This is a genomic window from Paracoccus ravus (genome assembly GCF_004522175.1).
Taxonomy (GTDB): Bacteria; Pseudomonadota; Alphaproteobacteria; order Rhodobacterales; family Rhodobacteraceae; genus Paracoccus; species Paracoccus ravus.
The window spans coordinates 56373-111008 of record NZ_SDEB01000006.1; the positions used below are offsets into that span (position 1 = coordinate 56373).

At 64.1% G+C, this 54636-nt stretch carries 57 protein-coding genes and 3 tRNA genes (2 of these 60 running past the window's edge); 26 read left to right on the forward strand and 34 right to left on the reverse strand.

The genetic code is table 11. The features are described from left to right. The 3 genes in view from flaF to ESZ60_RS06935 are tightly spaced (each overlapping or abutting the next) and all read left to right on the forward strand, a layout consistent with a single transcriptional unit that may run on beyond the window. Positions 1-49: the end of a flagellar biosynthesis regulator FlaF gene (gene flaF / locus ESZ60_RS06925; protein WP_134679697.1), read on the forward strand. Its footprint begins 305 nt before the window's first position; only the last 49 of its 354 coding nucleotides appear in the window; the start codon falls outside the window, past its left edge; its stop codon occupies positions 47-49. Next, the gene (gene flbT / locus ESZ60_RS06930; RefSeq protein WP_134679698.1) at positions 46-450 is read left to right on the forward strand and encodes a flagellar biosynthesis repressor FlbT; all 405 of its coding nucleotides are present in this window, start codon (positions 46-48) and stop codon (positions 448-450) included. The genes flaF and flbT overlap by 4 nt, the downstream gene beginning before the upstream one ends. Beyond that, complete coding sequence (locus ESZ60_RS06935) at positions 447-1232, forward strand: DUF1217 domain-containing protein (RefSeq protein WP_134679699.1); 786 nt, start codon at positions 447-449, stop codon at positions 1230-1232. The genes flbT and ESZ60_RS06935 overlap by 4 nt, the downstream gene beginning before the upstream one ends. A gap of 107 nt (positions 1233-1339) precedes the next feature. Here the strand turns inward: ESZ60_RS06935 and ESZ60_RS06940 are convergent, their stop codons facing one another. Beyond that, positions 1340-2287 (reverse strand): Hint domain-containing protein, encoded by a 948-nt coding sequence (locus ESZ60_RS06940; protein WP_134679700.1) that lies wholly within the window; start codon positions 2285-2287, stop codon positions 1340-1342. Between the two features lie 442 nt (positions 2288-2729). Between ESZ60_RS06940 and ESZ60_RS06945 the strand changes: the two genes are divergently transcribed. Next, positions 2730-4877 carry a glycosyltransferase family 32 protein gene (locus ESZ60_RS06945; protein ID WP_134679701.1) on the forward strand — a complete coding sequence of 716 codons (2148 nt, stop codon included), beginning with the start codon at positions 2730-2732 and terminating at the stop codon, positions 4875-4877. Positions 4878-4993: 116 nt separating this feature from the next. Here ESZ60_RS06945 and carB read toward each other — a convergent pair whose 3' ends face one another. The 8 genes from carB to ESZ60_RS06985 form a co-directional block, all read right to left on the reverse strand. Beyond that, positions 4994-8326, reverse strand: a complete 3333-nt coding sequence (gene carB, locus ESZ60_RS06950) for a carbamoyl-phosphate synthase large subunit (protein ID WP_134679702.1) — start codon at positions 8324-8326, stop codon at positions 4994-4996. A 235-nt stretch (positions 8327-8561) separates the two neighbouring features. Beyond that, the gene (locus tag ESZ60_RS06955) at positions 8562-9281 is read right to left on the reverse strand and encodes a sulfate/molybdate ABC transporter ATP-binding protein (protein WP_134679850.1); all 720 of its coding nucleotides are present in this window, start codon (positions 9279-9281) and stop codon (positions 8562-8564) included. 7 nt (positions 9282-9288) lie between these two features. Continuing rightward, positions 9289-10188 (reverse strand): sulfate ABC transporter permease subunit CysW, encoded by a 900-nt coding sequence (gene cysW, locus ESZ60_RS06960; protein WP_134679703.1) that lies wholly within the window; start codon positions 10186-10188, stop codon positions 9289-9291. Continuing rightward, the gene (cysT, locus tag ESZ60_RS06965) at positions 10181-11023 is read right to left on the reverse strand and encodes a sulfate ABC transporter permease subunit CysT (protein ID WP_134679704.1); all 843 of its coding nucleotides are present in this window, start codon (positions 11021-11023) and stop codon (positions 10181-10183) included. The genes cysW and cysT overlap by 8 nt, the downstream gene beginning before the upstream one ends. A 3-nt stretch (positions 11024-11026) precedes the next feature. Then, positions 11027-12169, reverse strand: coding sequence for a sulfate ABC transporter substrate-binding protein (locus tag ESZ60_RS06970; RefSeq protein ID WP_245155605.1), 1143 nt, complete (start codon positions 12167-12169; stop codon positions 11027-11029). Between the two features lie 253 nt (positions 12170-12422). After that, entirely contained in the window at positions 12423-12785 is a 363-nt protein-coding gene (locus tag ESZ60_RS06975; protein ID WP_134679705.1) for a cell division protein ZapA, read from the reverse strand. A gap of 3 nt (positions 12786-12788) precedes the next feature. Further along, a complete protein-coding gene (locus tag ESZ60_RS06980; protein WP_209021257.1) occupies positions 12789-13355 on the reverse strand; it encodes a hypothetical protein in 567 nt (188 codons plus the stop codon). A gap of 132 nt (positions 13356-13487) precedes the next feature. Beyond that, positions 13488-15218 carry a BCCT family transporter gene (locus ESZ60_RS06985; protein ID WP_134679706.1) on the reverse strand — a complete coding sequence of 577 codons (1731 nt, stop codon included), beginning with the start codon at positions 15216-15218 and terminating at the stop codon, positions 13488-13490. Positions 15219-15376: 158 nt separating this feature from the next. Here ESZ60_RS06985 and hisB point away from each other — a divergent pair, with 158 nt between their 5' ends. Further along, on the forward strand, positions 15377-15964 hold the full coding sequence (gene hisB, locus ESZ60_RS06990; protein WP_134679707.1) for an imidazoleglycerol-phosphate dehydratase HisB: 588 nt from the start codon (positions 15377-15379) through the stop codon (positions 15962-15964). Then, entirely contained in the window at positions 15964-16593 is a 630-nt protein-coding gene (gene hisH, locus ESZ60_RS06995; protein ID WP_134679708.1) for an imidazole glycerol phosphate synthase subunit HisH, read from the forward strand. Before hisB ends, hisH begins: the two co-directional genes overlap by 1 nt. Positions 16594-16693: 100 nt before the next feature. Here the strand turns inward: hisH and ESZ60_RS07000 are convergent, their stop codons facing one another. Then, a complete protein-coding gene (locus tag ESZ60_RS07000; RefSeq protein WP_134679709.1) occupies positions 16694-17080 on the reverse strand; it encodes a DUF2147 domain-containing protein in 387 nt (128 codons plus the stop codon). 164 nt (positions 17081-17244) lie between these two features. Here ESZ60_RS07000 and hisA point away from each other — a divergent pair, with 164 nt between their 5' ends. The 4 genes from hisA to ESZ60_RS07020 are packed head-to-tail and all read left to right on the forward strand — an operon-like array spanning position 17245 to position 19539. After that, positions 17245-17961, forward strand: a complete 717-nt coding sequence (gene hisA, locus ESZ60_RS07005; RefSeq protein WP_134679710.1) for a 1-(5-phosphoribosyl)-5-[(5-phosphoribosylamino)methylideneamino]imidazole-4-carboxamide isomerase — start codon at positions 17245-17247, stop codon at positions 17959-17961. Positions 17962-17970: 9 nt separating this feature from the next. Further along, positions 17971-18732 carry an imidazole glycerol phosphate synthase subunit HisF gene (gene hisF / locus ESZ60_RS07010; protein ID WP_134679711.1) on the forward strand — a complete coding sequence of 254 codons (762 nt, stop codon included), beginning with the start codon at positions 17971-17973 and terminating at the stop codon, positions 18730-18732. Then, positions 18729-19040, forward strand: coding sequence for a phosphoribosyl-ATP diphosphatase (locus tag ESZ60_RS07015; protein WP_134679712.1), 312 nt, complete (start codon positions 18729-18731; stop codon positions 19038-19040). Before hisF ends, ESZ60_RS07015 begins: the two co-directional genes overlap by 4 nt. A 4-nt stretch (positions 19041-19044) precedes the next feature. Then, positions 19045-19539, forward strand: a complete 495-nt coding sequence (locus tag ESZ60_RS07020) for an MgtC/SapB family protein (protein WP_134679854.1) — start codon at positions 19045-19047, stop codon at positions 19537-19539. On the opposite strand, the gene rnd is transcribed toward ESZ60_RS07020, so the two are convergent. The 3 genes from rnd to ESZ60_RS07035 all read right to left on the reverse strand — a co-directional run bounded on the left by rnd (position 19536) and on the right by ESZ60_RS07035 (position 22770). After that, positions 19536-20708, reverse strand: coding sequence for a ribonuclease D (gene rnd / locus ESZ60_RS07025; RefSeq protein ID WP_167620086.1), 1173 nt, complete (start codon positions 20706-20708; stop codon positions 19536-19538). The two genes, ESZ60_RS07020 and rnd, sit on opposite strands and share 4 nt — an antisense overlap. A 129-nt stretch (positions 20709-20837) precedes the next feature. Then, on the reverse strand, positions 20838-21968 hold the full coding sequence (gene tgt, locus ESZ60_RS07030; protein ID WP_134679714.1) for a tRNA guanosine(34) transglycosylase Tgt: 1131 nt from the start codon (positions 21966-21968) through the stop codon (positions 20838-20840). A gap of 43 nt (positions 21969-22011) precedes the next feature. Next, positions 22012-22770, reverse strand: a complete 759-nt coding sequence (locus ESZ60_RS07035) for a GNAT family N-acetyltransferase (protein ID WP_134679715.1) — start codon at positions 22768-22770, stop codon at positions 22012-22014. A 110-nt stretch (positions 22771-22880) separates the two neighbouring features. Between ESZ60_RS07035 and msrB the strand changes: the two genes are divergently transcribed. Then, the gene (gene msrB, locus ESZ60_RS07040) at positions 22881-23273 is read left to right on the forward strand and encodes a peptide-methionine (R)-S-oxide reductase MsrB (RefSeq protein ID WP_134679716.1); all 393 of its coding nucleotides are present in this window, start codon (positions 22881-22883) and stop codon (positions 23271-23273) included. A gap of 32 nt (positions 23274-23305) precedes the next feature. Here msrB and ESZ60_RS07045 read toward each other — a convergent pair whose 3' ends face one another. After that, positions 23306-23761 carry an outer membrane protein assembly factor BamE gene (locus ESZ60_RS07045; RefSeq protein WP_134679717.1) on the reverse strand — a complete coding sequence of 152 codons (456 nt, stop codon included), beginning with the start codon at positions 23759-23761 and terminating at the stop codon, positions 23306-23308. Positions 23762-23875: 114 nt separating this feature from the next. Here ESZ60_RS07045 and ESZ60_RS07050 point away from each other — a divergent pair, with 114 nt between their 5' ends. Beyond that, the gene (locus ESZ60_RS07050) at positions 23876-24397 is read left to right on the forward strand and encodes a YceD family protein (protein ID WP_134679718.1); all 522 of its coding nucleotides are present in this window, start codon (positions 23876-23878) and stop codon (positions 24395-24397) included. A 4-nt stretch (positions 24398-24401) separates the two neighbouring features. Here ESZ60_RS07050 and betA read toward each other — a convergent pair whose 3' ends face one another. From betA to betI, 3 genes are read right to left on the reverse strand one after another with little or no spacing between them, the layout of a single operon-like run. Further along, positions 24402-26054 (reverse strand): choline dehydrogenase, encoded by a 1653-nt coding sequence (gene betA / locus ESZ60_RS07055; protein ID WP_134679719.1) that lies wholly within the window; start codon positions 26052-26054, stop codon positions 24402-24404. A gap of 12 nt (positions 26055-26066) precedes the next feature. Further along, positions 26067-27512, reverse strand: coding sequence for a betaine-aldehyde dehydrogenase (betB, locus tag ESZ60_RS07060; protein ID WP_134679720.1), 1446 nt, complete (start codon positions 27510-27512; stop codon positions 26067-26069). Then, positions 27509-28078: a choline-binding transcriptional repressor BetI gene (gene betI / locus ESZ60_RS07065; protein WP_134679721.1), complete on the reverse strand. Its 570-nt coding sequence runs from the start codon at positions 28076-28078 to the stop codon at positions 27509-27511. Before betI ends, betB begins: the two co-directional genes overlap by 4 nt. 121 nt (positions 28079-28199) lie before the next feature. Between betI and choX the strand changes: the two genes are divergently transcribed. The 4 genes from choX (at position 28200) to ESZ60_RS07085 (ending at position 31675) form a co-directional block, all read left to right on the forward strand. Further along, positions 28200-29150, forward strand: a complete 951-nt coding sequence (gene choX / locus ESZ60_RS07070; protein WP_134679722.1) for a choline ABC transporter substrate-binding protein — start codon at positions 28200-28202, stop codon at positions 29148-29150. A gap of 94 nt (positions 29151-29244) precedes the next feature. Continuing rightward, positions 29245-30096 carry a choline ABC transporter permease subunit gene (choW, locus tag ESZ60_RS07075; protein WP_134679723.1) on the forward strand — a complete coding sequence of 284 codons (852 nt, stop codon included), beginning with the start codon at positions 29245-29247 and terminating at the stop codon, positions 30094-30096. Continuing rightward, positions 30089-31120 carry a choline ABC transporter ATP-binding protein gene (gene choV / locus ESZ60_RS07080; protein WP_134679724.1) on the forward strand — a complete coding sequence of 344 codons (1032 nt, stop codon included), beginning with the start codon at positions 30089-30091 and terminating at the stop codon, positions 31118-31120. Before choW ends, choV begins: the two co-directional genes overlap by 8 nt. A gap of 342 nt (positions 31121-31462) precedes the next feature. Next, complete coding sequence (locus ESZ60_RS07085) at positions 31463-31675, forward strand: hypothetical protein (protein WP_134679725.1); 213 nt, start codon at positions 31463-31465, stop codon at positions 31673-31675. Here the strand turns inward: ESZ60_RS07085 and ESZ60_RS07090 are convergent. Both ESZ60_RS07090 and ESZ60_RS07095 read right to left on the reverse strand, forming a co-directional pair. Then, positions 31672-32586, reverse strand: coding sequence for a DMT family transporter (locus ESZ60_RS07090; protein ID WP_245155606.1), 915 nt, complete (start codon positions 32584-32586; stop codon positions 31672-31674). The two genes, ESZ60_RS07085 and ESZ60_RS07090, sit on opposite strands and share 4 nt — an antisense overlap. Before the next feature lie 39 nt (positions 32587-32625). Next, on the reverse strand, positions 32626-33222 hold the full coding sequence (locus ESZ60_RS07095) for a LysE/ArgO family amino acid transporter (protein ID WP_134679726.1): 597 nt from the start codon (positions 33220-33222) through the stop codon (positions 32626-32628). 83 nt (positions 33223-33305) lie between these two features. Between ESZ60_RS07095 and ESZ60_RS07100 the strand changes: the two genes are divergently transcribed. After that, the gene (locus ESZ60_RS07100; RefSeq protein ID WP_134679727.1) at positions 33306-34163 is read left to right on the forward strand and encodes a LysR family transcriptional regulator ArgP; all 858 of its coding nucleotides are present in this window, start codon (positions 33306-33308) and stop codon (positions 34161-34163) included. A gap of 19 nt (positions 34164-34182) precedes the next feature. On the opposite strand, the gene ESZ60_RS07105 is transcribed toward ESZ60_RS07100, so the two are convergent. The 10 genes from ESZ60_RS07105 to ESZ60_RS07150 form a co-directional block, all read right to left on the reverse strand. After that, entirely contained in the window at positions 34183-34923 is a 741-nt protein-coding gene (locus ESZ60_RS07105; protein WP_134679728.1) for a YebC/PmpR family DNA-binding transcriptional regulator, read from the reverse strand. 69 nt (positions 34924-34992) lie between these two features. Next, positions 34993-35232 carry a ribbon-helix-helix domain-containing protein gene (locus ESZ60_RS07110; RefSeq protein ID WP_425331310.1) on the reverse strand — a complete coding sequence of 80 codons (240 nt, stop codon included), beginning with the start codon at positions 35230-35232 and terminating at the stop codon, positions 34993-34995. Continuing rightward, positions 35225-35422 (reverse strand): DUF4169 family protein, encoded by a 198-nt coding sequence (locus tag ESZ60_RS07115; protein ID WP_425331311.1) that lies wholly within the window; start codon positions 35420-35422, stop codon positions 35225-35227. Before ESZ60_RS07115 ends, ESZ60_RS07110 begins: the two co-directional genes overlap by 8 nt. A gap of 1 nt (position 35423) precedes the next feature. Next, positions 35424-36818, reverse strand: a complete 1395-nt coding sequence (fumC, locus tag ESZ60_RS07120; protein WP_134679730.1) for a class II fumarate hydratase — start codon at positions 36816-36818, stop codon at positions 35424-35426. Between the two features lie 71 nt (positions 36819-36889). Next, positions 36890-37450 carry a class I SAM-dependent methyltransferase gene (locus ESZ60_RS07125; protein WP_134679731.1) on the reverse strand — a complete coding sequence of 187 codons (561 nt, stop codon included), beginning with the start codon at positions 37448-37450 and terminating at the stop codon, positions 36890-36892. Between the two features lie 64 nt (positions 37451-37514). Further along, positions 37515-37994, reverse strand: coding sequence for an SspB family protein (locus ESZ60_RS07130; RefSeq protein WP_134679732.1), 480 nt, complete (start codon positions 37992-37994; stop codon positions 37515-37517). A 188-nt stretch (positions 37995-38182) separates the two neighbouring features. Beyond that, positions 38183-38259: transfer RNA gene (locus ESZ60_RS07135), tRNA-Asp, on the reverse strand. Positions 38260-38288: 29 nt separating this feature from the next. Continuing rightward, positions 38289-38365, reverse strand: a tRNA-Asp gene (locus ESZ60_RS07140). Positions 38366-38527: 162 nt separating this feature from the next. Further along, positions 38528-39313 (reverse strand): PRC-barrel domain-containing protein, encoded by a 786-nt coding sequence (locus ESZ60_RS07145; RefSeq protein ID WP_134679733.1) that lies wholly within the window; start codon positions 39311-39313, stop codon positions 38528-38530. Positions 39314-39440: 127 nt separating this feature from the next. Further along, positions 39441-40553, reverse strand: a complete 1113-nt coding sequence (locus ESZ60_RS07150) for an anhydro-N-acetylmuramic acid kinase (RefSeq protein ID WP_425331312.1) — start codon at positions 40551-40553, stop codon at positions 39441-39443. Positions 40554-40609: 56 nt separating this feature from the next. Between ESZ60_RS07150 and tyrS the strand changes: the two genes are divergently transcribed. Both tyrS and ESZ60_RS07160 read left to right on the forward strand, forming a co-directional pair. Further along, on the forward strand, positions 40610-41854 hold the full coding sequence (tyrS, locus tag ESZ60_RS07155; RefSeq protein ID WP_134679734.1) for a tyrosine--tRNA ligase: 1245 nt from the start codon (positions 40610-40612) through the stop codon (positions 41852-41854). Between the two features lie 49 nt (positions 41855-41903). Continuing rightward, positions 41904-42320 carry a GFA family protein gene (locus tag ESZ60_RS07160; protein WP_134679735.1) on the forward strand — a complete coding sequence of 139 codons (417 nt, stop codon included), beginning with the start codon at positions 41904-41906 and terminating at the stop codon, positions 42318-42320. On the opposite strand, the gene ESZ60_RS07165 is transcribed toward ESZ60_RS07160, so the two are convergent. The 3 genes from ESZ60_RS07165 to ESZ60_RS07175 all read right to left on the reverse strand — a co-directional run bounded on the left by ESZ60_RS07165 (position 42305) and on the right by ESZ60_RS07175 (position 43938). Continuing rightward, positions 42305-42772 (reverse strand): YaiI/YqxD family protein, encoded by a 468-nt coding sequence (locus ESZ60_RS07165; RefSeq protein ID WP_134679736.1) that lies wholly within the window; start codon positions 42770-42772, stop codon positions 42305-42307. The genes ESZ60_RS07160 and ESZ60_RS07165 overlap by 16 nt on opposite strands. A gap of 73 nt (positions 42773-42845) precedes the next feature. Continuing rightward, positions 42846-43439 (reverse strand): peptidylprolyl isomerase, encoded by a 594-nt coding sequence (locus ESZ60_RS07170; protein WP_134679737.1) that lies wholly within the window; start codon positions 43437-43439, stop codon positions 42846-42848. After that, on the reverse strand, positions 43429-43938 hold the full coding sequence (locus ESZ60_RS07175) for a peptidylprolyl isomerase (protein ID WP_134679738.1): 510 nt from the start codon (positions 43936-43938) through the stop codon (positions 43429-43431). The genes ESZ60_RS07170 and ESZ60_RS07175 overlap by 11 nt, the downstream gene beginning before the upstream one ends. Before the next feature lie 177 nt (positions 43939-44115). Here ESZ60_RS07175 and ESZ60_RS07180 point away from each other — a divergent pair, with 177 nt between their 5' ends. The 3 genes from ESZ60_RS07180 (at position 44116) to ftsY (ending at position 48170) form a co-directional block, all read left to right on the forward strand. Then, on the forward strand, positions 44116-45312 hold the full coding sequence (locus tag ESZ60_RS07180) for a phosphoglycerate kinase (protein WP_134679739.1): 1197 nt from the start codon (positions 44116-44118) through the stop codon (positions 45310-45312). A gap of 661 nt (positions 45313-45973) precedes the next feature. Beyond that, the gene (locus ESZ60_RS07185; RefSeq protein WP_134679740.1) at positions 45974-46903 is read left to right on the forward strand and encodes a class I fructose-bisphosphate aldolase; all 930 of its coding nucleotides are present in this window, start codon (positions 45974-45976) and stop codon (positions 46901-46903) included. 136 nt (positions 46904-47039) lie between these two features. Next, complete coding sequence (ftsY, locus tag ESZ60_RS07190) at positions 47040-48170, forward strand: signal recognition particle-docking protein FtsY (protein WP_134679741.1); 1131 nt, start codon at positions 47040-47042, stop codon at positions 48168-48170. Between the two features lie 45 nt (positions 48171-48215). Here the strand turns inward: ftsY and ESZ60_RS07195 are convergent, their stop codons facing one another. Beyond that, entirely contained in the window at positions 48216-48584 is a 369-nt protein-coding gene (locus ESZ60_RS07195) for a hypothetical protein (RefSeq protein WP_134679742.1), read from the reverse strand. Positions 48585-49056: 472 nt separating this feature from the next. Between ESZ60_RS07195 and ESZ60_RS07200 the strand changes: the two genes are divergently transcribed. Both ESZ60_RS07200 and ESZ60_RS07205 read left to right on the forward strand, forming a co-directional pair. Beyond that, positions 49057-50172: an efflux RND transporter periplasmic adaptor subunit gene (locus ESZ60_RS07200; protein WP_134679743.1), complete on the forward strand. Its 1116-nt coding sequence runs from the start codon at positions 49057-49059 to the stop codon at positions 50170-50172. Between the two features lie 29 nt (positions 50173-50201). Further along, complete coding sequence (locus ESZ60_RS07205) at positions 50202-53333, forward strand: efflux RND transporter permease subunit (RefSeq protein ID WP_134679744.1); 3132 nt, start codon at positions 50202-50204, stop codon at positions 53331-53333. Positions 53334-53485: 152 nt separating this feature from the next. Here the strand turns inward: ESZ60_RS07205 and ESZ60_RS07210 are convergent. Beyond that, positions 53486-53569, reverse strand: a tRNA-Tyr gene (locus tag ESZ60_RS07210). A gap of 165 nt (positions 53570-53734) precedes the next feature. Here ESZ60_RS07210 and rlmB point away from each other — a divergent pair. Next, positions 53735-54538 (forward strand): 23S rRNA (guanosine(2251)-2'-O)-methyltransferase RlmB, encoded by an 804-nt coding sequence (rlmB, locus tag ESZ60_RS07215; protein WP_134679745.1) that lies wholly within the window; start codon positions 53735-53737, stop codon positions 54536-54538. A 60-nt stretch (positions 54539-54598) separates the two neighbouring features. After that, on the forward strand, positions 54599-54636 hold the beginning of the coding sequence (locus tag ESZ60_RS07220; RefSeq protein WP_245155607.1) for a YHS domain-containing (seleno)protein. 412 nt of this gene lie beyond the right edge of the window; 38 of the gene's 450 nt are visible here — the first part of the coding sequence; its start codon is at positions 54599-54601; its stop codon lies beyond the right edge, outside the window.

Here is a 54636-nt window from a genome sequence, read left to right on the forward strand (position 1 = left end):
CATCAACAAGGCGGTGATGAAGGGCTTGCGGTCCGGGGGTGCGGCATGACCGGGCTGATTTTGAAACTCTCGCCGAACGAGCGCGTCCTGATCAATGGTGCGGTCATCGAGAATTGCGACCGCCGCACGCGGATCACGATCAGATCGCCCAATGCCGCGGTCCTGCGGCTGCGCGATGCGATTCACCCCGATCAGGCCAATACCCCGGTCAGCAGGGTGTGCTATATCTGCCAATTGGTCCTGACCGGCGACGCCGAAGAGGCCGAGGGCAAAAAGCAGGCCCTGTTCGGGATTGAACAATTGTCCCGCGCCTTTCGCGACACGGAAAGCCGCGCGATCCTCGACCAGTCGACCGCCGCCCTCGTCGCGGGAAACCATTATCTCGCCATGAAGCTGATGCGACGCCTGATCCCACGCGAGGCGCGCCTTCTGGCCCAGGTTCCGACATGACCTATACCGTGCAGTTGCCGGCGGGTGGCTATACGGGGTGGAAATTCCTTGAACGCACGGCGCAGACGCAACGTGCGATTTTCGAGAATGACAGCACGATCCGCCGGTCGCGCGACTATTTCCTGCAGAACATGCCCGAGGTAAAGGAGGCCGAGGACCTGATCTCGAATTACCGGCTCCTGAACGTGGCGCTTCAGGCCTATGGGCTGGAAACCGACATCGGCAACAAGCGGTTCATCACCAAGGTCCTCGAAGCCGACCCTGAGGACAAGACCAGCCTCGTCAATCGCCTGTCCGACAAGCGCTACCTTCATCTCTGCGAGGCCTTCGCCAAATTCAGATCGGATGAGGCAGACCAGAGCGCGCTGGCGCTGAAGGACATGGCGGTGCTGTTCAACACCCGCTCGTTCGAACGCAATATCGGCAGCCAATATCAGGAAATCGAACTGGCCCTGAATGCACAGCGCGAACTGCCCGAACTGGCCAGACGGGAGGTCAGCGAAAACACGAAATGGTACCAGCTTCTTTCATCCAAGCCCTTGCGAAAGGTTTTTGAGGGCGCATTTGGATTGAGCAGCAATTTCGGCCAATTGCCGATCGACCGCCAAGTCAGCGAAATGCGCAGCAAGCTCGAAAAACTCACCGGCAGTTCGGATCTCGCGCAATTCGAGGACGGCAAGCAGTTCGACAAGCTGCTGAACCGCTATCTTCTTCGATCGCAGATCGACGTCGCGCGCGTCTCGAGCCCATTTTCCGTCGCGCTTCAGATCCTGCGTGGATGACCCGCCCCGCAGGCAGAGGAAAAACCAAGGCTAACCGAAAACCAGCCCCGGAACGCTTGGACCGCAGCGGAGAAGGCTCCGCTGCGGTCAGCGCAAGACAGCAACGCTCAGGCGACGTGCCTTCCCGCCGAGACCGCATCGGGATGATCGCCGAACAAGCTGATCCCCAGCCGCTCGCGAATGGCCTTCGGAACCTGCCGCCGGGCCGAAACGCGCAAGGGTTTCATTTCGGCAATGACAGGCTCGCCACCGTACAGGTCCAGATATTGGCGGTAATTGTCGAAGGCCCGACGGCCCAGATAGTCGATATAGGTTTCGGCCGGCGCACCATTGGCCAGGATAACCTCATGGTTTTCGGTCTCGACATGGTAATAGGTGACCTGCTCGGGCAGGCTTTCGGCCGGCTCAAAGGCGATGGTGTCACCATTGACCAGTGCCCCTGCATTGATCGCCAGTCCGTCGATCATCAGCGCGTGGGCCGCGGTCAGGACCAGATCCGTATGCGGCACCCCGCCGCCAAGCGCACCCGCCCGGATCCGAACCGGCACCAAGCGTTCCGCAGGCGTAAAGATCCGGTGCAGGGTCTGGCGGCCAACCCATTTGACAGGCACGGCACGCCCATCGGCCGTCAGAACCGGATCACCGATCTGGAGCACCTCGATTGCCGTTTCGCCGAAAGGGGTGGAGATCAACGTGCCGGCGGCAAAGCAGATCGGAATCTGCGTCTCGGTATCCACATCATCATTGGTGAAGTTGTCCGGGAAGACGGTATCCTCGACCGGCTCGGGCGAGTAGATGACATAGGAATTATCGGCAGGATTGCGAAAGACGAGAAGCGTGTCTCCGTTCTCGTTCGGGATCGACCCGACCATCTGGAATTCGTTGCCATTTCCATCGGGATAGGTGGTTCCGGGGGTCAAGGTCTCTGTGTCAGGGCGCCCATCGGTGAGGGTTCCGGGGACATCCTCTGACGATCCCGTCACGATCTCCCAGTTGCCGCTGCCCGGAGGCGACTCGATATAGCGGGTGATGGAATCCACGTCATAGTCGGCCATGCTGCATTCCTCATCGGTTTGAAAACCAAGATCAGACGATACTCTGCGAACTCAGCTGGAAAGCGCCTGCCAATTCCCGACGCCATTCCGGAAGCCGATTGCAGTCATATCATGCGTATGGCTTCTGTCATGGGCAGCAATTCGGGGTCGGTCTGACCGCCTTCTCTGCGATCAGATTATCCACAGAGAAATCCGTTTACCAATTATTTCGTCAATTCTTGCTGCAAAAACGCAATTTCCGCGCGGCAACCGGCATATACCATGCAAAGCCAATATGTTGTGCGCCGACTGACCAGCCGCCGGCGAAGTCAGAGTGTATTCATGCATAATGGGATGGCGTGGCAGATTCGGGGGATGATCGGCGGCCTCAGCACCAAAACGGTTTTCCCTGACGCTGCACTGTCTATTCTGATGATCCAGAGCTTGCACCGCAGTTTCGACGATGAGCAGAGAGGCACCCGACATCACCAGTCTGAGGCAGGACCAGAACCGCATCAACAAGGCGCTGAGATCGGGCGATCTCGAGATCGCCCTTGCGCTATGCGAGGCCGCGCTGAAGGCCGATCCGCACAATGACCGGCTGTTGCAAAAAAAGGGCCGGATCCTGAAGCGCGCGGCGCGCAGGGCGCAGGCATCGCTGGCGCGGGCGCTGCCGGTGCAGGCCCCGTCCAAGAGCCGGATCAAGGCGGCCTCGGGTGCCTTTGCTGCGGGCGAACTGGCGCGGGCGGATGAGATCTACCAGAGCATTCCCATAGACGACGCGGCCTATGGGGCGGCGCAGGTCGGGCTTGCCGAGATCGCCGAAATCCGCGGTGATCTGGTCGCGGCCACCCGGATCCTGGCTGCACTGATCCCCGATGCAGACGCCTGCGATATGCCACCGGCCGAGCCGGCGGTTCTGATCAAATATTGGGGCCTGCTCTTGCGGACCGGAGAGGTCGAGCGGGTGCAGGGCATGATGGCTTGCGCCGATCCGTCGATGGGCAAATGGCCCTTGCTGAAATTCCTCCAGATCGCCGAGAAGGCGGGTGCGACCGAGGCCGCTCTGCGGGCGCTTCGCCTGCTTCTGGCCAGCGAACGGATCAGCCGGAATGCGGCCATGCATCTTGTCATGATGGCCCAGACGATAGGTGACGGCGATCTGGCGGCGCGATTGCGGATCTGGCTTGGCGATCAGCTCTCGCAAAAGGACCGAACCGTCTTTCTTCTCGACAGTCTCAAGGCGGTTTTCGGCCCGGAAGCCGCCCTTGCGGAAGCAAGGCACATGCGGGTCGCAGGTCACGAGCCGCAAGACGCGGCCGCAATCGCCGGGCTTCTTCTGGAAACGGGGCGGCGCGCTGTTGCGGGTCGCTATCTCCGCTTGTGCCGCAGGAAATGGCCCGAATCCCGCACCTTCTTGCGTCTGCTGATCGGCTATCACCTGTGCTGCGGCCAGCCTCGGGCCGCGCTCGATCTCGTGGAAGGCACCGCGGGGCGCGAGGTTTCCCCGCTCGAGAACCTGCGGCTGCGGTTTCGCATCCTCTGCGAGAGCGGGGATCTGGAAAACGCCCGGAACCTGCTTGCGCAGGCCGGAGACCGGGCGCCGCTGATCACCTCATTCCAGCGCAGGATGAACATGGACCTTGCGCTGGGACAGACGGATTCCGCCGAGGCGCTGAGTGCCGAAATCGCGGCCAAAGCAAGGCGCGGCCGGCTCGACCTGGCGCATTTCGCGCTGACGCATATGGGCGCGATGCTGAATGACACTCTGCTCTTCGAGCAGGCCGGGGGGCACGGCGCGGCGCGCGATCTGCCGCAGGAAGCACTGGAGGAATATTCGCCTCATTTCTTTGCCCCGGCAAAGCAATTGCTGGACCGATGGCTTGCCCTGCCGAAGACGGCCACAGCGCCCGTCTTGGACAGCGACATTCCCCGGCTGATCCATCAATATTGGGACAAGCGGCCGATCATGCCCCAGATAGAGCATGTGATGGGCAGTTGGCGGGGGCGTGCGGGCTATGATTATCGCGCGCATAGCCGAAGCTCGGCCGAAAAATACCTGGCCGCAGCTTTCGACGAGACCCATCTCCGCGCCTTTCGGATGGCGAATAATATTGCCGAGGAATGCGATTTCTTCAGGTTATGCCTGCTTTTCGCCGAAGGGGGCATCTATGCCGATGCAGACGACATGCTGGTCGGGGACCCCGACCGCCTGCGCGAATTGGGGGCAGGCGCGATTCTTTTCCGCGAGCCCTATGGCGCGATCGCGAATAACCTCATGATCTCGTCGCCGGGGCATGAATTGTTCGGCATCGCTGTCGAAATGGCGCGCGCCGCGTTGCTCGGGCGGGAAAGCGACAGCACTTGGCTCAAGACCGGTCCCGGCCTGATCAGCCGGGCAGCCGCATGTTATCTTGCGACATGCCGCAGACGCGGCCAAGTTCCCAATCTGACGATCCATCCCTTGCATCTTGGCCAGCGGCAGGTCCAATCGCATATGCGGCTGCCCTACAAGACCGCGCCGGGCTATTGGAACGCCGCAAAGGGAAAGCTGCCCGACGCGCTGAAGCACGCGCTGAAAGAGGCGCTCGCGGGTCAGGCGATGCCGTGAAGCCAGCCGCCGGGGCATCCCGGGGGGCCGGGAGAGCGGACCGGATCGTAACAGAGGCTTGCCTGCGAAAAAGGCCCCGATCACGGGGCCCTTGACGATTGTGCAATCTGGCGCGGTCAGGCCTGCAGCGCGCGGACCCCGACCTCGCCCTCGCCGCGCGACTTGATTGCGGCCACGGCGGCGATGCTGCCCGCGGCAGTGGTGAAATAGGGGATCTTGTCGTTCAGCGCGACAGCGCGGATGTCGCGGGAATCGGCAATGGCCTGCGTGCCTTCGGTCGTGTTCAGGACCATCACGATCTCGCCATTCTTCAGGCGATCGACGATGTTCGGGCGGCCTTCGAAGACCTTGTTCACCGTCTCGGTCTCGACCCCTGCCCCTTTCAGGAACTCGGCCGTGCCACGGGTGGCGAGCAGGCGGAAGCCCATCGCGGTCAGATCACGCGCCGCCTCGGCAAAGGCCTCGGACTTGTCGGCATCCTTGACCGAAACGAAGACCAACCCCTCGTCCGGAAGCTGCGTGCCCGCCCCCATCTGCGCCTTGAGGAAGGCGCGAGCGAAGGTACGATCCCAGCCCATGACCTCGCCGGTCGAGCGCATTTCGGGACCAAGGATCGTATCCACGCCGGGGAAACGGGCAAAGGGCAGCACGGCTTCCTTAACCGAGAACCAGGGCGTGTTCGGATCTGCAAGTGTCAGCGGATCGGCAAAGGGCAGCGCGGTTTCCGGACCAACATTCTCGGGATAGGCGTCACGAGCCGGGAAGTTCGACATCGGTTCCCCGGCCATCAGCCGCGCGGCAATCGAGGCAATCGCGCTGTCGGTGGCTTTGGCGACGAAGGGCACCGTGCGCGAGGCGCGCGGGTTCACTTCCAGCACATAGATCGTGCCGTCCTTGATCGCGAATTGCACGTTCATCAGACCAACGACGTTCAGCGCCTTGGCCATGGCCACGGTCTGGGTCTTGATCTCGGCGATGGTGGCCGCGTCCAGCGTATGGGGCGGCAACGAACAGGCCGAGTCGCCCGAATGGACGCCGGCTTCCTCGATATGCTCCATGATGCCTGCAACATGGACGGTCTTGCCGTCCGAAAGCGCATCGACATCGACCTCGATCGCGCCCGAAAGGTAGCTGTCGAGCAGGACCGGGCTGTCACCCGAAACCTTGACGGCCTCGCGGATGTAGCGGTTCAGCTGGTCCATGTCGCGCACGATTTCCATCGCGCGGCCGCCCAGCACATAGGACGGGCGGATGACCAGCGGGAAGCCGACGCGCTTGGCGATCTCGATGGCCTGCTCGTCCGAGGAAGCGATGCCGTTGACCGGTTGCTTCAGGCCGAGGTCGTTCAGCAGCTTCTGGAAGCGCTCGCGGTCCTCGGCCAGGTCGATCGCGTCCGGCGTGGTGCCGAGGATCGGGATGCCTTCCTCTTCCAGCGCATTCGCGAGTTTCAGGGGCGTCTGGCCGCCGAATTGCACGATGACGCCGTGCAGCGTGCCGTTTTCCTGCTCGATGCGCAGGATTTCAAGGACGTGTTCCAGTGTCAGCGGCTCGAAATAGAGCCGGTCCGAGGTGTCGTAATCGGTCGAGACGGTCTCGGGGTTGCAGTTGACCATGATGGTCTCGTAGCCGGACTTGGTCAGCGAGAAACAGGCATGGCAGCAGCAATAATCGAACTCGATGCCCTGACCGATGCGGTTCGGGCCACCGCCGAGGATCACGACCTTCTTGCGGTCCGAGGGACGCGCCTCGTTTTCCACGTCGCCCATCGCCGGGGCTTCGTAGGTCGAGTACATGTAGGGGGTCTGGGCCTCGAACTCGGCGGCGCAAGTGTCGATGCGCTTGAAGACCGGGTGCAGGTCATGGGCGCGGCGCGCCTGACGCACGGCGGCTTCCGACTGGGCCGAAAGTGTCGCCAGACGCGCATCGGTGAAGCCCATCATCTTGAGCTTGCGCAGGGCTTCCAGATCGGTCGGCAGGCCGTTTTCGCGCACGCCGTTCTCGGCATCGACGATTTCGCGCAGGCGCGACAGGAACCACGGGTCAAAGGCGGTGGCGTGCTGGATCTCGTCATCCGTCAGGCCGTGGCGCATGGCTTGCGCGATCAGGCGCAGGCGGTCGGGAGTCTGGGCGCTGATCGCCTTGATGACGGCCGATTTCTCGGGCGCGCCGGGGATCTCGATCTCGTCGAGGCCGGTCAGCCCGTTCTCCATCGAGGTCAGCGCCTTTTGCAGCGATTCGTGGAAGGTGCGGCCGATCGCCATGACCTCGCCCACCGATTTCATCGCCGTGGTCAGTTCGGGCTTGGAGCCGGGGAATTTTTCAAACGCAAAGCGCGGGATCTTGGTCACGACATAGTCGATGGACGGCTCGAAGGACGCGGGCGTCACCTTGGTGATGTCGTTGTCGAGCTCGTCCAGCGTGTAGCCGACGGCCAGCTTCGCGGCGATCTTGGCGATCGGGAAGCCGGTGGCCTTCGATGCCAGCGCCGAGGACCGCGACACGCGCGGGTTCATCTCGATGACGACCATGCGGCCGTCTTTCGGGTTCACCGCCCATTGCACGTTGGAGCCGCCGGTTTCGACGCCGATTTCGCGCAGCACGGCGATCGAGCCGTTGCGCATGTCCTGATATTCGCGGTCGGTCAGGGTCAGCGCGGGGGCGACGGTGATCGAGTCGCCGGTATGGACGCCCATCGGATCGACGTTCTCGATCGAGCAGACGATGATGGCGTTGTCGGCGCGGTCGCGGACGACCTCGAATTCATATTCCTTCCAGCCGAGCAGCGATTCATCGACCAGAACCTGCGCGACGGGCGAGGCTTCCAGACCCGAACGGATGATGCGTTCGTAATCGTCGCGGTTATAGGCGACGCCGCCGCCGGTGCCGCCCAGCGTGAAGGCGGGGCGGATGATCGCGGGCAGGCCGATTTCTTCCAGATCCGTCAGGGCCTGCGCGATGCCGGCCTTGATGTCATATTTGCCATTCGAGAGCTTCGGCGCCGAAACAATGGTCGCGCGCGGGTTTTCCAGCCCGATGCGGTCCATGGCCTCGCGGAACAGCTTGCGGTCCTCGGCCATCTCGATGGCGGCGCGCTGCGCGCCAATGAGTTCCACGCCGTAGCGGTTCAGCACGCCCGCATCGGCAAGCGCCAGCGCTGTGTTCAGGCCGGTCTGCCCGCCCATGGTCGGCAGCAGCGCGTCGGGGCGTTCCTTGGCGATGATCTTTTCGACCATTTCCGGGGTGATCGGCTCGATATAGGTCGCATCGGCCATTTCCGGATCGGTCATGATCGTCGCCGGGTTCGAGTTGACCAGGATGACCCGGTAACCTTCTTCGCGCAGCGCCTTGCAGGCCTGAGCGCCGGAATAGTCGAATTCGCAGGCCTGACCGATGACGATGGGTCCGGCGCCGATGATCAGGATGGATTTGATATCGGTTCTTTTCGGCATGACGGCACCTCGGGCTTGCGACTGATAAATCGACCGGGGTTATAGCCATGGCAAGCCAAGGCGCAAGGGTCGGAAACAGTCCTCGCGCCAAAAATCGCCTTTCCGCCGCAGACGGAACCTATGGTCGCGTCGCAAGGAGGGATCTCCGGCGACACAGAATCGAGAGCCTAGATTCTCTGCCGCGGGAACTGCAAGGGGAAATGTGACAGCCGCTTCGGGCGGACCCGCTTGCGACTTATGCCGCGATGAATTCGCGCACGAAGGGGGTCGCGGGGCGGGCGCGGATGTCCTGCGGGCGGCCGACCTGTTCGATGCGGCCCATGGACATGACCACGACCAGATCGGCCAGTTCCATCGCCTCGTCCTGATCATGGGTGACAAAGACCGTGGTCAGGCCGGTGGTGTCGTGGATCTCGCGCAGGCCGTGGCGCAACTCTTTGCGCACACGGGCATCCAGCGCCCCGAAGGGTTCGTCGAGCAGCAGCATCCGCGGCTCGATCGCAAGCGCCCGGGCCAATGCGACGCGCTGGCGTTGGCCGCCCGAAAGCTGGTTCGGATAGCGTTCCGCGATCTGCGGCAACTGGATCAGTTCCAGAAGCTTCAATACCCGGCGCTCGATCTCGGCTGCGGGCGGACGGATGCGCCGGGGGCGGGCACGCAGACCATAGGCGATATTCTCAAAGACCGTCATATGGCGGAACAATGCGTAGCTTTGAAAGACAAAGCCCGCGCGTCGGTCTTGCACGCTCAGCCCCGTCGCGTCCTGCCCGTCGAACAGAACCCGGCCCGAGGTGGGAAATTCCAGCCCGCCCAGGATGCGCAGAAGCGTCGTCTTGCCCGATCCGGAAGGCCCCAGCAGCGCCACCAGCGCGCCCGAGGGGATCGGCAGGCTCACCGGATGCAGTGCCGTGGTATTGCCGAAGGTCTTGGCGATTTCGTCGATCTCGATATGCATGGGAACCTCAGTGGCGGCGGGTGGCGGCAAGCTGGTCGGCATGACGCCATTCCAGCACGGTTTTCAGAAGCAGCGTCAGCAGGGCCAGCAGCGCAAGCACTCCGGCCATGCTGAAGGCCGCGACCGACAGGTATTCGTTGTAAAGCATCTCGATGGTGATCGGCATGGTGGCGGTCTGGCCCCGGATCTTGCCCGAGACGACGGCCACCGCGCCAAACTCCCCCATGGCGCGGGCATTGCACAGCAGCACGCCATAGAGCAGCGCCCATCGGATGTTCGGCAGGGTCACGGTCAGAAACACCCGCCAGCCCGAGGCGCCGAGGGTCAGCGCGGCTTCCTCCTCGGTGCGGCCCTGCTCGATCATCACCGGGATCAGCTCGCGGGCGACGAAGGGGAAGGTCACGAAGACCGAGGCCAGCACGATCCCCGGCAGCGCGAAGATCACCGGATGGCCCGAGGCGACGAGCCAGCCGCCGAGTAGGCTGTTCGTGCCGAAAAGCAGCACCAGCGCCAGCCCCGCCACCACCGGCGAGACCGAGAAGGGCAGGTCGATCAGCGTGATCAGGAAGGCCTTGCCGCGGAAATCGAACTTGGTGATGACCCAAGCGGCGGCAATGCCGAAGATCGCATTGACCGGAACCGAGATGGCGGCGACGAGCAGTGTCAGCTTGATCGCCGAAAGTGCCTCGGGCTGGGCGAGTGATGCCATGGCCGCGACGCCACCCTTGGCCAGCGCCTCGGCAAAGACCACCGCCAGTGGGGCCAGCACCAGCAGCCCCAGCCCGGTCAGGGCAATGGCAATCAGCACGACCCGGGTCAGGCGGCTTTCATCGGTTGCGGGACGCCATTTCTGCGCCCAGCGCTCGGGGGGAAGCGCATACGCTTCGCTCAGCGTGCTGTCATACATGTCCGATCCTCCGCCGACTCCAGATCTGGATGAGATTGATGACCAGCAGCATTGAAAAACTGATCAGCAGCATGGCGATGCCGATGGCCGCAGCACCGCCATAGTCGAATTCCTCGAGCTTGATGACGATGAGCAAGGGGGCGATCTCGGTCTTCATCGGCAGGTTCCCGGCGATGAAGATGACCGAGCCATATTCCCCGACCGCGCGGGCCAGCGACAGGGCGAAACCAGTCAGGGCGGCGGGCGCGAGCATAGGCAGGATAACCCGCCGCAGGGTGTAAAGCCGCCCTGCCCCCAGCGTCGCCGAGGCCTCTTCGACCTCTTTCTCGATCTCGGCGATGACGGGCTGCACGGTGCGGGTGACAAAGGGCAGGCCCACGAAGATCAGCGCGATCAGGATCCCCCATTCGGTATAGGCGATCTTGCCGCCCATGGATTTCGCGATGCTGCCAAAGGTTCCGTTCGGCGCGTAAAGCGCGGTCAGTGCGATTCCGGCCACCGCCGTCGGCAGGGCGAAGGGCAGATCGACGACGGCATCGACAATGCGGCGGCCCGGAAAGTCATAGCGCGCCAGAACCCAGGCCAGAAGCGTGCCGAAGACCAGGTTGAAAGCGGCCGCGAGCAGGGCCAGCCGGAAGGACAGGTGGAGCGCCGCCCAGACGCGCGGCGTATTGATCGTGGCCCAGACCTCGGCGGGACCATAGCTGATGCCTTTCGCCAGCAGCGCGCCGATCGGCAGGATCACGATCAGCGACAGCATCGTCAGGGTAATCCCCATGCCGAGGCCAAAGCCCGGCATGGGGGATCTTGAGGCGCGGAGCATCGCAAGCGCCATGGGTCACATCCCCGCGTAGATCTGGTCAAAGATGCCGCCATCGCCGAAATGCTCGGGCTGGGCTTTCTTCCAGCCGCCGAAATCGGCGATGGTGACCAGATCCAGTTTCGGGAAGCGCTTCACATCCTCGGGGTTCGCGGCGCTGTCATCCCAGCCACGATAGTAATGTTTGAACGCCAAAGCCTGACCTTCGGGCGAATAGAGAAAGCCCAGATAGGCCTCGGCCAGCTTCTTCTGCGCGTCATCGGCGATGTTCTTCTCGACAATCGCCACCGGCGGCTCTGCGAGGATCGAGACCGAGGGCACGACGATGTCGAACTGGTCGTCGCCCAACTCGTTCAGCGCCAGGTAGGCCTCATTCTCCCAAGCCAGCAGCACATCGCCGATCTCGCGCTGGGTGAAAGTCGTGGTCGAGCCGCGCGCACCGCTGTCCAGCACCGGGACATGCTTGTAGATATCGGCCACGAATTGTTTCGGGTCTTTGCCGCTCTTTTCGGCCCAGGCCCAGGCCGCCAGATAGTTCCAGCGCGCCCCGCCCGAGGTCTTGGGGTTCGGCGTGATGACCTCGACCCCTTCCTTCACAAGGTCATCCCAGTCCTTGATCCCCTTGGGGTTACCCTCGCGCACCAGAAAGACGATGGTCGAGGTATAGGGCGAGGAATTATGCGGCAGCCGCTCTTGCCAATCGGCGGGCAGCAGGCCGCTTTCGGCCACCTTGTCGATATCCGAGGCCAGGGCCAGCGTCACCACCTGCGCCTTGAGCCCGTCGATCACCGAACGCGCCTGCGCCCCCGAACCACCATGCGAGGTTTCGATTGTCGGCTTGTCCTGACCATCGGCCTGCCATTTCGCGGCAAAGGCGGCATTGACCTCGCGGTAAAGCTCGCGGGTCGGATCGTAGCTGACATTCAGCAGGGAGTTTTCCGCCTGCGCCTGCGAAGCCAGCGCAAGCCCGCCTATGGTCAGCGCCAGCGCGACGCCGCGCCGCACGCCAAGACTGATGCAACGCTCCAGCAAGGTCCGGCGCAGAGGATAGCCCGTCATGGTCTTGGTTCCATCCTGCACTGTCATGCGGCCATCGAAATGGCGGCTGACGACGCGGCCATGGGCCAGCTGGCTGTCATTCACACGAATCGTCCGGATCATTTGCGGCATCCCTTCTCCCCTGGGGGCCACGGCCCCAATACCGTAATTACGACAGGGTTAATCGTTTATTTCAAGAAAAAAGACGAATAACCTGATCGTTATTATTGAGTATTTAAATCAGGGGTTTGCCGATGAATGCGCGGATTTTCCATCCGCCAAAACTCTGTCGGCAAGGCGTCGCCGCGAATCATGCGAGCAGAAAAACGCCGCGCGGATGAGGCGCGGCGTGCGGGTTCATGCGATAGGGCAGGCTTCACTCGGCCAGCTGATCCTCGGCCTTCTGGGCCAGGGCCTCGGCCCGGGCGGCAAGTTCGGCCATGGCCTCGGCAAGGCTGGGGGGCAGTACCGGCACCTCGACCCGCTGCGGATTGACCTTGAGCCGGTTCACCTCGCGTTCAACCGAGGCCAGCCGGTCCTCGAGCGCAGATGTCCGATCCGCCAGCATCAGCCCCGCCAGCAACAAGAGCCGCGGCTCGGGCATCCGTCCGGCCTGCCCCAGAATCGCCTGCGCCTCGGTGTCAAAGAGCGCTGCGGCCCGTTTCAGGGCGCGCTCCTCCCCCTCCTGACAGGTCAGGGTATAGGATTTGTGCCCGATCATGAATTCGACTTCGGCCATCGTTCAGCCCCTTTGCTCTTCGCTCTCGGTCAGATCCGCCGTCATGCCATGTTCCAGCGGCATCGGACTTTCGACCGTCGCGGGGACATCATCACCGGAAAGGGGCTCGACACGGGGCTGCAGATTCATCATCCGGTCCAGTGAATCCATGATTTCCCCCAGCTTTTGCAACTCTGCCGAGCGAGTCGCGCGCAGAGACTGGATCTCGGCCTCGAGCGCGGCGCGCGCGGGGTCCTCCCCGGCACCGGATGCGCCGCTCAGCGCCCGGTTCGCGGCAATGAGCGCCTCGTTCGACGCCAGCAGATCGCCCGCACGCTCCTCGGTTTCGGACAGGCGTTCGTTCATGACCGCAAGGCGGGCTTCGTAGCTTGTCACGGCGGAACTGTGGCTCGCCCGCAGGGCCTCCAACTCATCCGAGAGGCGCTGGATATGGGCCTGGCTCTCCGCCTCGGCTTCAGGATCCGCCCCCGCCATGCCCTTGCGCAGTCCCGCGCTGCGATCGATGAAATTGTCGAGGCGGTCCAGAGCCGCAATCAGCCGCTTTTCGCTGGCATTCAGGTCGTCTTTCATCGGCCGGAATTCCTTTCGGTATCGGGGGGCTTGGGCACGGGCTTGTGACTTTTTCGCATCGCTTGGCGCTTAAGACAAGGATGGCGGTCGATTCTGCCCAAAGCTTCGCGCTTTTGTGCCGTCCCCATAGGCTCAGGCATCCCGGATTTCGCGATGCTCGGCCAGCAATCCGCGGATAATCGCCCAAACCGCGCCGAGCAGGACGATGGTGAAGGGCAATCCCGTCGAGACCGCCATTGCCTGCAGCGCGGTCAGCCCGCCGCCCAGAAGCAGCACGATCGCGACGATGCCGACAAAGGCGCACCAGAAGATGCGCTGCGGCGTGGGCGAGCCCACCTTGCCGCCCGAGCAGATCGTGTCGATGACAAGCGAGCCCGAATCCGACGATGTGATAAAGAACACCACGACCAGCACGATGCCGACAAAGCTGCTGATCGCATACATCGGCAGATGCACCAGCATCTCGAAAAGCTGCAATTCCAACGCTGAATTGGCGACGCTGTCGATGCCGGACTGAAGCTGCGAGATCGCCGTGCCGCCAAGGGCCGTCATCCACAGGACCGAGATGATCGGCGGCACGATCAGCACCGCCATGAGGAATTCGCGCACGCTGCGCCCGCGCGAGACGCGGGCGATGAACATGCCGACAAAGGGGGACCAGCTGATCCACCATGCCCAGTAGAACGCCGTCCAGCCATGCCGGAACGCATCATCCGTCCGGCCGACAGGATTGGACAGCGGCACGAGATCACGCGCATAGGCCCCCAGGTTGCCAAAGAATCCCTTCAGGATCTGCAATGTCGGCCCGTTGACGATGATGAACAGCAAGAGAATCAGCGCGAGCCACATATTGGCGCGGGACAAGGTCTGCACGCCCTTGTCGATCCCGGCCACGACGCTAAGTGTGGCAACGGCGGTGATTGCCAGGATGAGCACGATCTTTGTGGCCGAGCCATCCCCGATCCCGAACAGGAAATGAAGGCCCGCCGTGGCCTGCTCGGCCCCGAAACCCAATGAGGTCGCCAGTCCGAACACGGTCGCGAATACCGCGAGAATGTCGATGACATGGCCCGGCCAGCCCCAGATCCTTTCTCCGAAGATCGGATAAAAGACCGAGCGCATGGTCAAAGGCAGGCCCTTGTTATAGCTGAAAAGCCCCAGCGACAAAGCCACGACCGCATAGATGCCCCAGGGGTGCAGACCCCAGTGAAAGACCGTGGCCGCCATCGCAAGACGCCGCGATTCCAGCGCATTCCCCGCCGCGCCCTCGAGCGGCGCGGCATCGGTGCGCAGGCCGTTCTCAAAGATAGGTCCGCGCATCGCCTCGCTGTAATGGCTGAGCGGTTCGGACACGCCATAGAACATCAGCCCGATCCCCATACCCGCCGCGAAGAGCATGGCGAACCAGCCCGTGCGGCTGAAATCCGGCTCGGCATGGGGGCCGCCCAGCCTGATCCGTCCCAGCGGCGAGACGATCAGCCCAAGGCAGAGCAGCACGAAGATATTGCCTGCGAGCATGAAGAACCAGTCCAGATGGTTCGTCAGCCAGCCCCGCAGGCTGGTGAAGAAGATCTCGGAACCGCTGGGCTGGGCGACGCCGTCAATCGCCGCATGGGCGGTGAAATACTGCAGCGCGAGCGTGCCGACGGTGAAGGTGACGATCGTGGCCGCCGAGACCGTGAAGACGACATGATGGACGTCATAGGGGATGACCCCCTCGCCCTGGATATTGTCCTGACCGATCTCGTAATCCGTGTCGATGATCGCCGTCGGCCCCTCGGGCGCGGGGAGCGACTCTTCTTCCACGGCCGGGGGGGCGGTTTCAGGAATGTCCTTGAACGGGCCTTCAGCGGGATCACTCATGCACTTTCCTCTTCTTGGCACCGGAGCAGTGCCCGGAGCGACAGCGGCAGCGAAAGGGACGGCTTTTCGAAAGCTTATCCCACCATCCTAGCGCCGCTCAGACTTTTCAGTCAAAGGATGCTTGCTTATAAGGCATGGGGTCCTGAACGGAGAGAAAGATGCGCCGCGCAACCATCAGCCGCGACACGGCCGAAACGCAGATCGAGGTCGAGCTGAATCTCGACGGCACGGGCAAATATGACAACCGGACCGGCATCGGCTTTTTCGACCATATGCTGGACCAGCTTTCGCGCCATTCGCTGATCGACCTGACCGTGCGGGCCAAGGGCGATCTGCATATCGACGACCACCACACGGTCGAGGATTGCGGCATCGCCATCGGCCAGGCCCTGACCAAAGCCCTTGGAGACAAGACCGGGATCCGCCGCTATGGCAGCTTCCATCTGGCGATGGACGATGCGCTGATCCGCGCGGCGCTGGATCTCTCGGCCCGGCCGTTCCTGGTCTGGAACGTGGAGTTCCCGACCCAGAAGATCGGCAGTTTCGACACCGAACTGGTGCGCGAGTTCTTCCAGGCGCTCTCCACGCATGGCGGGATCACCCTGCATGTCGACCGCCTGCACGGCGTCAACAGCCACCATATCGCCGAGGCCGCCTTCAAGGCCGTGGCCCGCGCGCTGCGCGAGGCGGTCGAGAGCGATCCGCGCATGGCGGGCGTTCTGCCCTCGACCAAGGGGGCGTTGTGATGCGGGTCGCGCTGGTCGATTACGACAGCGGAAACCTGCATTCCGCCGAAAAGGCCTTTGCCCTGATGGGCCGGGAGGCGGGGGCCGAGATCCTGGTGACCTCGGATCCCGAGACGGTGCGCGCCGCCGACCGGATCGTCCTGCCGGGTGACGGCGCATTCCCCGCCTGCCGCGCGGCACTGGATGCCGTGCCGGGCATGGTCGATGTCCTGCGCGAGGCGGTGATGGCGCGCGGCGTGCCCTTCATGGGGATCTGCGTCGGCATGCAGATGCTGGCCTCGATCGGGCATGAATATCGCGACACGGCGGGGCTGGGCTGGATCGAGGGCGAGATCGACGCCATCGACGCGCCGGGAATGAAAGTGCCGCATATGGGCTGGAACGACCTGACGGTGCTGCAACCCCATCCGCTGCTCGAGGGGATCACGACCGGCGATCACGCCTATTTCGTGCATAGCTGGCAATTCCGCGTCCGCGACGCCGCGCATCTCTTGGCGACGGCGGAATATGCTGCGCCCGTGACGGCGGTGGTCGGGCGCGACAATATCGTCGGAACCCAGTTCCACCCCGAGAAATCGCAGGAGGTCGGGCTGCGCATCATCGCGAATTTCCTGCGCTGGCGCCCCTGAGCAACGCGGCGGGGGCTCTGCCCCCCGCCTCATCGGCCCCTCGATGGGGCCGATGAGGCGTCCCCCGGGATATTTCTTCAAGAAAGAAGTCGCGCGCGGATCATTTCACCCGCAGCCATTCCTGTGTCTTGCAGAAGACCGCGACACAGCCCGAAACGCTCAGGACATCGCCTTGAAGCTGCATCTTGGATTTGTAGGTCTTGCCCGAGCCCGGATCCCAGATCGTGCCGCCTGAAAAGGCGCCGGTGCTGGCCTCGGTCATATTGGCGACGATATTGCGGCCGGTATTCGGCGAGCCGATCTCCTTGCCCGCGCGATCGAATGACCGCATGAGCCTGCCGCAATACTTGCCGCCGCAATCGTAGAACTGGACCATCCCCACCTGTCCCAGATCGTTTGGTTGCGTCTTGAAGATGCCGCCGATGCCCTCGGCCTGGGCGACGGTTCCGCCCAGCATCAGCAGGGCGGCGATTGCCAGTGATTTCATTCTTCTCTCTCCCTTGGGCATTGCGCCCATGGCGCAGACTGATTTCGGCCCGGGCACAGAGGCAAGCGTGACGCGACGTTGAGCGGGCCGAGGTTCCCTCCGCCCTGCCCCTTCCGATTGCCGCCCGGCTGTGGCAAAGCGTCGCCAACCATAGGAGTGATGCGATGATCCTTTATCCCGCGATCGACCTCAAGGACGGCAATTGCGTCCGTCTGCTGCGCGGTGACATGGAAGCGGCGACCGTATTCGGCACCGATCCGGCGGCTCAGGCCCGCGCGTTTCAGGATGCGGGCGCCCAATGGGTGCATCTCGTCGATCTGAACGGTGCCTTCGCAGGACATCCGGTCAATGCCGAGGCCGTCGAGGCGATTCTGGGAGCCATCGACATTCCGGCCCAGCTTGGCGGCGGCATCCGCGACATGGCGACGATCGAGGCCTGGCTGGAGCGGGGCCTGGCCCGCGTCATCCTGGGCACGGTCGCGGTTGAGCAGCCCTCGCTGGTGCGCGAGGCGGCGCTGGCCTTTCCCGGCAAGATCGCCGTGGGGATCGATGCGCGAGGCGGCAAGGTGGCGACCCGGGGCTGGGCCGAGGAGACCGATGTCAACGTGACGGATCTTGCCCATCAGTTCGAAGACGCGGGCGTTTCCGCGATCATCTATACCGATATCGACCGCGACGGCGCGATGCAGGGGCCGAACATCCCCGCGACCGAGGCGCTTGCGCGGGCGGTGAATATCCCCGTCATCGCCTCGGGCGGGGTCAGTTCGATGCAGGATCTGCTGGCCTTGCGCGATGCGCGCGTGATTGCCGGTGCGATCTCGGGCCGGGCGCTTTACGATGGCGCGATCAATCTGGGCGAGGCGCTGCGCGCGCTGGCATAAGGGGGCGAGATGCTCAAGACACGGGTGATCCCTTGCCTCGACGTGGCCGATGGCCGCGTCGTCAAGGGCGTGAATTTCGTCGATCTGGTGGACGCTGGCGATCCGGTCGAGGCCGCGCGCGCCTATGACGCCGCCGGGGCGGATGAAATCTGCTTTCTCGACATCCATGCGACGCATGAAAATCGCGGCACGATGTATGACCTCGTCACCCGCACGGCCGAGGCCTGTTTCGTGCCCTTGACCGTGGGCGGCGGCGTGCGCAGCCATCACGACGTGCGCGCGCTGCTGCTTGCGGGGGCGGACAAGGTCAGCTTCAACTCGGCCGCCGTCGCCGATCCGAATGTGATCGCCGAGGCCGCCGACCGTTTCGGCAGCCAATGCATCGTCTGCGCCATCGACGCCAAGACCGTTGCCCCCGGCAAATGGGAGATCTTTACCCATGGCGGGCGCAAACCCACCGGGATCGACGCCGTCGAATTCGCCCGCCTCGTCGCGTCTAGGGGCGCAGGCGAGATCCTTCTGACCAGCATGGACCGCGACGGCACGAAATCGGGTTTCAATATCCCGCTGACCCGCGCCGTGGCCGATGCCGTGAATATCCCCGTGATCGCCTCGGGCGGGGTCGGCACGCTGGAGCATCTGGCCGAGGGCGTGATCGAGGGCCATGCCTCGGCCGTACTGGCGGCCTCGATCTTCCATTTCGGCACATTCACCCTGCGCGAGGCCAAGGAGCACATGGCCGCCGCCGGCATTCCCGTGAGGCTCACATGAGCGCGCTTCACCGCCTTGCCCAGACCATCGAATCGCGCAAGGGCGCGGATCCCGAGACCAGCTGGACCGCCAAGCTGCTGTCGAAGGGCCCCGAGAAATGCGCCGAGAAATTCGGCGAGGAGGCCGTCGAGGCCATTATCGAGGCCGTCAAGGGCGACCGCGAAAAGCTGGTCGGCGAGGCCGCCGATGCGCTCTACCATCTGCTGGTGATGCTCGCCGCACGCGATGTGACGCTCGATGACGTCGAAAATGAACTGGACCGCCGCGAAGGGCGTTCCGGTATCGACGAAAAAGCTTCACGAAAGTGACACGATGCTGGAGCAACTGGTCGCGGAATTTTCGCGCCCGATGAACCTGCCCTTCGGGGTTGTCATGCTGCGCCTCGCGGTCGCCCTTGTGCTCGGCGGCCTGATCGGCTGGGAGCGAGAGGTGCGTCACCGTGCCGCCGGGCTACGCACGCATATGCTGATCACGCTTGCAGCCGCCTGCTTTGCGCTGGTGGCGCTGGAACTGGTCGATTTTCAGAACGTGAATGTCGATCAGCAGCGCACCGATCCCCTGCGCCTGATCGAGGCGGTGACGGCCGGGGTCGCCTTTCTGGCGGCAGGCTCGATCGTCATCAACCAGGGCAATGTGCGCGGCATCACCACCGGCGCGTCAATGTGGCTTTGCGGTGCGATCGGACTGTGCTGCGGAACAGGCGATCTGCGCCTTGCCATGCTGGCCACGGTCATGGCGCTGGTCGTGCTTTACCTCGTGCGGGCGCTGGTCACGCCCATCGCCCGCGACGAGGGGTCAGCCGATTAGGCCGGGACCGGCACCACCTTGACCGCGCCATTCTGGGCCGACAGGGCGATCTCGCCTGCGGCCAGACGCAATGCATCCTTGCCAAAGACCTCTGCCCGCCAGCCATGCAGCGCGGGGATGTCGCGCAGGCCCGAGGCGATCGCATCCAGTTCCGCCGCCGAGGCGATCAGGCGCGGCGCGACACCCGCCTCGTCCGACTTGGCCTTGAGCAGCACGCGCAGCAAGTCGGACAGCGCGGCATTGCCCGGGCGGCCCGGCTCGTCCGGGGCGGGCTTGGGCAGATCCTTGGCCTCGACACCGGCCTTGACCGCGACAAGGATGCCATTCGCGATCTCGCCCCGGCGCGCGTCGCGCAAAAGCAACCGCGACTTGCCCAGATCGGCCTCGGACATCGGCTTGGTCGAGGCCAGTTCGATCAGCGCGTCGTCCTTGAAGACGCGGGCGCGCGGGATGTCGCGCTCTTGCGCGAAGGTCTCGCGGAACCGCGCCAATTCGCGCACCACGGCAAGAAAGCGCGGCGAACCCGAGCGGGTGCGGATGCGCTGCCAGGCCTCGTCGGGGCGGGTGATATAGGTCTCGGGGTCGAGAAGCACCGCGACCTCTTCCTGCAGCCAAGGCGCGCGACCGGTTTTATTCAACTGCTCCGATAGGAATTCATAGATCGCCCGCAGATGGGTCACATCGGCCAGCGCATATTGCGCCTGCGCATCCGAGAGCGGACGGATCGACCAGTCCGTGAAGCGCGAGGACTTGTCGAGCGGCTGGCGGGCGATCTTCTTGACCAGCGTCTCATAGCCGACCTGCTCGCCGAAGCCGCAGACCATCGCCGCGATCTGCGTGTCGAAGAGCGGATCGGGGAAGACCCCGGCATCATGGAAGAAGATCTCCAGATCCTGACGCGCGGCATGAAAGACCTTGACCGTCGCCTTGTGGCGGAACAGGTCGTAAAGCGGCTCGAGCGAGAGCCCCTCGGCCAGAGGGTCGATCAGCACGGCGGGACCGCCCTCGCCGCCCTTGACGGTGGAGGGCGGCAGCGCGGCCTGAATCAGGCACAGCTTCGAATAATAGGTGCGCTCGCGCAGGAACTCGGTGTCGAGCGTGACATAGGGCTGGGACTTCGCAACTTCGCAGAACTCGGCCAGTTCGGCCGTGGTGGTGATCGTGCGGATATCTTCGCGGCGGGCAGTCTTGGGGCTGGCGGACATTGATGACTTTCAGGGCATGGGCGGGGCATCCGCCGGATCTACCCCTCGCCCATCCATCAGACGTCGCGGAAAATCAAGCCGCGACGTGACAGTTTACAACGGTTCTATGTCACCCTGTGCCCGCTGCGCCTCGAATTCCGCAACGAAATCCGACAGGCGGCCAGCGGCGATGGCTCCACGCAGCCCTGCCATCAGTTCCTGGAAATAATGCAGGTTGTGCCAAGTCAGCAGCATCCCCGAGATCATCTCGCCCGAGCGGAAGACGTGATGCAGATAGGCGCGGGAATAGCCCGTGCAGGCCGGGCAGGTGCATTGCTCGTCCAGCGGACGGGTATCGTCGGCATGGCGGGCGTTCTTGATATTGACCTGACCGCGACGGGTCCAAGCCTGCCCCGTGCGCCCCGAGCGCGAGGGCAGCACGCAATCCATCATGTCGACGCCGCGCACCACCGCGCCGACGATATCGTCGGGCTTGCCGACACCCATCAGGTAGCGCGGCTTGTCCTCGGGCAGGAAGCCGGGGGCGTAATCGAGGACGCCGAACATGGCCTCCTGCCCCTCGCCGACGGCAAGGCCGCCAATGGCATAGCCCTCGAAGCCGATGGATTTCAGGGCCTCGGCCGATTCCTCGCGCAGTTCCGGCGTGACGCCGCCCTGCATGATCCCGAAAAGCGCGTGCCCCGGACGGTCGCCAAAGGCATCCCGGCTACGCTGCGCCCAGCGCATCGACATGCGCATGGATTTCGCGACCTCTTCGTCGGTGGCGGGCAGCGCCGGACATTCGTCGAAGCACATGACGATGTCGGAACCCAGAAGCCGCTGGATCTCCATGCTGGTTTCCGGCGACAGGAAGTGCTTGCTGCCATCGACATGGCTCGCGAAGGTCACGCCTTCTTCGGTCAGCTTGCGCAGGCCCGACAGGCTCATCACCTGAAAGCCGCCCGAATCGGTCAGAATGGGGCGTTCCCAATTCATGAATTTGTGCAGCCCACCCAGACGGGCCACGCGTTCCGCGCCAGGGCGCAGCATCAGGTGATAGGTATTGCCCAGCAGGATATCCGCCCCGGTCGCGCGAACCGATTCGGGCATCATCGCCTTGACCGTGGCGGCGGTGCCGACGGGCATGAAGGCCGGAGTGCGGATCTCGCCACGCGGGGTCTGGATCACGCCGGTACGGGCACGGCCATCTGTGGCCGAGACGGAAAACTGGAATTTGTCGCTCATGCGGCGGCTCTTAGGCTTTTTGGAGAAGCTTTGCAAAGGTGGCTTATGCGCCCGCTGCGCGTAACAGCTTTGCCCGCGCCGGAGGAATCGCCCCGATCTCAAGCCCGGTAAAGACATGCAACGTGTTCATCTGGCTATCGACCACCGCATGATCGCTGACCCAGCCGCCCATCGCCAGATAGGATCGCAACAAGGGCGGCATCGCCGCCATGGCGAGCCGGGGATCGGGCTTGCGCAGCCGCAAGGCACGGGCAAAGCGAAAGACCTTCGGCGCTTTCACCCGAGGCAACCAGCGCTTGGGCGCGAGGTGGCGCTCGCGCAGCATGGCAAAGGCATCCTCATAGCCCTCGATCGCGGTTCCCATGAAGCTTGAGCAGCCAAAGAGCATCTCGATCCGCTCGGCATCGACATGGCGGGCCAGCGCGCCCCAGGCAAGGCGCAGGATATCGGGGTCATGGCAGCCGGGACGGATGCAAAAGCGACCGATCTCGACCATGCGGCCTGCAAAGCCGCGCAGCCGCGACAGGTTGTAATAGCGCGAGGAGTAGCTGTCATCGATTTCGGAGCCGCCCGACAGGGTCAGCATCCGAAAACATGCGACAAGCTGGCCCGAGGCCATTTCATGGATCAGCACATGCGAACAGCGGCTGTCGTAATCATCGGCATCAAGCGAATCATCACCCGCCTCTTCGCCGGCTCGCATCCCGATGAAACACAGCCAACGCAATTGCTGCGCCGCCCGGATTTCCGCGGGTGATTCTGCGGTTCGGACCTCGTAACGGCCTTTGCGCAATGCCATCATGGCGCTCCTGCCCAACCCTTCGAAAGACGGGCGGCAGCGCCAATCCCGCCTTGTTCCTGTCCTCCCTGCACCTATCTTGTAACACGGGCGCTACAGAATGAAGGACAAAGATGACCGAGCGCGTGATCAAATCCGATGCGGAATGGCAAGCCGAGCTGGACCCCGAAACCTATCGCGTGACGCGGCTGGCAGGAACCGAGCGGCCCTTTTCCCATCCCGGCTTTCCGAAAGGTGCCGGGCATTACGAATGCATCTGCTGCGGCGCGCGGCTGTTCGATGGCGATGCCAAATTCGAAAGCTATTGCGGCTGGCCCAGCTTTTCGCGCCCCGGCGGCGCGATCGACGAGCATCATGATGCCAGCCACGGGATGATCCGGACCGAGGTCCGCTGCCAGCAATGCGACGCGCATCTGGGCCATGTCTTTCCCGACGGACCGCCGCCCACGGGGCTAAGATATTGTATTAACGGCGTCGCACTTCGCTTCGTTCCCGATGCCGGCTGACGGGAAGGGCGCCGATCCGGCGCCCTTTTCCTTTACTGCGCGATCATGTCGCCAGCCTGGACGCGGCCGACATTGCCCAGAAGCTGACGCGCAAGGCCAAGGCTCGTCACGCCGCTATCGGTCACCCGCCGCGACAGGACCACGACCCGCCCGCGCTCGAGCCCGAAGCGCTCGACATTGGTGACAAGCCCGCTTTCGGCAAAGCTGATCGCCACGACCTCTCGGCTGACCTCGCGCGGTTCGCGTGCGCCAAAGAATTCCCAGCGCGAGCCGACGTAATACCATGCCGAGCCGGTCAGCAGCCCCTGCGAACTGGGACGACCGATCATTCCGTCGAGTTCCGACTGGTTGGTCTTGCCGACCACCACTTGCGCAAGCTCGTCATCTGCTGGCACATAGCCGTGGTTTCGATAGGTCGCGGTGCAAGCGGCAAGTGCCACGGGAACAGTCAGTGCGAAAGCCATGATCTGCCGCCGAGAAATCTTCATCTTGCACCTGTCCCTTATGCGCCTGTTGACGCCGCGCGACCGGCTTAGCAAACTCATGCCCCGCGCTCAAGAATATCCACGGTAACGGCATCGACAGTGCCGGAAAGGCCCGCCATGACGCAAACCCCCCGCTCACATAATCGCTACAGGGTCGCGCAACTCAATCCCCGGCAGGCAACGCCCTTTGAATTGGCCCCCGACGCGGCGGCCCGCGCCGCGATTGCGACCGAACTGGGAATCAGTGCCCTGCCCGCCTTGCGCTTCCGCGGCGAGATCCGTCCCGCGCAAAGCGACGCCTGGGAGGTGACCGGCAAGCTGACCGCCAAGGTCGTGCAGCCCTGCGTCGTCACCCTCGCTCCGGTCAAGACCTCGCTTGCCGAGGACGTCCACCGTCTGCTGTCCCCCCATGCCGGCACCCACGAGGCGGATGAGGTCGAGATGGGCGATGACGAACTGGACGCGCTTGGCCAGTTCATCGATGTCGAGGCCATGATGATCGAGGCGCTGTCGCTGGCTTTGCCGCTTTATCCCCGCGCCGAAGGGGCCGAACTGGATGCGCCCGAGGACGCACCCGAGGAAGAGGGGCGCAAACCCTTTGCCGGGCTGGCCGATCTGCTGAAGGGCGGCGGGAAATAGGCAGCTAGGGCCCGCGCTGCGCGACCTGCCAATTGGGCTCGATCTCGGGGCCCAGATTGAGGGGCGCCAGCATCCCCTGTCCCAGAACATGGTCGGCGGCCTTTTCGCCGACCATGATCGAGGGCGCGTTGAGATTGCCATTCGTGATGCGCGGAAAGACCGAACTGTCGGCGACGCGCAGCCCCTCGACCCCAATCACGCGAAGTTCGGGATCTACCACCGCCATACGGTCCTCGGCTTGTCCGATCCGGGCCGTGCCGCAGGGGTGAAAGGCCGATTCGGCATGGTCGCGGATAAACGCGTCGATCCCGGCATCGGTCGTCACTTCCGCGCCGGGCTGGATTTCATGGCCCTTAAAGGCGGCGAAGGCCGGCTGGTCGAAGATTTCCCGGGTCAGGCGCACGCAGGCGCGGAACTCGGCCCAGTCCTCGGGATGCGACATGTAGTTGAAGCGGATCTCGGGCGCTGCGTTCGGATCGGCCAAGCGCAGCCGAACGGTTCCGCGCGAGCGCGAGCGCATCGGCCCGACATGGACCTGAAAGCCATGCCCCTCGGCTGCGGCCCTGCCGTCATAGCGGACGGCGAGCGGCAGGAAATGATACTGGATATCAGGATATTCGATTCCCGCCTGCGATCGGATGAAACCGCAGCTTTCGAACTGGTTCGACGCCCCCAGCCCCGTGCCGGTCGCCATCCATTGCGCGCCGATCGAGCCTTTGCCCCAGAGATTCCAATGCGAATAAAGCGTGATCGGCTGGGTCGCGCTATATTGCATGTAGATTTCCAGATGGTCCTGAAGGTTCGCGCCAACGCCCGGCCGGTCGGCGCGGATCTCGATCCCGAGGCTGGCCAGATGATCGGCCGGACCGATTCCGGAAAGCATCAGCAATTTCGGGGTGTTGATCGAACTGGCCGAAAGGATCACCTCGTGCCGCGCCCGAAAGACGTTGATCCCGCGCGTATTTCGCACCTCGACACCGACCGCGCGGCCCTGCTCGAAGACCACGCGCTGCGCCAGCCCGCGCCGCAGCCGAAGAAGCCCGGTTTCCTGCGCCGGGCGCAGATAGGCATTGGCGGCGGACCAGCGGCGGCCTTGCCAAATGGTCGCCTCCATCGCGGCAAAGCCTTCCTGACGCGCGCCGTTGTAATCCTCGGTCGTGGGATAGCCCGCCTCGCGGCCGGCGCGGATAAAGGCGTTGAACAGAGGGTTCCTGCGCGAGCCGCGCGTGACGTGAAGCGGACCCTCGGTGCCGCGATAATCGCTGACCGCGCCGTGGGAATTCTCCATGCGCTTGAAATAGGGCAGGACATCGGCATAGGCCCAGCCGGTTGCCCCGGCCTCGGCCCAATGGTCGAAATCCCGCGCATGGCCACGCACAAAGACCATGCCATTGATCGAGGACGAGCCGCCGATCACCTTGCCGCGCGGCGTGACGAGCCTGCGCCCGCCCAGATGCGGCTCGGGTTCCGAGGCAAAGCCCCAGTCATAGCGCCGCATATTCATCGGATAACTCAGTGCGGCGGGCATCTGGATGAAGGGCCCGACATCCGATCCGCCATATTCGATCAGATCGACCCGCTTGCCCGCCATGACCAGCCGGTAGGCCAGCGCGCAACCCGCCGAGCCCGCGCCGACAATGACGTAGTCGGGAACCATCACGGGCCTCCCTCAATAGGGTGCATCGACGCCCCCCATGCCGATGTAGACGGATTTCAGCCGCGAATAATGTTCGATGGCGGCGGCGGAATTCTCACGCCCGATTCCCGAAAGCTTGACCCCGCCAAAGGGCGCTTCGACCGGAGTCAGGTTATAGGCATTGATCCATGTCGTGCCCGCCTGCAGCGCCGCCGCCATGCGGTGCCCGCGCGCCAGATCGCGGGTGAACACGCCCGCCGCCAGACCGTAAGGCGTGGCATTGGCGCGGGCGACGACCTCGGATTCGTCGTCGAAACCCAGCACCGTCATCACCGGGCCAAAGATTTCCTCGCGCGCGATCCACATCCCGTCCGTGGCATCGGCAAAGACGGTGGGCGGGACAAAGGCCCCCTCGCCCGGCCCGCCGCAGATCAGACGCGCGCCCTCGGCCTGACCGCGCGCGATGGCCGCGCGGATCCTTTCGGCCTGCGCCGGGCTGACGACCGGGCCGTGCTGGGTCGCCTCGTCCAGAGGATCGCCCATCCGCACGCCTGAGAGCCGCGCCGAGAGCCGCCCCAGAAACGCCGTCAGGATTCCGCGCTGGACATAGACCCGCGTGCCGTTCGAGCAGATCTGCCCCGAGGAATAGAAATTCGCGAGGATCGCCGCCCCCACCGCGTCCTCCAATGCGGCGTCGTCAAAAATGATCAAGGGCGACTTCCCGCCCAGTTCCATCGTGACATGGCGCATCCCTTGGGCGGCTGCGGCATAGACCTTTTGACCGGTCGCGACCGAGCCGGTCAGGCTGACCTTTGCCACATGCGGATCGGCGACCAGCGCCGCACCGACCGCGCCGCGCCCCTGCACCACATTGAAGATCCCCGGCGGCAGGCCCGCCTCGGTCAGGATCTGGGCCAGTTTCAGCGCCCCCAGCGGGGTTTCCTCGCTGGGCTTGAAGACCATTGCATTGCCCATCGCCAGCGCGGGCGCGGCCTTCCAGCAGGCGATCTGGCTGGGATAATTCCACGCCCCGATTCCCGCACAGACCCCCAGAGCCTCGCGGATCGTATAGACGAAATCCCCGCCCAACGGGATGGTCTGGCCCGTCACCGTCGGGGCAAGACCGCCGAAATACTCCAGCGCGTCCGCCCCCGAGGGCCAGTCGGCCACCCGCGTTTCCTGAATGGGTTTGCCGGTATCGAGGGTTTCGAGCCGCGCCAGTTCCTCGGCCCGTTCCCGGATGATCGCTGCTGCCCGGATCAGCACCCGGCCGCGTTCGACAGGACGCAGCGCCGCCCAGGCGGGTTGTGCGCAAGCCGCGGCGGCGCAGGCATCAGCGACCTGCGTCGCCGCGGCCTCGCGCAGATGCGCGATGACCGCGCCCGAATAGGGGTAATGGACCGCCAGTGCCGCTCCCTGCCCCTCGACCGGCAAACCGTTGATGAACAGGCTGGCGGAGGGCTGGGCGGCATGGCTCATGGCAGGATCTTTTCCAGATAATCCAATGTCAGGCGCTCGGCCGTCGGACCGTCATATTCATCCGACAGCGCCACGCGCAGATAGACCCCGTCGATCAGCGCACCCAAAGTGCGCGACGTGCTTTCGGCCTCGTCACCGACCAAGGGACGCAGCGCGACCAGCAGGTTCGAATGCAGCCGCCGATGATAGACCCTGAGCAGTCGCGCCGCCTCGGCATCGACCAGCGCGAGGGCATAGAAGCTGATCCATGCCGCGATCGTCTCATGTTCGAAATGCACGCGGTCAAAGCTTGCGCGGATGATCGCCTCAAGCCGGGCGCGCGGATTTTCCGCAGATTTCAGCGCGATCGAGGTTGTCTCTCGGTACTGGCTCAGGATATGCCGCATGGCGGCAAGAAACATCCGCTCCTTGGAGCCGAAATAATGATGAGCTAGGGCAGTTGACATACCCGCTTCCCGCGCGATCTGCGCGACGGTCACATCCAGCGAGCCTGCCCGGCCGATGGTCGCGATGGTGGCGTTGATTAACGCCGCCTTTCGGATAGGCTCTGCACCAAGCTTGGGCATTTCGGCACACCCGCAATGTCTGGACGGCTTGAACGCAAGCGGACTTAGCCGAGTTTTGATTGACTCGTCAATCAATAAAAAACCCACTCGACATATCACCGAGAAAATCAGGGAGAGAAACATGAAAAATAGCCGCATTCCCGCCGCAATCACCGCTGCTCTGGCGATTGGGCTCGCCACCCCCGCCGCCTATGCCGCCGAACCCGAACAATGCGCCGAGGTCGTGTTCTCGGATGTGGGCTGGACCGACATCACCGCGACCACCGCGCTGACCACGACCGTATTGCAGGCGCTTGGCTACGAGACCGAAATCAAGGTGCTGTCCTTGCCGGTGACCTATACCGCCATGGCCAAGGGCGATGTCGATGTCTTCCTGGGCAACTGGATGCCCACGCAGGAGGCCGATCTGAAGCCCTATCGAGATTCCAAGACCGTCGACATCGTGCGCACCAACCTGACCGGGGCGAAATATACGCTGGCCACCAATGAGGCGGGCGCCAAGCTGGGCATCGACGACTTCTCCAAGATCGCCGCGCAGCAAGAGGCGCTTGACGGCAAGATCTATGGCATCGAGCCGGGCAATGACGGCAACCGGCTGCTGCTGGAAATGGTCGCCCGGGACAAGTTCGGTCTGGGCACCTTTGAGGTCGTCGAAAGCTCGGAACAGGGAATGCTCGCGCAGGTCGCCCGCGCCGACGGCCAGCAAAAGCCCGTGGTGTTCCTGGGCTGGGAACCCCATCCGATGAACAGCCAGTTCAAGCTGACCTATCTGAGCGGCGGGGACGAGATCTTCGGCCCCGATCTGGGCGGGGCGCGCGTCGATACCAATGTCCGCGCGGGCTATGTCGCGGAATGCCCCAATGTCGGCAAGCTGCTTGAAAAGCTGGAATTTACCCTGGCCATGGAAAACGAGGTCATGGGCAAGATCCTGAATGACGGCGAAGAACCCGCCGCCGCCGCCAAGGCATGGCTGGCCGCCAATCCCGATGCCGCGAAGCCGTGGCTCAAGGACGTGACCACGGTCGAGGGCGGCGATGCCCTCGCCGCGCTCGAAACCGCGCTCGCGCAGTGACGAGGTGCGGGCAGAGGTTCCCCCTCTGCCCGCCGCCCCGGCCTGAGCGCCGGAACGGTCCGGGTCAATCCGGGGGACAGAAAGAACAGGACGCATGGAGCAAATCACCGATCTCGTGACCGGCGCCAAGATTCCGGTCGGCAAGACCGCAAAGGCGATCTTCGACTGGCTGAACGCCCATGCCGGCTTCGTCTTCAATCTCGTCTCCGAGATGATGGAGACGTTGATCGACGCCATTCTTGCCCTTCTGGAATTTCCGCATCCGCTGGTCTTCACCCTGATCGCGGTCGCACTGACATGGCTGTTGCAGCGCAACTGGCGGACCTGCCTGCTGATCGCGGCGGGATTTCTCTTCATCCTGAATCAGGGCTATTGGGAAGAAACCATGCAATCGCTGACGCTGGTCCTCGCGGCCTGCGTCGTCTGCATGGCAATTGGCGTGCCCTTGGGCATCGCGGCGGCCCACCGCCCCCGCCTCTATGCCTGGATGCGACCGGTTCTGGACCTGATGCAGACCCTGCCGACCTTTGTCTACCTGATCCCGGCCATCGTGTTTTTCGGCATCGGCATGGTGCCGGGCCTGATCGCCACCGTGATCTTCGTGCTGCCCGCCCCGATCCGCCTGACCCATCTGGGGATCAGCTCGACCCCCGCGCCGCTGGTCGAGGCGGCCACCGCCTTTGGCGCGACACCGCGCCAACTGCTCTGGAAGGTGGAACTGCCATCGGCCAGCGCCCAGATCATGGCCGGGCTGAACCAGACCATCATGCTGTCGCTTTCGATGGTGGTGATCGCTGCGTTGGTCGGGGCCTCGGGACTGGGCGTGCCGGTCGTGCGGGCGCTCAACAGCGTGAATACCGCGCTGGGTTTCGAAAGCGGCTTCATCATCGTGGTGGTGGCCATCATGCTGGACCGGATGCTGCGGGTCAAAAAACGCCATGACTGAACGCAATGCCGTTGAATTCGACAGGGTCTGCATCGTCTTCGGCGACGCGCCCCGGGCCGCGCTGCCCTTGATGGACCAAGGCCTCGAACGTGGCCGCATCAAGGCTGAAACCGGCCAGATCCTGGGCGTGCATGACTGTTCGCTGAATGTCCGCGAGGGCGAGATTCTGGTGCTGATGGGGCTGTCCGGCTCGGGCAAATCCACCCTTCTGCGCGCGGTGAACGGCCTTAATCCGGTCTGCCGCGGCGAGGTGCGGATCTGGGACGGGGACCGCATGGCTTCGGTCACGAAGGCGCGCGCGCCCGAATTGCGCCGCTTGCGCCGCCAGCGCGTCGCCATGGTCTTTCAGCAATTCGGCCTGCTGCCCTGGCGCTCGGTTCGCGAAAATGTCGGGCTGGGGCTCGAGCTTTCGGGCATGCCCACTGCCGAACGCCAGAAGCGCGTCGAGGCGGAACTCGCGACGGTCGGCCTGACGGAATGGGCCGATCGCAAGGTCGGCGATCTTTCGGGCGGGATGCAACAGCGCGTGGGCCTTGCACGCGCCTTCGCGACCGAGGCCCCTGTCCTGCTCATGGATGAGCCCTTCTCGGCGCTCGACCCGCTGATCCGCACCCGGTTGCAGGACGAATTGCTGGAACTGCAAAAACAAGCGCAGCGCACCATCATCTTCGTCAGCCATGATCTTGACGAGGCCTTCCGCCTCGGCAATCGCATCGCCCTGATGGAGGGCGGGCGCATCGTCCAGATCGGCACCGCGCGCGAGATCATCACCCATCCCGCAAACGCCTATGTCGCGGATTTCGTCGCGCATATGAATCCTCTCGGCGTGCTGACCGCCGAGGACATGGCCGAGCCGCAGGACGCGCCCGGCGCGGCGATCGCCCGCGACATGCCGATCCGCGAGGTGATGCGGATCATGTCCGAGACCGGCATGGAACTCATGCCGCTGCAAGGCGGAGGGCGTGTCAGCCAACAGGGCATCATGCAGCGCCTCGCCGCGCCTCCGGGCCGAGAGACCGGCTGACTGTCGCCGATTGGCCATGAGCGGCACATAGGCCGACGCGGGAACCGATCTGAAGGCTTGCTTCGAATCGGTCTCCGTGCCTATCACGGTGCTGTTCCGCAACCCCAGCAGAAAGGGCATTGGCATGATTATTCTCCACGCTGGTCCCACGCAGCGCACTGGGGTTCGCACCGCCTTTTCGCATTGGCCGCGAAAAGGCTGACGGAACCTGATCCGCAGGCCCGTTCCGGGCGCTTCCGATCATAGACGACGCTGACCGACCGCATTTCTGCGGCCCGTTTCGTCGAATTCACTATCCACTTTTCAGAGGGGTCGCCTGCCACAAGCAGGGGGCCGAACAGGATGAATCTCATACTTGGACAATCCGCGCGCGATTTGCGCGCGCCGCTTGACGACCTGATCTCGGATCACGGGCTGGTCCGCGTCGGCTTGGCGCTGATGCGGGCAGCGCTGCTGCGCAAGAGAAACCGCCCTCCGCCTCTCGCCAATCTGTCGCCGCACCTCTTGCGCGATATCGGGGTCGAACCGGGCCATTGCCCGTGGTCCCGCCTCTAGACCTCCTTGGTCGCATCGGACGGCGGGGTCACCGTGCCCCGCCGCAGCCGCGCCTCGCGCCATGTGATGTAGCAAATCGCCCCGATCATCACCGCGCCGCCGACCAGCACCCATAGGTCGATCGGTTCGGCAAAGACCAGCGCGCCCAGCAGGCTCGCCCAGATCAATTGCAGAAAGACCACGGGCTGCGTCACGGTCAGCGGCGCTTCTGCAAAGGCGCGGGTCATGCAGTAATGCCCAAGGGTCGCGAAAAATGCCGTGCAGCCCAGCACCAGGCATTGCGTCAGGCTGGGGGTGACCCAGGTCATGGCGGCAAAGGGCGCAAGCCCGATGCAGACCGTCAGTGACATCATGGCGACGACGACCGAGGCGGGGACCCGCTCGGACAGCCGCTTGGCGACCAGATATGACGCGCCAAAGGTGACCGAGGCCCCAAGCTGCGCGACATGGCCCGGCTCGAGCGCGCGCAATCCCGGACGCAGCACGATCATCGCGCCGCAAAGCGCGACCGCGATCGCCAGCGCGCGTCGCCACGAGATGCGCTCGCCCATCAGAAGCGCCGCGCCGATGGTCACGACGATGGGGTTGAGAAAGCCGATCGCCGTCACCTCGGCCACGGTGATGCGCGCCATGGCAAAGAACCACAGGATCACGGCCAGCGAATGCAGCGCGCCGCGCAGCGCGAACATGCGCCAGACCTGCGGCGGGAAGCCGCGGCGCAGCCCCGGCCACAGGGCGGGGATCAGAAAGACCAGACCGATCGCGAAACGAATGAAGGCACCTTCGGCGGCAGGCAGGGCCTGACCCAGCCAGCGCACCGTGCCATTGACGGCGACAAAGCTCAGCCCCGCGGCCAGCATCCAGAAAATACCGTTCAGATCCCGGCGCGTCGAAAGGCTTATGGTGCTCATGGCGCAAGGCATGACCGTTTGCCGCGGGATAGGCAAGCCTCAGCGGCCAAGGACAAGGCTGCAGGCCAGAGCCCACATCACGACGCCCACGCCAAGATCCAGAACCCGCCATGCCGCAGGTCGCGAAAACACCGGCGCAAGCAGCCTTGCACCATAGCCCAGAGCAAAGAAGAACAGCAGCGAGCCCGACATGGCCCCCAGCGCAAAGCCCGCCCGGTCGCCGAATCCGGCCGCGACCGAACCGATCAGAACCACCGTATCCAACCAGACATGCGGATTGAGCCAGGTCAGCGCGGCGAGGATCGCGACCGTGGGACCCAGTCCCGGTGCCTCGGCCCCTTGGGGCATGGACGCGCCGCCTCGCCATGCCGCCCGCATCGCCCTTGCGCCATAGGCGGCAAGAAAGGCCGCGCCGCCCCAGCGCATCACGTCGAGAAACCATGGCGCACGGGACGCGATGGCCCCTGCCCCAAGGACCCCCGCGCCGATCAGAAGCGCATCGGACAGCGCGCAAAAGGCGCAGGTGGCAAAGACATGGCGGCGCAACAGACCCTGTCTCAGGACAAAGGCATTCTGCGGTCCGACGGCGAGTATGAGCGAAAGCGTGGTGCCAAGCCCGGCAAGATAGGCCTGCATGGGATCTCCTGTTTTGCCGGCTTCTTGCGGCATCGCCGGCTTTCAGGCAAATTCATAATTCTTGCCCCCATTAAGTTTTGCTAATGATCGACTACCCCGCCCTTGCCGCCTTGTCCGAAATCATCCGTCGCGGCTCGTTCGAGGCTGCGGCCGCGGCCCTTGGTGTCACGCCCTCCGCGATCTCGCAGCGCATCAAGGGTCTGGAAGAACGCATGGGCGAGGTGCTGATCCATCGAGGTCCCCCGGCCCGAGGCACGGCGCGGGGGATGCGGCTGATGCAGCATCTGGATCAGGTGCGGCTGCTCGAAGAAAGCCTAGGCCATGCCGATAGCCAAACTGCGACGCTGCGGATCGCGGTCAATGCAGATAGCCTCGCAACATGGTTTCCGCCGGTCATGACTGCCCTGAACGTGATCTATGACCTCGTGGTCGATGATCAGGACCATGCCCGCGACTGGCTGGGCAGCGGAGAGGTTTCGGCCGCCATTGCCTCGGACCCCAAGCCCGTGCCGGGATGCGATGCCGTGACGCTCGGCCATATGCGCTATCATGCGCTGGCCACACCCGACTTCATCCGCCGCCATTTCGCGCCGGGCGTGAATGCCGAAACGCTTTGCGCCGCGCCCGCCGTCATCTTCAACAGCAAGGATGCAGCGCAAACCCGCTGGGCCCAGGCCGTGCTGGGCCATCCGGTCCATCTGGTCGGGCATCGCGTCCCGGCCTCCGAGCCTTTCGCGCGGGTCGTCGAACTGGGGCTGGGCTGGGGCATGGTCCCCGAGGCCATGTCGGGACCGGCCTTGGCGTCGGGAAAGCTGATGATGCTCAGCCCCGAGCCGCTTGACGTGCCGCTTTACTGGCATGTCCAGCGCGCCATGCGGCAGGCGCTGGAGCCGCTGACAATGGCGATACGAAAAAGGGCCGCAGCGGAACTGCGGCCCTGATCGGTCTTGGTCGTCCGCCTCAAAGCTGTGCGGCCACGTCCTCGGGAATGTCGAAATTGCCGGTGACGTTCTGAACGTCGTCGTCATCCTCGAGCGCGTCGAGCAGCTTCATCAGCTTCTGCGCGGTCTCAAGGTCGATCTCGGTCGGGGCCTGCGGCTTCCAGATCAGCTTGGCATGTTCCGATTCGCCCAGCACCGCTTCCAGCGCGGTCGAGACCTCGGCCAGATCGGTATCCGAGGTATAGATCCAGTGGCCGTCCTCGTCGCTTTCGACGTCATCGGCACCCGCTTCCAGCGCGGCCATCATGACGGTATCCGCATCGCCGACGCTGGCGGCGTACATGATCTCGCCCTTGCGGTCGAACATGAAGTTCACCGAGCCGGTCTGGCCCAGATCGCCGCCATGCTTGGTGAAATAGCTGCGCACGTTCGAGGCGGTGCGGTTGCGGTTGTCGGTCATCGCCTCGACGATGATCGCGATGCCGTTCGGGCCGTAACCCTCGTAGCGGATCTCGTCATAGTTCTCGGCATCGCCGCCTTGCGATTTCTTGATCGCGCGGTCGATCACGTCCTTGGGGACCGAGTTCGACTTGGCTTCCTTGACCGCCAGACGCAGACGCGGGTTCTTGTCGGGGTCCGGGTCGCCCATCTTCGCGGCGACGGTGATTTCTTTGGCCAGCTTCGAGAACAGCTTGGAACGGAGCTTGTCCTGCTTGCCCTTCCGGTGCTGGATGTTGGCCCATTTGGAATGGCCTGCCATGGTTCTACCCAATACTTGCTGCTGATTGTTGCAGGCGCTTTTAGTAAGCCAAGGGCCATATCGCAAGCATTACGCCTGCCGCTTCAGAACCTCGGCCAGAATGTAAAGCCGCAGGGCCGTGGCAAGCCCTACTTCGGGCGGGCGCTTGGCATCTATGGCGGCGATCAGCGCAGCGGCGGGAACCTCCTGCGCTTTCGCGATCTCGCGCAACTCCCGCCAGAAGGCATCTTCGAGGCTGACCGAGGTGCGATGCCCGCCGATCGTGACCGAGCGCTTGACCGGAGGGGACATGGGGGGCAGCTCAGGCATCGCCCGGTTCGTCTGTGCGGTGCTGGTCCAGATGACGCGCCGCGCGCAGGCGATCGGTCTCTTCGACCAGTTTTTGCGCCTTTGAGCGGCCGAATTTCGCCGCGTTCGCGTCGCCCTCGCGGCGGGCGGCGTCACGGGCGGCGCTTTTGCGCGCCGCCCGCAGGTTGATGATTTTGCCGTTGCCGGTCAAATCAATCCTCCGGCCCGATCATTTGCTCAGGGCGAACCACGCGGTCGAAGGTCTCGCCATCGACCAGACCCAGTGCAATGGCTTCCTCGCGCAGCGTGGTGCCGTTCTTGTGGGCGGTCTTGGCCACCTTGGTCGCGTTGTCATAGCCGATGGTCGGCGCCAGCGCCGTCACCAGCATCAGCGATTCCTTCATCAGCTTGTCGATGCGCGGCAGGTTGGCCTGCGTGCCGACGACCATGTTGTCGGTGAACGAGCTCGCCGAGTCGCCCAAGAGCTGCATCGATTGCAGCACGTTGTAGGACATCATCGGGTTGTAGACGTTGAGTTCAAAGTGACCCTGCGAACCGGCAAAGCCGATGGCCGCGTCATTGCCCATGACATGGGCGCAGACCATGGTCAGCGCCTCGGCTTGCGTCGGGTTGACCTTGCCCGGCATGATCGACGAGCCCGGCTCGTTCTCGGGCAGGATCAGCTCGCCCAGACCCGAACGCGGACCCGAACCCAGCAGGCGCATGTCGTTGGCGATCTTGAAGAGCGAACCGGCGACGGTTTTCAGCGCGCCCGAGAAGAAGACCATCGCGTCATGCGCGGCCAGAGCCTCGAACTTGTTGGGCGCGGTCACGAAGGGCAGGCCCGAGATCTTGGCGATTTCCGCCGCAATCGCGGTGTCCCAGCCCTTCTTGGTGTTCAGACCGGTGCCGACAGCCGTGCCGCCCTGCGCGAGTTCATAGATGTCGGTCAGGGCCAGCTTCACGCGCTCGATGCCCTTGGCGACCTGATGGGCGTAGCCGCCGAATTCCTGGCCCAGCGTCAGAGGGGTCGCATCCTGCGTATGGGTGCGGCCGATCTTGATGATGTCCTTGAATTCTTCGGACTTGGCGGCCAGCGCCTTGTGCAGCTTCTCAAGGCCCGGGATCAGCACGTCGCGCGCCTGCATGGCGATCGCCACATGCATCGCGGTCGGGAAGGTGTCGTTCGAGGACTGGCCCATGTTCACATGGTCATTCGGGTGAACGGGCTTCTTGGAACCCATCACGCCGCCCATGATCTCGATGGCGCGGTTCGAGATGACCTCGTTCGCGTTCATGTTCGACTGGGTGCCCGAGCCGGTCTGCCAGACCACCAGCGGGAAGTTGTCGTCGAACTTGCCAGCGGCAACCTCGGAAGCCGCCTGAATCATGGCATTGCCCAGATCCGCCGCCAGATTGCCGGTGGCCATGTTCACTTGGGCCGCAGCCTGCTTGATGATGCCGAGCGCGCGGATCATCGGAACCGGCTGCTTTTCCCAGCCGATCGGGAAGTTCATGATCGAACGCTGGGTCTGCGCGCCCCAGTATTTATCGGCAGGAACGTCCAGCGGGCCGAAGCTGTCGGTCTCGGTGCGGGTATTGGTCATTGTGATATTCCCTCGCGGTTTTGCGGGCCTTCTACCCCCCGCGCGGGCGCAAAGCAAAACGAATGTATCCGTTAGCGTTCACGGGCCTGGCGAAAGACATAGACCCGCGCCGGCGGCAGGTTGGCCCAGATGCGCGGGCTTTTCTGATGGCGCAGGCCGAAACGCGCCCGGACAGTTCCCGAAAGCGGCGGCGCGGGGCCATAGGTGATCTGCACGAAGGGCGCGCCGGGTTTCATCACGGCCAGCGCCGCGCCCACAATCGCCGCCTGTAATTCGTCCGGCATGGGCAGGGTGGGCACGCCCGAGATCACCGCATCCAGATCTTGCCTGCCGATATTCACCATTTCCTGCGCCGGAAGGTTATAGACCATCGCGCCCGGAAAGCGGGCCTGAAGCCGCGCGCAAAAGGCCGCGTTCAACTCGTAAAGCGCGAGCCGTTCCGGCGGCAGCCCCGAGGCAAGGATCGCCTGCGTGATCGTCCCGGTCCCCGCGCCGATTTCGGCCACGGCCTGCATCTCGGGGGTGATGAGCCGCGCCATCTCGCGCGCGACCGCCCGACCCGTGGGCGCGATGGCGCGGATCTCGGACGGACGGCGCAGAAACTGGCCAAGGAAGAGCGACAGATCGGACAAGGCGGCCTCCAGCTATCATGCCAAAGCCGCCTGTAGGTTGTTCAGGTTTCAGGAATGTGACGGATTACTTGCGCCACTTGTCGAGGCTGACCACCTCGGCCCCGCCTTTGGGCGTATCCTCGCCGCTGGCGGTTTCCTCGGGGGCGTCCTCGTCCTCGAATTCTTCTTCCTCGTCATCTTCGTCGGACTCGGCTTGGCTCTCAAAGCGCAGGCCGAACTCGACCGAGGGATCGACGAAGGTGCGCACCGCGTCGAAGGGAATGTAGAGCGGCTCGGGCGAATTGCCGAAATTCAGCGTGATGGTGAAACCTTCGGGGCGAACCTCGAGATTGTCGAACCAATGCTGGATGACGATGGTCATTTCCTCGGGATAGCGCTCGCGCAGCCAATCGGCAATTTCGACATCCTCGTCCCGGGTGTCGAAGGTGATGAAGAAATGATGCTCGCCTGGCAGGCCCTCTTCGGCCACGGCCCGCAGGACATCCGCAATCAGGCCTTGCATTGCCCGGTGCATCATTCCGCCGTAATCGATTCCCCGCGCCATGGGCATCCCCCTGATGTCTTCTCGCGTCAGCATAGGGAATTGCACCCCGATGAAAAGCCCTTAGCACCCGTTAACTGCCGAGGCCAGATGGCCGATGCAGCTTGCACGGGCAGGATGCGACGCACCATCCCGAAATGCCAAAAGCGCCCCGGCAGGGGCGCATGGCACTGATAAATCAGGAAGGGCGATGGCGCGGTTGACGGGGCTCGAACCCGCGACCCCCGGCGTGACAGGCCGGTACTCTAACCAACTGAGCTACAACCGCGCATCGTCTGACGAAATCCGGAAACAGAGTGGCGCGGTTGACGGGGCTCGAACCCGCGACCCCCGGCGTGACAGGCCGGTACTCTAACCAACTGAGCTACAACCGCTCTCTGCTTCCCCAGTTCGTCTCTGGAGTGCGGGCGGTTTACGCAGAGCCGCGGGTGGCGTCAAGGGCCGTTTTCGCAAAAAACGCATGCGCATCGAAATCTTCGTCCCGGCGCGAAAAGGGCAAGCTTGGGACTGCCCCTGCCGCCCCTGCGCGACGGCTGTTACTTGCGCACCGTCTTTTCGTCGAAGCCCGGCAGGGCGGTCAGTTCGTCCTTGGTGTAGTTCGTTGCAAAGAAGGTATCGGCGCCAACCGTCACGAGATGGATCGCGTCCTTGCCCAGCAGGACCTTTTTCGCACCGATCCCCAGAAAGCCGCCGATATCGGCGATATAGCCCAGCACTTCGCCCGAATCGTCCAGCACGATGTCATTGACCTTGGCGATGTCCTGCCAGCCCACCGGGCGTTCCTCCATCGTCTCGGGCTGGTTCCAGGCGGTCGACGAGGGCTCGTTCGTGGTCCAGATCCGGCGGCTCGTCAGCCACGAGCCCAGAAGCCCCGGCTCGGCCTCGGAAATCGGCGGCGGGTTGACATCGGGCGCGGCCACGGGCTGCTCCGCAGCGGCCTCGGCGGCGGAATCCGCGGCATTCGACGCGGCTTCTTCGGCATCCTCTGCGGCGTTCTCGACGGCATCCGCCGCCTCGCCGCCGACCTGCGTCGTCGCGGTCGCGGCGTCATCCGCAGCGATCGCCGCGGCATCGGCGGCCTTGTCGGCCTCGGCCCCGGCCGCATCCACGGCGCGCTCGGCGGCGGCACCGGCCTCGGTCGCGGCGCTGTCGGCGGCGGCTTCGGCATTTTCGGCGGCCGCTTCGGCGGTCTGCGCGGCGGCCTCGACATTCTCGATCACGGTTTCGGTGGTTCCCTGGGCCGGCACAGCCGGGGCCGTCGTCTGGGCATGGACCGGAGCGACAAGGGTCAGCGCAAAAGCGGCGGTGACAAAGCGGTTCATCAAGGATGTCCTTTCCGGCTGTCTGAATATTTATGGCTCTGAAACGTCAGGATAACTGTCATCGTTCCGTCGCCGAGACGGGATTTTCACCCGCCAGAGCCCTGCCCCCACTTCGGCGGGCTGCCGCTCAGCCCTGCCGGCGGGGATGGCTCACCCGGCCGCCGCAAACCGCAGCAGGAACGCCCGTCGTGCCCGGACCCGAGGTCGGCAACCCCCGCAGCACGCGCACGGCGAGCCAGGCAAAGGCCTGCGCCTCGAGCATGTCGCCGTCGAGCCCGGCCTCCTCGACCGGGGCGATGCGGCAGGCGAGCCGCGCGGCAAGCGCCGCCATCATCGCCCTGTTGTGCCGCCCGCCGCCGCAGACCAGCACCAGCTCCGGCGCGCGCGGCAAAAGCGCGACCCCCGCCGCGACCGCCGCCGCCGCCGCATGGGTCAGCGTCGCCGCCGCATCGGCATCCGACAGCCCGGCGACCGCGGGCAACAGATCGGGGAAGGCGTCGCGATCCAGCGATTTCGGCAGTGGGCGGGCAAAATGGGGATGCGACAGGAAGCGGGCGATCACCGCCTCATCGGCCCGGCCCACGCTGGCCAGCGCGCCGCCCTCGTCGCGCAGCAAGCCGCGCCTTGCGCGCATCAGGTCATTGACCGGCGCATTGGCGGGGCCGGTATCGAAGGCGATGCAGGCCCCCTCGGCCTCGGGGGCCGGGGCCGAGGGATCGACCCATGTCAGGTTGCCCACTCCGCCCAGATTCAGGAAAGCGACCGGCGCGCGCGGCAAGAGCCCCTGCCCCATCGCCCATTCCGCGCAGGCCCAGTGGAAGAAGGGCGCAAGCGGCGCGCCCTCACCGCCCTGCCGCACATCCTCGCTGCGGAAATCCCAGACGACCGGGCGATCGAGCCTGCGCGCCAAGGCCGCCCCGTCTCCGGCCTGATGCGTGCCGCGCCCTTTCGGATCATGCGCGAGGGTCTGGCCGTGATAGCCGACAAGTTCCGCCTCGGGGAATGTCTCGGCCAGATCGGCATGGGCGGCGACCGAAAGCCCCGCCGCCTCGGCGACGTCAGGGTCCCCCGGCCATTGCCCCAGCGCGCCATGCAGCATCGCCGATTCATTCCCGGAATAGGCGCGATAGGCGCTGCGGCCAAAGCCGCCGATGCGGATGCCGTCGGTTTCAATCATCGCGGCATCGACCCCATCGAGCGAGGTTCCCGACATCATCCCCAGCGCCTGCAGCATTTCCATCACTTTCCCTTTGTCGCCTCTGACGGTATATCCGCGCCATTCGAAAGGAAAAGCTCATGACCTACCATGCCAAGTCCGAATTCCTCCATGTCATGATGGAGCGCGGCTATCTGGCGGACTGCACCGATCTGCAGTCGCTGGACGACGCCCTCATCGAAGGTCCGGTCACGGCATATATCGGTTATGACGCGACCGCGGCCAGCCTGCATGTCGGCCACCTGCTGAACATTATGATGCTGCGCTGGTTCCAGAAAACCGGCAACCGCCCGATCACCCTGATGGGCGGCGGCACGACCAAGGTGGGCGACCCCAGTTTCCGCAGCGAGGAGCGCCCGCTGCTGACCCCCGAGGCCATCCAGTCGAATATCGACGGCATGCAGCAAGTCTTTGCCCGTTACCTCGATTATAGCGAGGGCAAGGCCAAGATGCTGAACAATGCCGAGTGGCTGGACAATCTGAACTACCTCGAATTCCTGCGCGATATCGGGCGGCATTTCTCGGTCAACCGGATGCTGTCTTTTGAATCGGTGAAGTCGCGGCTGGATCGCGAGCAGTCGCTGTCCTTCCTCGAATTCAACTACATGATCCTGCAAGCCTATGATTTCCTTGAGCTGTACCGGCGCTACGATTGCCGCCTGCAGATGGGCGGCTCGGATCAATGGGGCAATATCATCAACGGCATCGACCTGACCCGCCGCGTGCTGGATGGGGAAATCTTTGGCCTGACCTCGCCGCTTCTGACCACCTCGGACGGGCGCAAGATGGGCAAGTCGGCGGGCGGGGCGGTCTGGCTCAATGGCGCGATGCTCTCGCCCTATGAGTTCTGGCAATTCTGGCGCAACACCACCGATGCCGATGTCGGCCGCTTCCTGAAGCTTTACACCGAGCTTCCGGTCGAGGAATGCGACCGCCTTGGCGCGCTTTCGGGTTCCGAGATCAACGCAGCCAAGATCATCCTCGCCAATGAGGTGACGACGCTCCTGCATGGGGCCGAGGCTGCGGCTTCCGCCGAGGCCACTGCGCGCGAAGTCTTCGAGCAAGGCGGCGCGGGCGGCGATCTGGAAGTCGCGACGATCAGCGCGGACGTGCTTGGCGCGGGGCTTTCGGTCGTGCAGCTTCTGGTCCAGACCGGCATCGCGCCCTCGGGCAAAGAGGCCAAGCGCCTGATCGCCGAGGGTGGGCTGAAGCTGAACAACGAATCCGTCAGCGACCCGCAATTTGCGATCGACACCGCGCTGATCGGGAACGGGCTGAAAGTCTCGGTCGGCAAGAAAAAGCACCGTATGGTGCAGGTCGGATAAGCGACAGGCCGGGGGAAACCCCGGCCTTTTTCATTGCGGAGCCAAATCCATGAGCGAAGATCCAAATATCCACGACGCCGCCTGCCATTGCGGCAAGGTCCGCTTTCGCGTCCGCCTGGTTGATGGGTTCAACACGATCCGGCGCTGCGATTGTTCCTTTTGCCGGATGCGCGGCGCGATTGCGGTGACGGCGCGGCTGGGCGAGATCGAGTTCCTCGCGGGCGAGGACAACCTGACGCTTTACCAGTTCAATACCGGCACGGCGAAGCATTGGTTCTGCAAGACCTGCGGCATCTACACCCATCACCAGCGCCGCTCGGACCCCAGCCAATACGGCATCAATGTCGCCTGTCTCACAGGTGTCAGCCCGTTCGATTTCCCCGAGGTGATCGTGGCCGATGGGGTCCATCACCCCTCGGACGGGAAATCCGGTATCGCGGGCATCCTGCGCTATTCCCGCGCCTGAGACACCCGCTTCGCCGCCACCATCACCCGGTCCAAAGATTGCAAGAACTGCGCGCGGTCGGCTTTGCTGAAGCCGCCGCCCTTGCCCTGATGAAAGGGGTCGGCGGCGCGGATATCCTGCATCAGATCGCGTGTCGCCAAGCGCCCGCCGATATTGGCCAGCGTCAACACCTCGCCATTGGGCTGGACGACCTGCGCGCCCGCTTTCAGGCAGCGATCGGCCAGCGGGATGTCGGTCGTGACCACCACATCTCCCGGCCCGCAATGCTCGGCGATCCATTTGTCTGCGACATCCGGCCCCTCGGGGACGATGACCAACGAGATCAAGGGATTGGGCGAAGGCCGCAGCCCGCCATTGCAGACCAGCACCATAGGCAGGCGCAGCCGGGTGGCGACACGCTCGGCCTCGGCTTTGACCGGGCAGGCATCGGCATCGATGTAAAGCGTGGTCATCGGGGGCATCCTTCCTCGCAAGAAAGAAGCCCCGCGCTTGGCGGGGCTTCCAAGGGGCAAAGCGCAGGCAGGATCACTCCTGCACGGTCACTTTCAGCATGTGATCGGGCTCGACCACCGAGCCATTGGCCGCAGGGTCGCCCTTTTTGATCGCGTTCAGCACGTCCCAACCTTCGACCAACTGGCCGACGACGGTATATTGCCCATCAAGGAATTCCGCCGGAGCGAGGTCGATGAAGAACTGGCTATTGGCGCTGTTCGGGTCCTGCGAGCGGGCCATGCCGACCGTGCCACGCTGGAAGCTGACATCGTTGAACTCGGCGGGCAGGTCCGGCATCGTCGAGCCGCCCATACCCGCACGCGCGGTATCCGCGCCATGCTTGCCGAATTCCACGTCGCCGGTCTGGGCCATGAAGCCGTCGATCACGCGATGGAACACGACACCGTCATAGGAACCCGCCTTGGCCAACGTCACCAGACGCTCGACATGCTTGGGGGCCTTGTCGGTGTAAAGATCCAGCACGATCTTGCCCTTGGCAGTGCCTGCCGCATCCGCGACCTCGATCACGAGGTTCGGACCCGGACCATCGGTCACGCCCGGCAGGCCCTCGGCCTGAGCCGCAGCCGCCGCCAAAAGCAGCGCAGGGATCAGCGCCTTATTCAGCATCGGCGGCGACCTTGACCGAAATCATGCGGTCCGGATTCGCCGGCGGCTCGCCGCGGACGATCTTGTCCACGTTTTCCATCCCCGAGATCACCCGGCCATAGACCGTGTATTGCCGGTTCAGGAAGTGGTTGTCGTTGAAATTGATGAAGAACTGGCTGTTGGCCGAGTTCGGGTTCTGCGAACGCGCTGCACCCAAAGTGCCACGATCATGCGGCAGGCCCGAGAATTCGGCCGGAAGGTCCGGCAGGTCCGAACCTCCCGTGCCGGCGCGGCCCGGATTGTAGTTGTTTTCCATATTGGCGTGTTCCACGTCGCCGGTCTGGGCCATGAAGCCGTCGATCACGCGGTGGAAGGCCACGTTGTCGTATTTCCCGGCGCGGGCCAGTTCCTTCATCCGCTCAACGTGCTTGGGCGCGACGTCGGGCAGAAGCTCGATCACCACCGGGCCATCCTTCAACTCGATGATGACGGTGTTTTCCGGATCTTTGATCTCGGCCATGGGGGTTCTCCTTCTGATGGCTCGCGCAAAGGCATAAGCATTTCGGACCGCCCATTCAACGCCGCCATTGCCGGGCGGTTCGTCCTCGGTGCAGGTTGCTCGCTGCAGGTTGACGAAAATATCAACTTGCGTGACAAGCGCGCACGGCCGCGTGACCGGCACAGGAAAGGGACAAGCATGGCGGATTTCAACACGATCGACGACCTCGACCTTGATGGAAAGGTGGTCCTGACCCGCGTGGACGTGAACGTGCCGGTCGAGAATGGTCAGGTGACCGATGCCACGCGGATCGAAAAGATCGTGCCTACGGTCAAGGATATCCAGGCCAAGGGCGGGATTCCGGTCCTGCTTGCGCATTTCGACCGCCCCAAGGGCAAGCGCGTCGATTCGATGAGCCTGAAGATCGTTGTTCCGGCGCTGGAAAAGGCGCTTGGCCAACCGGTGAAATTCGCCGACGAGGCCATTGGCGGGCCGGCGAAACGCGCCGTTTCGGAACTGCAGGCGGGCGATGTGCTGCTGCTTGAGAATACCCGCTTCTACCCCGGCGAAGAAGAGAACGACGCGACCTTTTCGGCCTCGCTCGCCGCGCTCGGCAGCGCCTATGTCAACGATGCCTTCTCGGCGGCGCATCGCGCGCATGCCTCGACCGAGGGCATCGCCCGTCTGCTGCCCGCCGCGGCAGGCCGGTTGATGGAGGCCGAGTTGAAGGCCCTCGACGCCGCCCTTGGCACGCCGCAGCGCCCGGTGACCGCAGTCGTCGGAGGGGCCAAGGTCTCGACCAAGCTCGACCTGCTGTCGAACCTCATCACCAAGGTTGACCATCTGGTGATCGGCGGCGGCATGGCCAATACATTCCTTGTCGCCAAGGGCATCGAGGTCGGCAAATCCCTCGCCGAGCGCGACATGGCCGACACCGCGCGCGAGATCCTTGCCAATGCCGAGGGCGCGGGCTGCACCATTCACCTGCCGGTCGATGTCGTCGTCGCACGCGAGTTCAAGGCTGGGGCCGAGAACGAGACCGTCGCCGCCGATGCCTGCCCCTCGGATGCGATGATCCTCGATGCGGGTCCCCAGACCGTGGCCGGCATCCGCGAGGTTTTTGAGGCCTCGCGCACGCTGATCTGGAACGGCCCCCTGGGCGCATTCGAGATCGCCCCCTTTGACGCCGCGACCAATGCGGCTGCGCAAGAGGCCGCGCGCCTGACCCGTGACGGGCGCCTGACCTCGGTCGCGGGCGGCGGCGATACCGTGGCGGCGCTGAACAAGGCGGGCGTGGCGGGCGACTTCACCTTCATCTCGACGGCGGGCGGGGCCTTTCTCGAATGGATGGAGGGCAAGGATCTGCCCGGCGTCGCGGCGCTGCAGAAACGCTGAGATCCGAGCGAGGGCCCTGCGGGGCCCTTTTCGTTGGGACTCGCTCGACGATGTTGCACAAATTATCCGAGGGCCGCCGCGCCCGCCCCAGTTGACGGCTTGGATCCGGTCCATGACGCCGCAGTCGCGCGGTCCGAGAAAGGGGGGGATGCGGATTTGGATTTCGGCGCTCTGACGGCGGAGTCCCGTGACATGTGCCGCTCGCCTAAGCGCTGGAGGCAGTTCATATGAATGGCCAATTCGGCGACCGTTTCGGATCATCGTGCTGCAAACCAGATCCTGTCCGGCGCGGACCTGAGCGACAGCGACGCAGCGCTGCGTTATGATCTGACCCACTCGTCCTGCGGTCGCGGCTTTGAGGTGGCGTCCGCGTGACCACGATCTGACTGCAAGCGCCATCTCAGTGGTTCCGCCTCAACGATCTTCGCCCTCCCCCGGATGATTGCCGAACAGACGGCGGGCGGATCGCGAGCGCGGGGAACTCTGATCTTTTCTTTTGCCCCAGTTGTGCAACGCACTTTGCCGCGCGACGCGGCAGATGTTCACGGAACTGCAAGCTTCGGACCTTAGGCAATGAAATGTCAGGCCTGTGTTAGCGCAACCCGAATTGCTCTCGGCGGTGGTTTTGCTAAGTCACGGCCAAACTGGATTGGAGTTTCAGATGCAAATGACCGATACTGTCCGCAAGATCCTCGCCAATTACGAAGGCGAGACCCCCGGCGTGAAAGCGCAACTGGCGCGCATGCTGATGACCGGCAAGCTTGCGGGCACCGGCAAGATGATCATCCTGCCCGTGGACCAGGGCTTCGAGCACGGCCCGGCGCGCAGCTTCGCTCCGAATATCGCGGGCTACGACCCCCATTACCACTACCAGCTGGCCATCGACGCAGGGCTTAACGCCTATGCCGCACCGCTGGGCATGATCGAGGCTGGCGCGGACACCTTCGCTGGTCAGATCCCGACCATCCTGAAAGTGAACTCGGCCAATTCGCTGATGTCGAACACTGCGGGCAAGAACCAGGCGATCACCGCTTCGGTCGATGACGCGCTGCGTCTGGGCTGCTCGGCCATCGGCTTCACCATCTATCCGGGTTCGGATCTGGCGCTCGACATGTTCGAAGAGATCGTCGAGATGCGCAAGGAAGCTGCCGCCAAGGGCGTCGCGACCGTGATCTGGTCCTATCCGCGTGGCGAGGCGATCACCAAGGACGGAGAAACCGCGATCGATGTCGCGGCCTATGCCGCCCAGATCGCTGCCCTGATCGGCGCCCATATCATCAAGATTAAGCTCTCGACCGACCACCTGATGCTGCCGGAAGCGAAGAAGGTCTACGAGGACAAGCAGATCGACATCGCGACCCAGGCCAAGCGCGTCGAGCATTGCATGCAGGCATCCTTCGCCGGCCGCCGCATCGTCGTCTTCTCGGGCGGCGCCGCGAAAGGTGCCGATGCCGTCTATGACGACGCCCGCGCGATCCGCGACGGCGGCGGCAATGGCTCGATCATCGGCCGCAACAGCTTCCAGCGCTCGCGCGAGGATGCGCTGGACATGCTGTCGAAGCTCGTCGACATCTATCTGGGCAAGGCCTGATCGCGGTCAGTGGGGGTTTCACACCCCCACACCCCCGTGGGATATTTCAGCAAGAAAGAAAGGGCGTCCGCCGGGCGCCCTTTTCCTTTTGGCCAGGAAAGCCTAGTTTCCGCCCGAATGAATGAAGGATGGGTGCATGTCGTTTTTCTCGAAACTGCGCGACCGGCTGACGCGGTCCTCGTCGAAGATCGGCGCGGGTCTGGATGATATCGTCTCGGAGGGTGCGGTCTCGGAGAATGTCGCAATGCCTGCCGAACCCGCCGCGCCTGCGCCTTTTGCACCCCCCGCGCCGGAGCCCGAGGCGCCACCAGCGCCCGAGCGGACAGCCCCCGCTGCGACCGAGCCTGCCCCTGAGCCTGTCACCGAGCCTGCCACCGCGCGTCCGGGCATCATGGGACGGCTCTTCGGCCGCTCGGGGGCAGAGGCCGAGCCGCGCCGCGAGCTTGACGATGCGATGCTGGAAGATCTCGAAGAGATGCTCATCCAATCCGATATGGGCGTCGAGACCGCCTTGCGCGTCACCGCCAATATCGCCCAGGGGCGGATGGGGCGTCGCGTCTCGGCCACCGAACTCAAGGAATTGCTGGCCGATGAGGTCGCGCGCATCATGACCCCGGTCGCCAAGCCCCTGCCGATCTATCCCAAGCGACCGCAGGTCGTGCTGGTCGTCGGCGTGAACGGCTCGGGCAAGACCACGACCATCGGCAAGCTCGCCAGCCAGTTCAAGGCGGCGGGCAAGAATGTCGTGATCGCGGCGGGCGACACGTTCCGCGCCGCGGCGGTCGAGCAGCTTCAGGTCTGGGGCAAGCGTGCCGGCGTGCCGGTGATGACCGCGCCCGAGGGCTCGGACCCCGCGAGCCTCGCCTTTGACGCCATGGTGCGGGCCGAGGCCGAGGGCGCGGATCTCTTGATGATCGACACTGCCGGGCGTCTGCAGAACCGTCAGGACCTGATGGAGGAGCTGGCCAAAATCGTCCGCGTCATCCGCAAGAAGGACCCCTCTGCCCCGCATAACACCCTGCTGGTGCTAGATGCGACCACCGGGCAGAATGCGCTGAGCCAGGTCGAAACCTTTCAGAAGCTCGCCGATGTCTCGGGGCTGGTGATGACCAAGCTCGACGGCACGGCGCGCGGCGGCGTGCTGGTCGCACTGGCCGACCGTTTCGGCCTGCCGATCCATGCCATCGGCGTGGGCGAGCAGATCGACGATCTGGACGCTTTCGACGCGCGCGAATTTGCGCGTGCGCTGGTGGGGCTCGGGGATTGATCGGAGAGGGCCGAGACGCGCGGCGTCACGGCCCGGTTCACGGCCTCACGGCTTCACGAGATGTGCATCGGTCTTGGTCGTTTCCTCGATCACGACATTGCCTTCGGCATCGGCGGCAGGCATCGACACGTCTTGCGGTGGCACGAAAGGCGCGGTGATTTCGGCCTTTTTCGATTTCTTGTCATAGATGCAGACAAAGCGATCCGCACCGCCATCGGGCAAAGTCGTGATCAAGAGCGCCGCGCCATAGCTTTCAGAGCCGAAGGGATTCACCTCGATCCCGGTCTCACCCTCGGTCGGGGCAAGGGCGGTGCAGGCCGTCTCGACCTCGGCCTGGAATTCCTTCCAAGCCTCATCGGTCGAACCCAAGGCCGGTGTCGCGGCAAGAGCAAGCAACAGAAGGGGCAGGCGCATTGTCGGTCTCCTTCGAAAGCTTCGACCCAACGCCCCTGCCCCATCCACGGTTTCTCGAGACCCGGAGCCTGGGGCCCACGATATTGCTTCATGCCGTTTCCTGGGGCTTGTGCTGGTCCGGACCCGCGCCGGTGGTGAACCTTTCCGGGGCTCAGACCCTTGACCGGTTTTCGCACCGGCGTCACCTTCTCATTGGTCGCGAGCGATGTTGTTCAGCGATCATGGCACCGAACCAAAGCAAACTCCGCAGGAAGCCAAGGCGCCCGATGGGCCCTGCCTTGCGGAACGGCCGACCGGCATCGGCGGGAACGGCGGAGCAGAACGCGCCCCGGGCCGCGGCGAATCCGGCAGGCGTGACCCGGCGGCCACGCCCCGCGCATTCGAGCGTCAAGATTGATGCCGAGAAAAGTGGACAAATAGAAAAGCGGAGGGCAAGGTTTTCCTAGAACTGGCTGGCAGGGGTTTGGATTTAATGCTCTTCATTCGCCGTTTCCGCTCACTTCCGACCCTTGTCCTGATTCTTACCGCTGCAGCGCTGCACGCACAGGAACCGGCCCCGCCTCCGGAAGTCCGGGCCCAGCAGGCCGCCTCCCGCGTCCTGCACCCGGCCTTTGAATATCCCGGATCGCTGGAATCGCTCGAAACGGCGTCGATCCGGCCACAGATCTCGGCGCGGATCATCGAGCGCAATGTCACTCCGGGCGAGACGGTCCGCAAAGGCGATGTGCTTTTCGTCCTGGACGACCGCGATTATGCGATTGCCGTCATGTCCGCCGAAGCAAGCGTTCGCCTCGCCCAGGCCACCCTTGGTCAGGCGCAGGCGGAATTTGAACGCTCCTCGGCGCTGGCCGATCGCGGCACGGCCTCGCAGCAGCAGCTTGATCTGGCGACCGCCACCCGCGACGCGGCGCAGGCCCAGCAGGCCATTGCCGAGGCCTCACTCGCCAAGGCGCGCAAGGATCTTGACGATACGAAGGTTCTTGCGCCTTTCGACGGGCGGATCAGCGCGGCGAGCAATGCCTCGGGGGATTATGTCACCCCGACGAATGAGCTGGCGCAGATTGTGCGTCTCGATCCCATCTATTCGCTGAGCTATATCAGCCAGCAGGCCTATAACACATTCATGCGCGCGCAGCAGCAGGTCGAGCAGGCCACGGGTCAGGTCGCCGGCATGGACCTGAAGATCGAACTGGCCGATCACGAGCTTTACCCGCATGAAGGCAAGTTCATCGGTTGGGATTTTCAGGCCGCCGCGACAACCGGATCAATCGCCGCGCGGGTCGAATTTCCCAATCCTGACGGTTTCCTGCTTCCCGGTGAGAATGTCACCGTCCATGGCCGTTCCCGGCTGGGGGTCGATGCCGTCCTGGTACCGCAACGCGCCGTGTCGCAGGACCAGCAGGGCCATTTCCTGATGCTCGTGGCCGAGGACGGCACGGTCGAGCGTCGCAATGTCGAGATGGGCATCCGCGACGGCACCGATTGGGTCGTGCGCGAGGGGCTGGAGGTCGGCGAGACATTCATCGTGGACGGGCTGCAAAAGGCAAGACCCGGACAGAAAGTGACCATCGCCCCCGCGGAACAGTGACGGTCGGGTAGACAGAACGGGGGACAGATATGGGACCGCAATTCTTCATCCGACGTCCGAAATTCGCCTTTGTCATCTCGATCATCATCACGCTCATGGGCCTTCTGGCCACGGTCGTGATGCCGATCGACCAGTTTCCGGACATCCAGTCGCCCAAGATCGTGGTGCGCGCCAATTTCCCGGGTGCCAGCGCCGCGACGGTGCGCGACACCGTGGCCGCCCCGATCGAGGCCGAGGTGAACGGTGCCGAGGGCATGGTCTATATGCAATCCACCTCGGCCGGCGATGGCAGCTATGTCCTGACCATCACCTTCGACATCGGGGTCGATGCGGATCTGGCTCAGGTCGATATCCAGAACCGTGTTGCGCTGGCCGAACCCAGCCTGCCGGCCGAGGTGCTGCAGCGCGGGCTGCGGGTGCGCAAGCGGTCCTCGGACATGCTGATGGTTGTGAACCTGATTTCCCCCGACGGCACGTTCGACGGCGTCTTCATGTCGAACTATGCCACGCTGAACGTGGTGGATGAATTGGCGCGGGTTCCCGGCGTGGGCGAGGCCAGCATCATCGGCCAGCAGGATTACGGCATGCGGATCTGGCTCAATCCGTTGCGCCTGACCGCCGAGGGCATCAGTGTCAACGAGGTCGTCGCCGCCATCAAGGAGCAGAACGCCGTCGCGGCGCTTGGCACTTTGGGCGCAGCGCCCAGCCCGGATGAGACACAGTTCCAATATGCCCTTACCACGACCTCGCGCCTCGTTTCGCCCGAGGAATTCGGAAATATCGTGCTGCGCGCAAATGCCTCGGGTTCCGTCCTGCGGCTCAAGGACGTGGCCCGCGTCGAACTGGGCGCGCAGACCTACAAGGCCAATGGCGAATTCAACAACCAGCCCTCGACCGTGCTTGCGATCTACAAGCTGTCGGACGCCAATTCGCTGGAGGTCGCCGAGGCGGTGCGCGCCAAGATCGAAGAGTTGAAAGCCGGTTTCCCCGAAGGGCTCGATTATCGCGTGGGCCATGACACCACCCTTTTCATCGAGGCCTCGCTGGAAGAGACGGTTCTGACGCTGATCTTTACCGTCATCCTCGTCATCGGCGTGACCTATTTGTTCCTCGGCAGCATTCGCGCGACGCTGATCCCCGCCATCGCTGTCCCTGTCTCTATCATCGGCACGCTGGCGGTGCTTTACGGCATCGGCCTGACCATCAATACGGTGACCCTATTCGCGCTGATCCTCGCCATCGGGGTCGTGGTCGACGATGCGATCATCGTGGTCGAGAACGTCGAGCGCATCATGCACCACGACCACCTGCCCGCGCGCGAGGCGACAAAGGCCGCGATGAAAGAGGTCGCCGCCCCCATCATCGCCACCTCGCTGGTTCTGGCCGCAGTCTTTGGTCCGACCATGCTCTTGCCGGGCATGACGGGGCGGATGTTCTCGGAATTCGGCACGACGCTGGTGGTGGCGGTGTTGATCTCTATGGTGAACGCCATGACGCTCAGCCCGGCACTTGCAGCCATCCTGATGAAGGAAGGCGGGCGGCCAAATATCGTGATCCGCGGCTTCAACTGGGGATTCGAGCGGCTCACCAATGGTTATGTCGCGCTGGTCAGCTGGCTCGGACGGCATGTGCTGATCAGCCTCGCGCTGATCGTGGGCCTGCTCGCGAGCCTTTACGTGCTGTTCACCACAGTGCCGCAAAGCTTCGTTCCGAACGAGGATCAGGGCTACTTCATCGTCGATGTGACCCTTCCCGCCGCCGCCTCGCTGAACCGGACCGAGCTGGTGATGGATCAGATCATCGAAGCCTTGCAAGAGGACGAGGCGGTCGAAAACGTCATCTCGGTCAATGGTTTCAGCGTTCTCAACAATACGCTGCAATCCAATACCGGCTTCGCCATCGCCAAGCTCAAGCCCTGGGAGGAACGCAAATCTCCCGAGATGCTGCAAAGCGCCGTGCAGCAAAGGTATCAAGCCCGGTTCCAGGGCTTTACCGAGGCAAATATCCTGGTCTTCAACGCCCCGCCCATTCCGGGCCTGGGCGCGATGGCGGGTTTTTCCTTCGTGCTCGAGGATACGCAAGGCCGCAGCGCTGATGAGATGGCCGAAATTGCCACCAGCTTCTCGGCCGCAGCCAGCGCGCGGCCCGAGATCCTGCGCGCCTTCAGCACCTTCAGCCCCGGTGCGCCGCAATTCGCGCTCGAAGTCGACCGGATCCGCGCCAAGACGTTGGGGGTGGCGGTCAGCGATGTCTATACGGCGCTTTCAGCGCTCTTCGGTCAGGCCTATATCAACGACTTCACCCTGTTCGGGCAGAGCTATCAGGTTTACCTGCAGGCCGACGCGCCCTATCGCCAGAAGGAAACCGATCTCAACCGGCTGACCGTCAAGAACAGCCGGGGCGAGATGGTCCCGCTGAACACTCTGGTCCAGGCGACTGACGGCCGCGGGCCCGAATTGCTGAACCGCTACAACACCTATAGCTCGGTCACGATCCAGGGCGTGCCGAATGCCGCGGCCGGCTTCAGCACGGGCGATGCGATGACCGCTCTGGAAGAGGTGGCTGCCCAGACCCTGCCGATGGGGATGCGCTACGAATGGACCGGCTCCAGCCTCGAAGAGCGCAAATCCGGCAATGCCGTGCCGATTGCACTGGCGCTTTCGCTGGTCTTTACCCTGCTTTTCCTCACCGCGCTCTACGAATCCTTCCTGACCCCCTTTGCCATCATCCTGTCCGTTCCCGTGGCGATGATCGGAGCTTTTGCGGCGCTGCTGATTGCCGGGCAGCCGATCAGCCTCTATGGCCAGATCGGTCTGTTGCTGCTGCTGGGCCTCGCGGCCAAGACCGCCATCCTGATCGTGGAGTTCGGCAAATCGCTGCGCGAACAGGAAAAGATGGGGGTCCAGGAAGCCATGGCCACCGCCGCAAGACTGCGCTTCCGTCCCGTGATGATGACCAGCGTGGCCTTTATCGCCGGTGTCTTTCCGCTGATCATCGCAAGCGGCGCGGGCGCGGCCAGCCGCGTCTCTCTGGGTCTGGCGGTCTTTGGCGGGACGATCATGATGGCCGTGATCGGAACGCTCTTCGTGCCGATCTTTTTCCGGCTGGTGCAGGCCCTGCGCGAGATCATCCACCGTGGCCCGACCAAGGCCCCGGAATAGGCGCTGGCGTCATCGCGCATCCAGAGATCCAAGGGTGACCGATCGACCTGCGCGGTCACCCGAGACAAGGCTGCGGGTCAGTTCGTGAAGTGTTGGGTTCAGTCCACCCTCACGACGGATCCACCACTCAAGCACCTGAAAATTGGGAAAAGTGGTGGGCGACCCTGGAATCGAACCAGGCATGGGTCTCCCCGGCGGAGTTACAGTCCGCTGCCGCACCTTGCAGCACGTCGCCCGCCGGATCGCTCTCGGCGTGGGGCGGTGATTACCCATAGCCGCCGGGGGCGTCAAGCGCGAAACAGCGAAAAAATGCATCCCCCCTGCCAAGTTTTCGCCGCAGCGTGAAAGGTTGCTTTTTTCCCCGAATTCTGCGCAACCCAAGATGAAAGCAAGGACGCATCATGGCCCAGAATCCGAACAAGACCAAGAAACCGACATGGGTGATCGACAAGGAACGCGCGCGCCGGGCGGCGGCCGCCGAGACGGTCTGGCTGTTTGGCCTTCATGCCGTCCGCGATGCCCTTGCCAACCCGGCCCGCGAAAAGCTGCGCCTTGTCGTGACACAGAACGCTCTGGACCGGCTGGGCGCATTGCCCGAGGGGATCTCGGCCGAGATCACCGATGCGCGGACCTTCGACCGCAGCGTGCCGCTGCCACCAGAAAGCGTGCATCAGGGCGCGGCGCTTGAAGTCAAGCCGCTGAAATGGGGCAAGCTTGCCGATATCGCCTTGTCCGGCCCCGGCCGACCTTTGCTGGTCGCGCTGGACCGTGTCACCGACCCGCATAATGTCGGCGCTATCCTGCGCTCGGCCGAGGTCTTTGGCGCAAGGGCGGTGATCGCTACCTCGCGCCACGCCGCCCCCGAAACCGGTGCGCTGGCCAAGACCGCCTCGGGCGCGCTGGAGCGGCAGCCCTATCTGCGGATCGGGAATCTCGCCGATGCCCTGATCGAGCTCAAGGACATGGGCTATACCGTGCTCGGCCTTGACGGGACCGGCGAGGAGGAATTGCCCGAGGCGCTCGAGGCCCTGCCCGGCCGTCCGCTCTGCGTCGTCCTGGGCTCCGAAGGGCCGGGACTGCGTGAACGCACGCGCGAGACCTGTGACAAGATCGTCCGCATTCCCTTTGCCGCGGATTTCGGCTCGCTGAACGTGTCGAACGCGGCGGCGGTGGCACTCTACGCCGCCTCACGGATCCGCGCCTGACAATCACATCGCCGGTAGGCCCGCGCCCGGCCGGTTGAAATGCGGAGGGCGATTTGCGACATGCATCGCAGATCCCCCATTGCCCTGCCCCGCCCCAT

Bases quoted from the DNA above. Each gene is read 5' to 3' on its own strand.
- hisF (WP_134679711.1), top strand. From the start codon at position 17,971: ATGCTCAAGACACGGGTGATCCCTTGCCTCGACGTGGCCGATGGCCGC.
- hisA (WP_134679710.1), top strand. From the start codon at position 17,245: ATGATCCTTTATCCCGCGATCGACCTCAAGGACGGCAATTGCGTCCGT.
- ESZ60_RS07095 (WP_134679726.1), bottom strand. From the start codon at position 33,222: ATGCAGGCCTATCTTGCCGGGCTTGGCACCACGCTTTCGCTCATACTC.
- ESZ60_RS07185 (WP_134679740.1), top strand. From the start codon at position 45,974: ATGCAAATGACCGATACTGTCCGCAAGATCCTCGCCAATTACGAAGGC.
- cysT (WP_134679704.1), bottom strand. From the start codon at position 11,023: ATGGCGCTTGCGATGCTCCGCGCCTCAAGATCCCCCATGCCGGGCTTT.
- hisH (WP_134679708.1), top strand. From the start codon at position 15,964: ATGCGGGTCGCGCTGGTCGATTACGACAGCGGAAACCTGCATTCCGCC.
- ESZ60_RS06935 (WP_134679699.1), top strand. From the start codon at position 447: ATGACCTATACCGTGCAGTTGCCGGCGGGTGGCTATACGGGGTGGAAA.
- tyrS (WP_134679734.1), top strand. From the start codon at position 40,610: ATGACCTACCATGCCAAGTCCGAATTCCTCCATGTCATGATGGAGCGC.
- ftsY (WP_134679741.1), top strand. From the start codon at position 47,040: ATGTCGTTTTTCTCGAAACTGCGCGACCGGCTGACGCGGTCCTCGTCG.
- ESZ60_RS07180 (WP_134679739.1), top strand. From the start codon at position 44,116: ATGGCGGATTTCAACACGATCGACGACCTCGACCTTGATGGAAAGGTG.
- ESZ60_RS07145 (WP_134679733.1), bottom strand. From the start codon at position 39,313: ATGAACCGCTTTGTCACCGCCGCTTTTGCGCTGACCCTTGTCGCTCCG.
- ESZ60_RS06945 (WP_134679701.1), top strand. From the start codon at position 2,730: ATGAGCAGAGAGGCACCCGACATCACCAGTCTGAGGCAGGACCAGAAC.
- ESZ60_RS07195 (WP_134679742.1), bottom strand. From the start codon at position 48,584: ATGCGCCTGCCCCTTCTGTTGCTTGCTCTTGCCGCGACACCGGCCTTG.
- cysW (WP_134679703.1), bottom strand. From the start codon at position 10,188: ATGTATGACAGCACGCTGAGCGAAGCGTATGCGCTTCCCCCCGAGCGC.
- ESZ60_RS07130 (WP_134679732.1), bottom strand. From the start codon at position 37,994: ATGGCGCGGGGAATCGATTACGGCGGAATGATGCACCGGGCAATGCAA.
- ESZ60_RS07045 (WP_134679717.1), bottom strand. From the start codon at position 23,761: ATGAAGATTTCTCGGCGGCAGATCATGGCTTTCGCACTGACTGTTCCC.
- ESZ60_RS06955 (WP_134679850.1), bottom strand. From the start codon at position 9,281: ATGCATATCGAGATCGACGAAATCGCCAAGACCTTCGGCAATACCACG.
- choX (WP_134679722.1), top strand. From the start codon at position 28,200: ATGAAAAATAGCCGCATTCCCGCCGCAATCACCGCTGCTCTGGCGATT.
- ESZ60_RS07150 (WP_425331312.1), bottom strand. From the start codon at position 40,553: ATGGAAATGCTGCAGGCGCTGGGGATGATGTCGGGAACCTCGCTCGAT.
- betB (WP_134679720.1), bottom strand. From the start codon at position 27,512: ATGAGCCATGCCGCCCAGCCCTCCGCCAGCCTGTTCATCAACGGTTTG.
- msrB (WP_134679716.1), top strand. From the start codon at position 22,881: ATGACCGAGCGCGTGATCAAATCCGATGCGGAATGGCAAGCCGAGCTG.
- fumC (WP_134679730.1), bottom strand. From the start codon at position 36,818: ATGACCAATACCCGCACCGAGACCGACAGCTTCGGCCCGCTGGACGTT.
- ESZ60_RS06985 (WP_134679706.1), bottom strand. From the start codon at position 15,218: ATGAGTGATCCCGCTGAAGGCCCGTTCAAGGACATTCCTGAAACCGCC.
- rlmB (WP_134679745.1), top strand. From the start codon at position 53,735: ATGGCCCAGAATCCGAACAAGACCAAGAAACCGACATGGGTGATCGAC.
- betA (WP_134679719.1), bottom strand. From the start codon at position 26,054: ATGGTTCCCGACTACGTCATTGTCGGCGCGGGCTCGGCGGGTTGCGCG.
- ESZ60_RS06980 (WP_209021257.1), bottom strand. From the start codon at position 13,355: ATGAAAGACGACCTGAATGCCAGCGAAAAGCGGCTGATTGCGGCTCTG.
- ESZ60_RS07020 (WP_134679854.1), top strand. From the start codon at position 19,045: ATGCTGGAGCAACTGGTCGCGGAATTTTCGCGCCCGATGAACCTGCCC.
- ESZ60_RS07000 (WP_134679709.1), bottom strand. From the start codon at position 17,080: ATGAAATCACTGGCAATCGCCGCCCTGCTGATGCTGGGCGGAACCGTC.
- ESZ60_RS07170 (WP_134679737.1), bottom strand. From the start codon at position 43,439: ATGCTGAATAAGGCGCTGATCCCTGCGCTGCTTTTGGCGGCGGCTGCG.
- ESZ60_RS07165 (WP_134679736.1), bottom strand. From the start codon at position 42,772: ATGACCACGCTTTACATCGATGCCGATGCCTGCCCGGTCAAAGCCGAG.
- ESZ60_RS07200 (WP_134679743.1), top strand. From the start codon at position 49,057: ATGCTCTTCATTCGCCGTTTCCGCTCACTTCCGACCCTTGTCCTGATT.
- ESZ60_RS07205 (WP_134679744.1), top strand. From the start codon at position 50,202: ATGGGACCGCAATTCTTCATCCGACGTCCGAAATTCGCCTTTGTCATC.
- ESZ60_RS07110 (WP_425331310.1), bottom strand. From the start codon at position 35,232: ATGCCTGAGCTGCCCCCCATGTCCCCTCCGGTCAAGCGCTCGGTCACG.
- ESZ60_RS07105 (WP_134679728.1), bottom strand. From the start codon at position 34,923: ATGGCAGGCCATTCCAAATGGGCCAACATCCAGCACCGGAAGGGCAAG.
- ESZ60_RS06975 (WP_134679705.1), bottom strand. From the start codon at position 12,785: ATGGCCGAAGTCGAATTCATGATCGGGCACAAATCCTATACCCTGACC.
- choW (WP_134679723.1), top strand. From the start codon at position 29,245: ATGGAGCAAATCACCGATCTCGTGACCGGCGCCAAGATTCCGGTCGGC.
- ESZ60_RS07035 (WP_134679715.1), bottom strand. From the start codon at position 22,770: ATGATGGCATTGCGCAAAGGCCGTTACGAGGTCCGAACCGCAGAATCA.
- choV (WP_134679724.1), top strand. From the start codon at position 30,089: ATGACTGAACGCAATGCCGTTGAATTCGACAGGGTCTGCATCGTCTTC.
- ESZ60_RS07090 (WP_245155606.1), bottom strand. From the start codon at position 32,586: ATGAGCACCATAAGCCTTTCGACGCGCCGGGATCTGAACGGTATTTTC.
- hisB (WP_134679707.1), top strand. From the start codon at position 15,377: ATGCGCCGCGCAACCATCAGCCGCGACACGGCCGAAACGCAGATCGAG.
- ESZ60_RS06970 (WP_245155605.1), bottom strand. From the start codon at position 12,169: ATGATCCGGACGATTCGTGTGAATGACAGCCAGCTGGCCCATGGCCGC.
- ESZ60_RS06940 (WP_134679700.1), bottom strand. From the start codon at position 2,287: ATGGCCGACTATGACGTGGATTCCATCACCCGCTATATCGAGTCGCCT.
- ESZ60_RS07085 (WP_134679725.1), top strand. From the start codon at position 31,463: ATGAATCTCATACTTGGACAATCCGCGCGCGATTTGCGCGCGCCGCTT.
- ESZ60_RS07160 (WP_134679735.1), top strand. From the start codon at position 41,904: ATGAGCGAAGATCCAAATATCCACGACGCCGCCTGCCATTGCGGCAAG.
- tgt (WP_134679714.1), bottom strand. From the start codon at position 21,968: ATGAGCGACAAATTCCAGTTTTCCGTCTCGGCCACAGATGGCCGTGCC.
- ESZ60_RS07175 (WP_134679738.1), bottom strand. From the start codon at position 43,938: ATGGCCGAGATCAAAGATCCGGAAAACACCGTCATCATCGAGTTGAAG.
- ESZ60_RS07100 (WP_134679727.1), top strand. From the start codon at position 33,306: ATGATCGACTACCCCGCCCTTGCCGCCTTGTCCGAAATCATCCGTCGC.
- flbT (WP_134679698.1), top strand. From the start codon at position 46: ATGACCGGGCTGATTTTGAAACTCTCGCCGAACGAGCGCGTCCTGATC.
- betI (WP_134679721.1), bottom strand. From the start codon at position 28,078: ATGCCCAAGCTTGGTGCAGAGCCTATCCGAAAGGCGGCGTTAATCAAC.
- ESZ60_RS07050 (WP_134679718.1), top strand. From the start codon at position 23,876: ATGACGCAAACCCCCCGCTCACATAATCGCTACAGGGTCGCGCAACTC.
- ESZ60_RS07015 (WP_134679712.1), top strand. From the start codon at position 18,729: ATGAGCGCGCTTCACCGCCTTGCCCAGACCATCGAATCGCGCAAGGGC.
- carB (WP_134679702.1), bottom strand. From the start codon at position 8,326: ATGCCGAAAAGAACCGATATCAAATCCATCCTGATCATCGGCGCCGGA.